The following is a 56,262-nucleotide window of genomic DNA, read 5'->3' as shown; positions in this document are numbered from 1 at the left end:
GTTCACGTGGCTGAAGCCGGGCGGCCGCCTCGGCTATCGCGACTTCGCGGAGCAGGTGATCGACCTGATCGAACGCGGGCTGTCGACGGCGGCCTGATTGCCGCGCAGCAGCATGCGTTGCGTGACGGGTACACTGCGATCGCCCGTCGCGCGTTTCATATGATGAATTTTAAATCCGTTAAAAATCAGATAGATAGTAAATGAACTAAGCGGGTTTAGAATTTCTCCTCGGCACAAACAACGTCAAATACGGGTTTTCCCCAACCCCTGTCGGGTAAAATGCTGTTGCATTGCACAACCCGCTTGTGCAGCCACACACTGAGGAACCCACGATGAACACGCAATTCAACGGCCCCGCCGCAGTCGCCGGCACGGTCGGCAGTGCGCCGGTTCTCGTCAGGGAACTGGCTTCCAAAGACCGTGAGCAGATGCTCACCCACTTTCTCTCGCTCGGCGAAGAGGACCGCCTGCTGCGCTTCGGCCAGATGGTGCCCGACCACGTGATCGAGAACTATGTCCGCACGATCGACTTCGGTCGCGACACCGTGTTCGGCGTGTTCGACCACGACCTCGAACTGATCGGCGTCGGCCACCTGGCCTACCTGCCGGCCGAGGGCGACAAGCGCACGGCCGAATTCGGCGTGTCGGTGCTCGAAAGCGCACGCGGCCGCGGCGTCGGCTCGAAGCTGTTCGAGCGCGCGGCGATCCGCAGCCGCAATACGCACGTGACGATGCTGTACATGCATTGCCTGTCGCGTAACGCGACGATGATGCACATCGCGAAGAAGTCCGGGATGCGAATCGAGTACGCGTACGGCGAAGCCGATGCGTACCTGTCGCTGCCGCCGGCCGACCACTCGACGATCATCGCCGAGATGCTGCAGGAACAGGCTGCGGTGTTCGACTACGCGATGAAGCGCCAGGCGCGCCGCACGACGAAGTTCATCGAATCGCTGATGCCCGCCGCACTGACGGCCTGACATCGGCCGGCCGGGTGCGCCAGCGGCGCGCCCGGTTCCCGCCCTTCCCTCCACACTAGCGCACCGAGCGAATCGGCAACGCCGTCGTCTCCTTGAAGCATTCGAGCGAAAAACTCGTCTTCACGTCGATCACCGACGGGTGATGCAGCAAGTGCTCCTGCACGAAGCGGGAGAAATGCGCCATGTCCTCCACCTGCACGCGCAGCAGGTAATCCATGTCCCCCGTCATCGCATGGCACGCGACCACTTCCGGCCAGGTCTGCACGGCCGCGCGGAACAGCTCCGCATGGGTCGCGCCCGCGCGCGCCGACGTCTCGTCGACCCGCATCGGCGCCAGGCCGCCGCGCTTCTCGAGCCGCACGCTCACGTACGCGAGCAGGTCGAGCCCGAGCTTCTGCGGGTTCAGCAGCGCGACATAACCGGTGATCACGCCGATCTCCTCGAGCCGCCGGATCCGCCGCAGGCACGGGCTCGGCGACAGGTTCACGCGCTCGGCGATCTCCTGGTTCGACAGGCGCCCGTTCTCCTGAAGAATCGCGAGAATCCGCCGGTCGATGGCATCCAGTTCGGCTTGCGCCATCTTCTGCCCTCCAATGATTGTTTCAAGGCTGGAAATTGCGTCATCGTAGGGAGCGGCGATTAAGTTCGCAAGTTTCCGCTCGTGCCCGCCCGCTACACTCTGTCGCATGTATCGATTCGCCGCGCACGCCCGGGCATGTGCGGCCGTCGACATCGAACCAGGCCAGGCAGGCGGACGTCGCCCCGGGCCGACCGCCCCGCACAGGAGACACGACATGCAGATCCCCAACTGGGACAACCCCGTCGGCACCGACGGCTTCGAATTCATCGAATACACGGCGCCGGACCCGAAAGCGCTCGGACAACTGTTCGAGCGGATGGGTTTCACCGCGATCGCACGCCACCGCCACAAGGACGTGACGGTGTACCGCCAGGGCGACATCAACTTCATCATCAACGCCGAACCCGACTCGTTCGCGCAACGCTTCGCGCGCCTGCACGGCCCGTCGATCTGCGCGATCGCATTCCGCGTGCAGGACGCCGCGAAGGCGTACCAGCGCGCGCTCGACCTCGGCGCGTGGGGCTTCGACAACAAGACGGGCCCGATGGAGCTGAACATCCCGGCGATCAAGGGCATCGGCGATTCGCTGATCTATTTCGTCGACCGCTGGCGCGGCAAGAACGGCGCGCAGCCGGGCGCGATCGGCGACATCAGCATCTATGACGTCGACTTCGAGCCGATCGCCGGCGCGAACCCGAACCCGGTCGGCCACGGCCTGACCTACATCGACCACCTGACGCACAACGTGCACCGCGGCCGCATGCAGGAATGGGCCGAGTTCTACGAGCGCCTGTTCAACTTCCGCGAAGTGCGTTACTTCGACATCGAAGGCAAGGTGACGGGCGTGAAGTCGAAGGCGATGACGTCGCCGTGCGGCAAGATCCGCATCCCGATCAACGAGGAAGGCTCGGAAACGGCCGGCCAGATCCAGGAATACCTGGACGCGTACCACGGCGAAGGGATCCAGCACATCGCGCTCGGCGCGAGCGACATCTACCAGGCGGTCGACGGCCTGCGCAGCAAGGAAGTGAAACTGCTCGACACGATCGACACGTATTACGAGCTGGTCGACCGCCGCGTGCCGAACCACGGCGAATCGCTGGACGAACTGAAGAAGCGCAAGATCCTGATCGACGGCGCGCGCGACGACCTGCTGCTGCAGATCTTCACCGAGAACCAGATCGGGCCGATCTTCTTCGAGATCATCCAGCGCAAGGGCAACCAGGGCTTCGGCGAAGGCAACTTCAAGGCGCTGTTCGAGTCGATCGAACTCGACCAGATCCGCCGCGGCGTCGTGCAGGACAAGGCCTGACGCACTCGGCAAGCGGCGGCCTCGGGCAACCGGGCCGGCCGCACGATCCGGCGGCGCAAAGAAAAAGGGCGGGAATCCGAGGATTCCCGCCCTTCTCTCATTCCGGCGCGGCCTGCCGGCCGCGCGACCGGATCAACGCGCGTTCGCCTTCGACTCGACGGCGCGCTCGGCCGACGGCTGCGCGGCGGCGTCCTGGGCCGGCACGATCTGACGCATCTGCGCGCCGGCTGCCGCCAGTGCGCTCGCGCCTTGCGCGCGCACCGGGCCGGTCATCGCGAAAAACGCGGCGGACACGATCAGGAAACTCTGGATATGACGTGTGTTCATTGCACCTCCTGTAAAACTGCCGGCGCCTCCCCGATTGCGTCGAAACGAGCCAACGCGACCGGGCACCTCCGGCAGGCCGACAAGATTAACGGCATTTGCTCGCAGATGGACGCGGCTTTACATGCTTTTACATGATGTAACGCATCATCACGCCCCTTTTTTCGGTGCGCCGCCGCCATTCCACCTGCCTTCCAACCGCATTCGAACCGATGGGCGGCGGGTTTGCCCCAGTGCTACCATCGCTTAAAACCGGCGAACATGCCGGCCACTGCCGACGCATCCAAAAGATGCCGACGCAACCGAAGTTTTGGTGATCCCAGACCGGGTGGAGGAGACAGTTAATGAATGCCCCGCTAGACGCAGACCAACGCGCGTCGCTAGAAGCCGCGCTGAAGTCCGTCACGCTTGACGACAAATACACACTCGAGCGCGGTCGCGCGTACATGAGCGGCATCCAGGCCCTCGTGCGCCTGCCGATGCTCCAGCAGGAACGCGACCGCGCCGCCGGTCTCAATACGGCCGGCTTCATCTCCGGCTACCGCGGCTCGCCGCTCGGCGGCCTCGATCTGTCGCTCTGGAAAGCCAAGCAGCATCTGGCGGCCCACCAGATCGTCTTCCAGCCCGGCCTCAACGAAGATCTCGCCGCCACCGCCGTATGGGGCTCGCAGCAGGTGAACCTGTACCCCGGCGCGAAGCACGACGGCGTGTTCGGCATGTGGTACGGCAAGGGCCCGGGCGTCGACCGCACCGGCGACGTCTTCAAGCACGCGAACTCGGCCGGCTCGTCGCAGCACGGCGGCGTGCTGGTGCTCGCCGGCGACGACCACGCGGCGAAATCGTCGACGCTCGCGCACCAGTCCGAACACATCTTCAAGGCGTGCGGCCTGCCCGTGCTGTTCCCGTCCAACGTGCAGGAATATCTCGATTTCGGCCTGCACGGCTGGGCGATGAGCCGCTACTCGGGCCTGTGGGTCGCGCTCAAGTGCGTGACGGACGTCGTCGAATCGTCGGCGTCGGTCGACATCGACCCGCATCGCACCGAGATCGTGCTGCCGACCGATTTCATCCTGCCGGAAGGCGGGCTGAACATCCGCTGGCCCGACCCGCCGCTCGTGCAGGAAGCGCGGCTGCTCGACTACAAGTGGTATGCCGCGCTCGCTTATGTGCGCGCGAACAAGCTCGACCGGATCGAGATCGATTCGCCGAACGCGCGCTTCGGGATCATGACGGGCGGCAAGGCGTATCTCGACGTGCGCCAGGCGCTGACCGATCTCGGCCTCGACGACGACACCTGCGCGCGGATCGGCATCCGGCTCTACAAGGTCGGCTGCGTATGGCCGCTCGAAGCACAGGGCGCGCAGGCGTTCGCGCGCGGCCTCGACGAAATCCTGGTCGTCGAGGAAAAGCGCCAGATTCTCGAATACGCGATCAAGGAAGAGCTGTACAACTGGCCGGACGGCCAGCGCCCGCGCGTGTTCGGCAAGTTCGACGAGAAGGACGGCGCCGGCGGCGAATGGTCGGTGCCGATGGGCAACTGGCTGCTGCCCGCGCACTACGAACTGTCGCCGGCGATCATCGCGAAGGCGATCGCGACGCGCCTCGAGAAGTTCGAGCTGCCGTCCGACGTGCGCGCGCGCATCGCCGCGCGGCTCGCGGTGATCAACGCGAAGGAAATGGCGCTCGCGAAGCCGCATGTGCAGACCGAGCGCAAGCCGTGGTTCTGCTCGGGCTGCCCGCACAACACGTCGACCAACGTGCCGGAAGGCTCGCGGGCGATCGCCGGCATCGGCTGCCACTACATGACCGTGTGGATGGACCGCAGCACGAGCACCTTCAGCCAGATGGGCGGCGAAGGCGTGCCGTGGATCGGCCAGGCGCCGTTCACGGACGAGAAGCACGTGTTCGCGAACCTCGGCGATGGCACCTACTTCCACTCGGGCCTGCTGGCCGTGCGCGCGGCGATTTCGTCGAAGGCGAACATCACCTACAAGATCCTCTACAACGACGCCGTCGCGATGACGGGCGGCCAGCCGGTCGACGGCGTGCTGACGGTGCCGCAGATCACGCACCAGCTCGCGTCCGAAGGCGCGAAGAAGATCGTGATCGTGACCGACGAGCCGGAGAAGTACGACAGCCAGAAGGCGCTGCTCGCGCCGGGCGTGACGGTCCATCACCGCGACCAGCTCGACGACGTGCAGCGCGAGCTGCGCGAGATCGAAGGCACGACGATCCTGATCTACGACCAGACCTGCGCGACCGAGAAGCGCCGTCGCCGCAAGCGCGGCACGTATCCGGATCCGGCCAAACGCGTCGTGATCAACGACGCGGTGTGCGAAGGCTGCGGCGACTGCTCGGTGCAGTCGAACTGCCTGTCGGTCGAGCCGCTGGAAACCGAATTCGGCACGAAGCGCCAGATCAACCAGTCGAGCTGCAACAAGGATTTCTCGTGCGTGAAGGGCTTCTGCCCGAGCTTCGTCACGGTCGAGGGCGGCCAGTTGAAGAAGCCGAAGGCGGTTTCGGTCGACGGCAACGCGCTGCCGCCGATCCCGGAACCGACGCTGCCCGAGATCGACCGTGCGTACGGCGTGCTCGTGACGGGCGTCGGCGGCACGGGCGTCGTCACGATCGGCGCGCTGCTCGGGATGGCCGCGCATCTGGAAAACAAGGGCGTGACCGTGCTCGACGTCACCGGCCTCGCGCAGAAGGGTGGCGCCGTGATGAGCCACGTGCAGATCTCGCACGCGCCGACCGACATCCATGCGACGCGGATCGCGATGGGCGAAGCCGACCTCGTGATCGGCTGCGACGCGATCGTCACGGCCGGCGACGAGTGCACGTCGCGGATGCGGCACGACACGACGCGCGTGGTCGTCAACAGCGCGCAGACGCCGACCGCCGAGTTCATCAAGAACCCGAACTGGGCATTCCCGGGGCTGTCCGCGGAGAACGACATCCGCGCGGCGGCAGGCGCCGCGGTCGACTTCATCGACGCGAACCGCTTCGCGGTCGCGCTGCTCGGCGACGCGATCTACACGAACCCGTTCGTGCTCGGCTACGCGTGGCAGAAAGGCTGGCTGCCGCTCACGCTCGCGTCGCTCGAACGTGCGATCGAGTTGAATGCGGTGTCGGTCGAGAAGAACCGTGCGGCATTCGACTGGGGCCGCCGCGCCGCGTACGACCTCGCCAGCGTGAAGCAGGCCGCGGCCGGCGACGCACGTCCCGCGCAAGGCGCCACGGTGATCGCGCTGCACACGAAGAAGGCGGTCGACGCGTTGATCGCGAAGCGTGTGGAATTCCTCACCGCGTACCAGGATGCCGCGTACGCCTCGCGTTATGCGGCCTTCGTCGACAAGGTGCGCGCCGCCGAACGCGCGCTGGCGGACGGCGACACGGTGCAGGAGCAACTGACCGAAGCGGTCGCGCGCAACCTGTTCAAGCTGATGGCGTACAAGGACGAATACGAGGTCGCGCGACTGCAGTCCGACCCCGCGTTCCTCGCGCGCCTGAGCGCGCAGTTCGAAGGCGACTGGAAGCTGAAATTCCACCTCGCGCCGCCGCTGTTCGCGAAGACGGATGCTCACGGCCATCTCGTGAAGAAGGCGTACGGCCCGTGGATGATGTCGGCGTTCCGGCTGCTCGCGAAAGCGAAGTTCCTGCGCGGCACGGGGCTCGATCCGTTCGGCCGCACCGAGGAGCGCCGCACCGAGCGCGCGCTGATCGGCGAGTACGAAGCGCTGATCGGCGAGGTGCTCGGCAAACTGAACGCGGCCAACCGCCCGCTCGCGCTCGAGCTCGCGGCGCTGCCGGACGGCATTCGCGGCTACGGCCACGTGAAGGAGAACAACCTGCGCGCGGTACGCCGGAAGTGGGACACGCTGCTGACGAAGTGGCGTTCGCCGGCAGGCGGCCAGTCGCACCAGCAGGTCGCGTAACGGGACGCGGCAGGCGAGGCGTTCGCGCTCGGGACGCCCCGCCCGCCCCGCCGTTGCGGTTCATGCGAAAAAAAACGCCACGGAACGCAGGTTCCGTGGCGTTTTTCATTGCGCCGCGCATCGAGCGCGGCACACGCGGGCGCGAACTTACTTCGTGTTCACGTTCGCGGCGGCAACGGCCGTCATGTTGATGATCCGGCGCACGGTCGCGGCCGGCGTCAGGATGTGGACCGGCTTCGCCGCGCCGAGCAGGAACGGGCCGACCGTCACGCCTTCGCCGCCGACCATCTTCAGCAGGTTGTACGCGATGTTCGCCGCCTCGACGTTCGGCATGATCAGCAGGTTCGCTTCGCCCGACAGCGTCGTGCCCGGGAACGCCTGCTTGCGGATCACTTCCGACAGTGCCGCGTCGCCGTGCATTTCACCGTCGACTTCCAGGTTCGGTGCGCGTTCGACGATCAGTTTGCGGGCCTCGCCCATCCGGCGCGACGACGCCGACGGCGCGCTGCCGAAGTTCGAGTTCGACAGCAGCGCGGCCTTCGGCGCGATGCCGAAGCGCTCGATCTCAGCCGCGGCCTGGATCGTCATGTCGGCCAGCTGTTCGGCGCTCGGCAGCTCGTTCACGTACGTGTCGCACACGAACAGGTTGCGGCCCGGCAGCATCAGCAGGTTCATCGCGGCGAAGTGCTCGGCGCCCTTCGCGCGGCCCAGCACCTGCTCGATGAACTTCAGGTGGCTGTGGAACGTGTCGATCATCCCGCAGATCATCCCGTCCGCGTCGCCCAGGTGCACGAGCATCGTGCCGATCAGCGTGTTGAACTTGCGCATCGCGGCCTTCGCGACTTCCGGCGTCACGCCGTCGCGCGCGCCGATCTCCTGATACGCCTGCCAGTAGCGGTGGTAGCGCGCATCGTCTTCCGGATCGACGATTTCGAAATCGACGCCGGCCTTCAGCTTCGAGCCGATCTTCTGCAGGCGCATGTCGACGACCGACGGACGGCCGACGATGATCGGCCTGGCGATCTTTTCCTGCAGCACGAACTGCGCGGCGCGCAGCACGCGCTCGTCCTCGCCCTCGGCGAACACGATGCGGGCCTGCTTCTGCTTCGCGGTCGCGAACACCGGGCGCATCACCATGCCGGTGCGGTAGACGGTCGCGCCGAGTTGCTCGCGGTACGCGTCCATGTCCTGGATCGGGCGCGTGGCGACACCCGAATCCATCGCGGCTTGCGCGACGGCCGGCGCGATCTTGATGATCAGGCGCGGGTCGAACGGCTTCGGGATCAGGTAGTCCGGCCCGAATTCGAGCGAGTGGCCTTCGTACGCCTTCGCGACTTCCTCGCTCTGGTCGGTTTCTTGCGCCAGCTCGGCGATCGCGCGCACGCACGCGAGCTTCATTTCTTCCGTGATCGTCGTCGCGCCGACGTCGAGCGCGCCGCGGAAGATGAACGGGAAGCACAGCACGTTGTTGACCTGGTTCGGGTAGTCCGAACGGCCGGTCGCGACGATCGCGTCCGGGCGCACGGCCTTCGCGTCTTCCGGGCGGATTTCCGGTTCCGGGTTCGCGAGCGCCAGGATCAGCGGGCACTCGCCCATCGTCTTGACCATGTCCTGCTTCAGCACGCCCGCGCTCGAGCAGCCGAGGAACACGTCCGCGCCGACGATCGCGTCGGCGAGCGTGCGCGCGTCGGTGGTGGCCGCGTAGCGCTGCTTCGACGGGTCGAGGTTGCCGCGCCCTTCGTAGATCACGCCCTTCGAATCGGCGACCAGGATGTTCGACTTCGTCAGGCCGAGGTTCACCAGCAGGTCCAGGCACGCGATGGCCGCGGCGCCGGCACCCGAGCACACGAGCTTCACGTCGGACAGCTTCTTGCCGACGACCTTCAGGCCGTTCAGGATCGCGGCCGACGCGATGATCGCGGTGCCGTGCTGGTCATCGTGGAAGACGGGGATCTTCATGCGCTCGCGCAGCTTCTGCTCGATGTAGAAGCATTCCGGCGCCTTGATGTCCTCGAGGTTGATGCCGCCGAGCGTCGGCTCGAGCATCGCGATCGCCTCGACGAGCTTGTCGGGGTCGGACTCCGACAGTTCGATGTCGAACACGTCGATGCCCGCGAATTTCTTGAAGAGGCAGCCCTTGCCTTCCATCACCGGTTTCGCGGCGAGCGGGCCGATGTTGCCGAGGCCGAGCACGGCCGTGCCGTTCGTGATCACGCCGACCAGGTTGCCGCGCGACGTGTACTTCTGCGCGTCGAGCGGATCGGCGTGGATCGCCTCGCACGCGGCGGCGACGCCCGGCGAATACGCGAGCGACAGATCGAGCTGGTTCGACAGCGGCTTGGTGGGGGTGACCGAAATCTTGCCGGGTTTCGGATTCAGGTGATAAGCGAGAGCGGCCTGCTTCAGTTGTTCGTCCATGATTGACCTGCGAGAGACATGCGAAATATTGACGGCTCAGTACACAGCACCTTCGGCCGCGTCTGCTTGAATCGAGGGGGTGGTCGACTGCGAGACGGCACGCGACGCGCCGGGTCGGCACGCCATCGAACCTTGGCGGGTGGCAAGAGGAAAGTACAAAGTACTGAACGATTTCTAAGGGTCGCCTAGTGTACACCCCCTAAATGACGCCCGTTGGTGCAGCGCCGCATCCCAGGCATCGGCACCGGGTCGGTCGCGCCCCGTTTGTTTCGCCGGTGGTGAGGGGCCACGCGAACCTGCGCGAATTCCGCCGAAAACCGGCCTGAATCGGGTAAAATAGCCGGCTACGCGCGCAGCGATGCGATTGGTCCTCCGATCGCGCCCCGGCCCCCTGGGCAGGTTCCCCTTGCTGCGCCACCGGGCCCGCGCCCGCTCCTCGCTCATCACCCAAGGAATGCCCATGACAGGCTACGATCGTCAGTCGATCTCGGATACGACCGCCAAAATCCTGCTCGAAGTGCAGGCGGTGCACTTCAACGCCGAAAAACCGTTCATCTTCACGTCCGGCTGGGCAAGCCCCGTCTATATCGACTGCCGCAAGCTGATCTCGTACCCGCGCGTGCGCCGGGCGCTGATGGAAATGGCGGAAACGACGATCACGCGCGACATCGGCTTCGAGCAGATCGACGCGGTGGCGGGCGGCGAGACGGCCGGCATCCCGTTCGCGGCCTGGATCGCGGACCGGATGATGGTGCCGATGCAGTACGTGCGCAAGAAGCCGAAGGGTTTCGGCCGCAACGCGCAGATCGAAGGCCATCTGGAAGAAGGCTCGCGCGTGCTGCTGGTGGAAGACCTGACGACCGACAGCCGCAGCAAGATCAACTTCGTCAACGCGCTGCGCACCGCGGGCGCGACGGTGAACCACTGCTTCGTGCTGTTCCACTACAACATCTTCAAGGAAAGCGTGTCGGTCCTGAAGGATATCGACGTCGACCTGCATGCGCTGGCGACGTGGTGGGACGTGCTGCGCGTCGCGAAGGCCTCCGGCTACTTCGAAACGAAGACGCTCGACGAAGTCGAGAAATTCCTGCACGCGCCGGCCGAGTGGTCGGCGGCGCACGGCGGCGCGACGGCCCCGAAGGAATGACGCCGCGCCGGCCTGCATGCCGGCGTCCTGGCCGAAAAAACCGCCCGCCCGATCGCGGGCGGTTTTTTTTCGTCCGCCGATCCGCACGATGACCGGGCGCAATCGCGGGCTGCGGCGTGCGTCGTTCATCGAACCCTAATGCTAGACTTGAACCATCGCCGCCATCAGCTGCGCGGGCAACACACAACGCCAACAACGCCGGGAGCATCGGGCCGGCCCACGTGACGGGAGAAGCGCCATATGCGTGTGGATCGCCGGACCACTCCGCCTGCGCCATCGGGTCACCCGTCTCCGTCCATCCGCTTCGTCCTGCTCTGCGCCGCCGTGTTCGCGGCGCTGCCCGCACACGCGGAAAGCCCGTTCACCGTGACGAGCGACGACCTGACGCCCGGCGGGCGCGTGCGCGCCGCGAACGTATTCGACCGCGGCGACTGCAAGGGCGCGAACCGCTCGCCGCAGCTCGCATGGCACAACCCGCCGGCCGGCACGCGCGGCTATGCGGTCACGATCTTCGATCCCGATGCGCCCGGCCACGGCTGGTGGCACTGGGCCGTCGCGGGCATCCCGGCCACCGTCACGAGCCTGCCGGCCGACGCGAGCGCATCCGGCTTCCTGCGGCGCATCGGCGCGAGCGAGGCGCGCAACGACTTCGGCAGCGACGGCTACGGCGGCCCGTGCCCGCCGCCCGGCAAGCCGCACCGCTACGTGATCACCGTCTACGCGCTGAAAGGCACCGACCTGCGCGTGTCGCAGGGCCGCCCCGCGCCGATGTTCGAGCACGAGATCGGCACGCTGGCGATCGGCACCGCGCAATTCACGGTCACTTACGGCCAGTAGCGGCGCCATGCGCCGCCAGACGGCGCCGCCGCGATGGCCGTCCGCCGCGAATTTCAGTGCGCCGCGCGCGCACGTTGTCTCGTCATTTCGGCTTGCTAGACTCGTCGTCACCGGCCGCGGCAATTCCTGCCGCGCGACCGTCGCGCCGCCGGCAGGCGGCGCGTGACGCGGCGAGCCTGCGGTCCGCCGTTCCCGTCCCTTTCCGGAGAACGCTTCATGTCGAACATCGTCATCGTCTATCACAGCGGCTACGGTCACACGCAGAAACTGGCCGAGGCCGTGCATGCCGGCGCGCAGGACGCCGGCGCGAACGTGCGCCTGATCGCCGTCGGCGACCTCGACGACGCGGGCTGGGCCGCCCTCGACGCGGCCGACGCGATCATCTTCGGCGCGCCGACCTACATGGGCGGCCCGTCGGCGCAGTTCAAGCAATTCGCCGATGCCACGTCGAAAGCGTGGTTCACGCAGAAGTGGAAGGACAAGGTCGCCGCGGGCTTCACGAACTCCGCGACGATGAACGGCGACAAGTTCTCGACGATTCAATATTTCGTCACGCTGGCGATGCAGCACGGGATGGTATGGGTCGGCACGAGCCTGATGCCGGCCAACTCGAAGGCGGCCACGCGCAACGACATCAACTACCTCGGCGGCTCCACGGGCCTGCTCGCGCAATCGCCGGCCGACGCGACGCCCGACGAAGGCCCGCTGCCGGGCGACCTCGAGACCGGCAAGGCATTCGGCCGGCGCGTGGCCGAAGCGACCGCACGCTGGGACGCCGGCGCCCGCTGAACACGCCCCTGACGCCCGCACCGGCGGGCGTCGCAAAGGGACACAAGACGGCCGGCGGCCGTCTTTTTTCGCCCCGCGCGGCGCAGACCCGCCGGATGACGTCTTAAAATGGCGGTTTCCGGGCGCGGGCCCGCGTTTCATCCAGTGAGAGCGAAATGAGCACCAAAGTTTTTGTCGACGGCCAGGAAGGCACGACCGGCCTCAAGATCTTCGAATACCTGTCGGCACGCAACGACATCGAGATCCTGCGTATCGATGAAGCGAAGCGCAAGGACGTCGACGAGCGCCGCCGCCTGATCAACGCGTCGGACGTCACGTTCCTGTGCCTGCCGGACGTCGCGTCGCGCGAATCGGCCTCGCTCGTCGAGAACCCGAACACGACGCTGATCGACGCGAGCACCGCATTCCGCACGAGCGCCGACTGGGCCTACGGCCTGCCCGAGCTGACCCGCGCGCAGCGCGAGAAGATTCGGACGTCGAAGCGCATCGCCGTGCCCGGCTGCCACGCCTCGGCGTTCGTGCTCGCGATGCGCCCGCTCGTCGACGCAGGGATCGTCGCGCCGACGTTCGCCGCGCACAGCTACTCGATCACCGGCTACAGCGGCGGCGGCAAGTCGATGATCGCCGAATACGAAAGCGCGGCGCCCGGCGGCAAGCTCGCGAGCCCGCGCCCGTATGCGCTCGGCCTCACGCACAAACACCTTCCGGAAATGGCCGCGCACACGGGCCTCGCGAACGCACCGATCTTCACGCCGATCGTCGGCCCGTTCCTGAAGGGGCTCGCGGTGACGACCTACTTCACGGCCGAGCAGCTCGCGAAGCGCGCCACGCCGCAGGACGTGCAGCGTGTGTTCGCCGAGTACTACGCGGACGAAGCGTTCGTGCGCGTCGCACCGTTCGATGCGGACGCGAACCTCGACGGCGGCTTCTTCGACGTACAGGCGAACAACGATACGAACCGTGTCGACCTGTTCGTGTTCGGCAATGCCGAGCGCTTCGTCACGGTCGCGCGCCTCGACAACCTCGGCAAGGGCGCGTCGGGCGCCGCGATCCAGTGCATGAACCTGAACATCGGCGCGGCCGAGGACGCAGGTCTCAAACGCTGATTCAGCATCGCATGCAATGCAAAGCCGGCCAGTGGCCGGCTTTTTATTTATCCATATCAGGCAATAAATAAAAATCCCTGATCGCGCATTTACAAATATTTACAAGCTTTCCATTGTGCGATTACCGGCGAATTAAATCCCCCGATCCTGCTCCAGTCAATCCCGAATAGGGATAAACCGGATACCGTCGCTTTAAACGCTGCCGTTATCCGCAGGAAGGCGCGCCGAGAGCGTGCCGGGCGTCGCGCATCCCCCACTCAGGAAGCTTTTCTCGGCCCGCCGCACGTTTAAATTCTTACCGAATGCCATGTCAGGCAAGGACTCAAAACACGATTCCCGTTTCAATCGCCTTTTTTAGACGGGTTCATCAATTGACAGCAAAAACCCAGGCAGCGACATTAGCTCGCACAATTAAACGATTGGAGACAGCGGCATGTCGCACGCCTTATCGAAGGGGGTGGCAACGGCCTTTGCCATCGCCCCTTTCCTGGTTGCATGTGGTGGAGGGGACTCCGGCGGCGCGCTCGCGCCGATCAACGCGCCCCAATGTTCCGGATCGAGTTGCGGCACGCAAGGGCCGCCGCCGTCGCAGCCCATCAACGGCGCGCTGTGCCCGGCCAACGCCGACATCGTGAAGAGCACGTATCTCGGCGGCGCCGGTAGCGGCGAGATCGTCAGCGTCAACATCGACGCGGTCGCGATGACGTACACGCTCAAGTGGCTCGAATCGCCGATTCCGCTGAAGACGGGCACCGTCACGCCGAGCCGCGTCGGCACGACCATCACCGGCAAGGTCATCCACCCGCCGACCGGCACGCTGCCGACCGCCGAGCAGACGCGTTGCGCATTCGTCCTCACGCCGGGCACGGGCCCCGCGCCGGACGGCTCGACCTATTCGACGGCCGCCGACTTCAACCAGGCGAACCCGCCGATGCTGCTGGTCGGCATGGGCGTCGCGGGCGGCGGCATTCCGGGCGCGACGATCCAGTACGACGGACTGACGATCGCCGTCGGCCCGATCGTGGTGGCAAAGGACGTCGGCAAGGTGCCCAACCGTCATTTCGACTTCTATCCGTTCCTCGGCTTCGCGAACACGACGACCGACCTGTCGAAGCTGCCGGGCACGTACAACGCGCTGATCTACCACCTCGTGCCGTCGGGCGACTACGCGACGAAGGGCACGAATTCGAGCGAGACGTTCGATGCGAACGGCGCGTGCACGTCGAGCGGCTCGGGCGGCTGCCAGACGACCGGCGACCCGTGGAAGACGAGCGCGAACGGCGGCTACTTCGACAGCACGAAGGCGCCGCAGACGCTGCCGCAGACGCAATTGCCGATCGTCGGCGCGACCGGCAAGTCGGCGACCGCGCACATGGTGATCGGCCAGCTCAACGGCGCGACGGTGCCGGTGATCGTGCGCACGGGCAACGTGAACCTCGGCACGCCGCCGCTGCACGTCGACGCGCAGGTCGACGACGAATCGGGCATCGCGGTGCTCGGTGCGGCGACGGCGATCCAGTCGGGCACGATCGACGGCGGCTACGCGGGCGCGGACTCGAACTTCAAGTACACGGCCGCGCTGATCCGCGGCGGCAACGCGTCGTTCATCAATCCGTCCACGCAGGTCGAGGAAGACGGTTTCACGCTCGACTACGGCCAGACGACGCCGGGCCTGCTGAACGCGACGACGACACCGAGGCCGCCGTCCGGCACGAACTACCCGTCCGCATCGGGCGTGGTGATCGCGACGGGCGGCCTGTACGCGGCACTGATCCAGGGCACGGTGAACGGCGGCGTCACGTCGACGTCGGCGAACTCGACGACTTCGTCGACACCGTACTTCGGCGTGGGCGCGCAGATCAGCAAGTAGCGAACGGGGACGCGGCGGCGGCCCGTCCGCCGTCGCGTAACGCACGACGCGCGCGGCACGGCGCGAGCAGGACGAGCACGACGAACAGAAGCGGCCGACAGGGAGCTGGCCGCCGTACAAGACAAATCTGGAGGAGCAACATGAAGCGCAACCTCATTCTGGCGGCGGCCCTTGCCGCCCCCCTTCTTTCCGCCTGCGGCGGCGGCAGCGACAACCCGCCGCCGCTCGTCGAAGACCGGCTCTGTCCCGCCACGCTCGACTACAGCACCGTGTTCACGGGCGGCGCGGGCAGCGGCGAACTCGCGAAGGTCCAGCTCGACACGACCAAGATGACCTGGCAGGTGACGTACGTCGAATCGGCCGTGCCGCGCACGACCGGCACGGTCACGCCGACCCGCGCGGGCACCGTCGACAGCGGCACGCTCACGCAGGAAACGCTGCTGCCGACCAACAAGCTGAACCAGTGCGCGTTCCGGCTGAACGGCGCGAGCCTCGACGCATCGCGCCCGGCGCGGATCTTCGTCGGCTTCGGCGTCGCGGGCGGCACGATCCCCGGCAAGGAAATCCAGTTCGACGGCGTGCTCGGCCAGGCCGCGGTGCCCGACACGAAATTCCCGTACTACCCGTTCATCGGCTTCTCGTCGATCGAGACCGACATCACGAAGGTCGCCGGCACGTACAGCCACACCGGCTTCGGCGAAGTGCCGTCGCAGAAGTTCGCGCCGGCGTCGATCGACGCGAAGGTGACGATCAACGCGGACGGCTCGTGGACCAAGTGCGACTCGACCGGCCAGTTCGCCGGCGGCGCGTGCACGCAGCAGGGCTCGAACTTCGCGCTGTCCGCCGACGGCAGCGGCGCGTTCCAGTCGAACAACTACCAGAGCCAGCTGAAGCCGACGCTGTCGGCCACGCCGCAGGGCAAGGGCTTCATGATCGTCGGCAAGCTGCGCAACCAGCTCGTGCCGATCCTCGTGCGCACGGGCGTCGCGAACCCGAACCCGACGCCGGACAGCAACGGCGTGCCGGGCCTCACCGCGGACGACGAATCGAGCATCTCGATCCTCGCGCCGCAGACGGCGATCGCGGCCGGTTCGCAGAACGGCGAGTACATCGGCGTCGACAGCGAGTTCAACTACCGGACCACCGCGCTGATCAACACCCAGGCGACGCTGCTCGATCCGTTCCAGCCGTCCCAGGCGTCGCTCACGCGCGTGCTCGACCTCGACTACACGCAGAAGGTGCCGGGCACGGTCACGACGACCCACACGGGCGCAAGCAGCACGTCGCCGACCGGCAAGTTCATCTTCTCGGGTGGCGTGTTCGGTTTCCTCGACAACGCGGGATCGACGCCGTATTTCACGATCGGCGCATTCGTCCAGTAAGCGGAGGGAAAAGCCGTGATGAAGACAACCCTTCTCCGCGCGGCGGCCGGCGCCGCCGTGCTGGCGCCGCTCGCGGCGCACGCGCAGAGCGCCGGCAGCAACGTCGTCACGCTGGGCTGGTTCCACATCATGCCGCAGCAGAGCAGCACGCCGATGACGACCAACGTCGCGCCGACGCCGATCAACACGCCGTTGCGGCTGCCGCCGTCGTTCACGTCGGCGGGCACGGGGCTGCACACGAGCGGCGCCGACACCGTCGGCCTGACGGTCAGCCACTTCCTGACCGACCACATCGCGGTCACGTCGGTGGCGGGCGTGCCGCCGGTGTTCAAGGTGTCGGGCCAGGGCACGATCAAGCCGCCGGGACCTGCCGGCGCGCTCGGCACGCAGAACATCGGGCTGGCGTCGGTCAACCCGATCGTGAAGAGCGTGCGGCAGTGGAGCCCGGCGGTGATCCTGCAGTACTACTTCGGGCAGGCGACCGCGAAGTTCCGGCCGTTCCTCGGCCTCGGCGTGTCGTACAACTGGTTCAGCGACCTGCAGCTCAACACGAACTTCATCAAGCAGACGCAGGACAACCTCGGCGCGATCCTCGCGGCGGGCGCGGGCAAGCCGGGGACGACATCGGTGGAAGCGAAGGCGTCGTCGTCATGGCAGCCGGTGTTCAACGCGGGCCTGCAGTACAACATGACGGAGCACTTCGGGCTGATCGCATCGGTGACGTACATCCCGCTGAAGACGACGTCGACGGTGACGATCAAGGCGGCCGACGGTTCGGTGCTCGCGGAATCGAAATCGGACCTGAAGGCGGACCCGATCATCAGCTACGTCGGGATGACGTACAAGTTCTGACGCCGGCGCGCGCCGACGAATGGATCGCCGCGGCAAAATCGCAGGCAAAAAAAAGCCCGCCTAACCGGCGGGCTGAATCCATATCAGAGGAGACATGGAGGAGACAGGTGTCACTATATCGAATCGATTTCCGCATTGCAACATTTCCGTAGAGAAAATAAGGATTTTCCCTCGAACGCTGCCTCTAGTTCGCCATTGCCGCATCTGACCCTCCCCCGTTCTCGCGGTCGAGCACCTCGCCCAGCGCGTCGCGCAGCAGCGCGACAGGCCGCACCAGCCGGCCCGGCAGCGTGCCCTGCACGATCCACACGTTGATCCGCGTTTCCAGCCCCGCCGTTTCCACCACCCTCAATGCGTCGCGATGCGCACTGCGTGCCAGCGCATTCGGCGCGGCGATGCCGATCCCGGCGCCGCGCGCGACGAGTGAGAGCTGCAGCTCCGAGCCGAACGCCTCGACCGCGACGTCGAACGGCAGCCCGGCCGCGCCGAGCGCGCGGCTCAGCGCCGAGCGCATCCCGCAGCCGTCCTGGCTCAGCACCCACGGAAAACCCGACAGCGTGTCGAGCGACAGCGGACCGTCCGGCAGCGGAAAGTCGCGCGCGGCAACGAGCACCGTCGGCTGCGTCGCGAGCAGCGTCGCGGCGAACGCGTCGGGCAGCACCGTACTGGCCGGCACCATCACGGCCGCGACGTCGAGCGCACCGCGCTCGATGCCCTGCATCAGCGCCGGCGACCAGCCGGCCGTCACGCGCAGCGTGAGGCGCGGGAACGCGTCGCGCAGCCGATCGATCGGCCGCTCGAGCGCGAGCTCGGACAGGAACGGCGGCACGCCGATGCGCAGCTCGCCGGACGGCTCGCTGTCCGGCGCGCCCGCCGCCATCAGTTCGTCGACCGCACCCAGCACGTTGCGCGCGAGCGCGTAGACGTCGCGCCCGGTGGCGGTCGGCTTCAGCGGCTTGCTTTGCCGCTCGAGCAGCGGCACGCCGAGCAGCGTTTCGAGGTTCTGCACACGCCGCGTCAGGCCCGGCTGCGTCAGGTGGAGCTTCGCGGCCGCGGCGACCATCGACCCGCTGTCGACCACCGCCACGAACGCCAGGAGATCACGCGTATTCAAAACAAACTCGCATAATCATGTTAGACATATTTCAATTGTCGCATAAACATCGGGCACCTACGATGGGGATTCCTTCGCTCCCTCTCCCAGGCTTCCGATGAACTGCCCTGCCCACCGTTGTCCCGCCTCCGTTCCCCCGTCTGTCGCCGCGCCGCCCGCGCTGAGCACCGGGATGACGCTGTTCTTCGCCGCGACGGTCGGCGTGATCGTGATGGACCTGTTCGCCGCGCAACCGCTGACGGGCCCGATCAGCGCCGACCTGCACCTGCCGCCCGGCCTCGCCGGCCTCGTCGCGATGCTGCCGCAGCTGGGCTACGCGGCCGGGCTCGTGCTGCTCGTGCCGCTGGTCGACCTGCTCGAGAACCGCCGCCTGATCGTCACGACGCTCGCCGCGTGTGCCGCGGCGCTCGCGCTGCCCGCGTTCACGCAATCGGGCACCGTGTTCCTGCTGGCGACGTTGGCGGCCGGCGCGGCGTCGAGCGTGATCCAGATGCTCGTGCCGATGGCCGCGTCGATGGCGCCCGAAGCGCAGCGCGGCCGCGCGGTCGGCAACGTGATGAGCGGGCTGATGCTCGGCATCCTGCTGTCGCGGCCGCTCGCGAGCCTGATCGCGGGTTCGGCCGGGTGGCGCGCGTTCTACCTGCTGGCCGCGGTCGCGAATGCGGCGATCGCCGTCGTGCTCGCGCTGCGCCTGCCGGCGCGCACGCCGTCGATCACGGCCGGCTACCGCACGCTGCTCGCGTCGCTGGGGCGCCTGCTCGCCGACGAACCGGTGCTGCGCCGGCATGCGCTGTCGGCCGCGCTCGCGATGGCCGCGTTCAGCGCATTCTGGACGGCCGTCGGGCTGCGGCTCGCGCAGCCGCCGTTCGCGCTCGACCTGCACGGAATCGCGCTGTTCGCGTTCGCGGGCGCCAGCGGCGCGATCGTCACGCCGCTGGCCGGCCGCGCCGGCGACCATGGCCACGGCCCGGCCGCGCAGCGGATCGCGCACGGCACGATGCTCGCGGCGCTCGTCGTGCTGGGCATCGCCGGGGCCGGCTGGTTCGGTTTCGACACACATGCGCATCGCGGCGTCGCACTCGCGCTGCTGGCCAGCGGTGCGGCATTGCTGGACGCGGGCGTCATCGTCGACCAGACGATCGGCCGCCGCGCGATCAACCTGCTGGACCCGGCCGCACGCGGCCGCCTGAACGGGCTGTTCGTCGGCCTGTTCTTCGTCGGCGGCGCACTCGGCGCGGCGCTCGCGGGCAGCGCCTGGGCCTGGGGCGGATGGAACGCGGTGTGCGGCGTGGGGTTCGCGTTCGCCGGCACGGCCGCCGGGTTCGGTCTCGCGGCCGGGCGCGGGGCCGGCGCGGCGGCATTGACTCGCCCGCGTGCATGAGCGGCGGTGCAGCGGGCCTGAAGCGGCCCCGAAAAGCCGAACGCCCCGCCCTCATGCAAGGGACGGGGCGTTCGGCGCGCCGGAATCAGGTCGGGTCGAAATCAGTGACGCACGAGCGCCATCATCGCGCCGAAGCCGACGAACAGCCCGCCCGTCAGCCGGTTGAACACCTTCGCGACGCTCTGGCTCTTCAGCGTCGTGCCGATGCGCGTGCCGAACGACGCGTAGACGAGATACCAGCTCACCTCGATCACCGCGAACGTGACGACGAGGATGCCGAATTGCGGCAGCGTCGGCTCGGCCGCGTTGATGAACTGCGGCAGCAAGGCGGCCGCGAACAGGATCGCCTTCGGGTTGCTGCCCGCGACCAGGAAACCGTTGCGGAACAGCGTCCCGCGCGATGCGGCCGCCGTCTGGCCCGCCGCCGGCTCGGCGCCGGCCGCCGGGACATCGTCGGCACGCGCGCGCCATGCCTTCACGCCGAGGTAGATCAGGTAAGCCGCACCCGCGAAGCGCAGCGTGTTGAACATCGCCGGCCACGCCTCGAGCACCGCGCCGAGGCCCGCCGCCGACACCGACAGCATCAGCACCAGCGCGCTCAGGCAACCGGCCATCGTCGACGCCGAGCGGCGCAGCCCGTGGCGCGCGCCGTGCGTCATCACGAGCAGCATGTTCGGGCCCGGGATCGCCGATACGACGAACACCGTCGCCACGAAAAGCCACCACGTATGCAGGTTCATGACCGCCTCTGAATGTAGGGAATGCAGGGAAAACGAAATGCCGATTATGCCGCGAGCATGGCGCTTGTGTCGCGCGTCAGCGGCCGGCGCGGCGCAGCGCGACCTCGCCGAGCACCGCGAAATCCTGGTCGCCGCCGCCATGCGCGAGCGCGTCGAGCAGGCTGTCGCGCACGACGCTCGCCACCGGCAGCGGCACCGACGTCGCGTCGCCGGCTTCCAGCGCGAGGCGGACATCCTTCAGCCCGAGGCGCGCCTTGAAGCGCGCGGGCTCGTAGCGCCGCTCCGCGATCATCGAGCCGTAGCCCTCGTAGACCGGCCCCGGAAACACGCTGTTGGTGATCACGTCGAGGAAGTCGCGCATCGCGACGCCGTGCGCGCCCAGCAGCGCCGACGCCTCGCCGAGCGTCTCGATCGCCGACGCGAGCGTGAAGTTCGCGGCGATCTTCGCGACGTTCGCGTGCTGCGGCAGCGAGCCGAACCGCCAGGTCTTCTGGCCGATCGCGTCGAACAGCGGCTGCACGCGGTCGATCGCCTCGGCCGGGCCGCCGGCCATGATCGTCAGGCGTGCGGCGGCGGCCACGTCGGGCCGCCCCATCACCGGCGCGGCGACGTAGTCGATACCGCGCGACGCGTGCGCGTGCGCGAGCGATTCGGCGAGCGCGACCGACACCGTCGCCATGTTGACGTGGATCAGCCCGCGCGGCGCCTGCGCGAGCAGCGCGTCGTCGAACACCGCGCGCGCGGCGGCATCGTCGCCGAGCATCGAGAACACCGCGTCGCCGCGAAACGCATCGGCCGGGGTGTCGACGATCTGCGCGCCGAACGCCGCGAGCGGCTCGGCGCGCTCGCGCGACCGGTTCCAGACCCGCACCGTGTGGCCCGCCTTCAGCAGGTTCGTCGCGATCGCCTGCCCCATTTCGCCCAGCCCGATAAACCCGAGATCCATTGCCCGCTCCTTCGCTCCGTGAAGCCGCGAGTTAAACACAGATGCCGGCCGTCTGCAGCGCCTGCCGCCGGCCGGGCGCGGTGCGATACTGCACGGATGGCGATCGCGACCTTCCGCTTCCATGGCGAACTGAACGCGTTTCTCCCGCGCGCGCGGCGCGACCGCGCGTTCGGGCGCGCCTGTGCGCGCGACGCGACGGTGAAGCATGCGATCGAGGCGCTCGGTATCCCGCATACCGAAATCGGCCGGCTTTGCGTGAACGATCTGCCCGCCGCGCTCGACCGGCCGCTTTGCGACGGCGACCGCGTCGAAGCCTTTCCGGAACGCGCCCGGCCGGCGGCGAACGGGGCCACCGCGCCGCCGCCGGTGCCGTGGCGCTTCGTCGCCGACGCGCATCTCGGCGGCCTCGCTCAGTTGCTGTGCCTCGCCGGCTTCGACACCTGCTACGACAACCACTACCGCGACGACGAACTCGCGGCGCTGGCCGAGCGGGAGGGCCGGATCGTGCTGACGCGAGACCGCGAGCTGCTCAAGCGGCGCGCGGTCGTGCGCGGCTGCTACCTGCATGCGCTGCAGCCGGCCGACCAGTTGCGCGAGCTGTTCGAGCGGCTCGATCTCGCGCCGCACATGCGGCCGTTCCGGCTGTGCCTGCGCTGCAATGCGCCGCTGCACCCGCTCGACGCGGCCGCCGCCGCGCCGCGCGTGCCGGACGGGGTCCGGCAGCGGCACCGGCGCTTCGCCGCGTGCGACGTGTGCCGGCGCGTGTTCTGGGAAGGCTCGCACTGGCGGCGCATGCGTGCGGTGGTCGACGCGATGCGTACGCCGTCACGGCCATCGCCACTGCCGTCCGGCGAACGCGGCGCCTGAAAAAACAAAACCCCGCATGCCGGAGCATGCGGGGTTGTTCGACGGACGGCCGGCTACGCCTGCCGTCGCCAGGCAGCGTGCTTAGTTCTGCGTGCCTGCGTCGTTCGTGCCGGCGGCCGATGCGGCTGCAGCCTTCGCCTGGCCCTTCTTCGAACCGTGGTGCTTCAGCTGGTGCTTCGGCTTGCTGTGATCCTTCTTGGCCGGTGCCGGAGCGGCTGCCGACGTGTCGGCTGCCGGCGCGGACGCCTGTGCGAATGCCGAAACCGATGCGAGCGCGAATGCCGCGGCGATGATCGAAGCGAGCGTCTTCTTCATTGTTCTTCCTTTAGCGGAGAAAAAATCAAACGTACCGGTAAGTAAAGATGCGAGGCATTCGCATCGGAGCCCCAGGCCGCGAGGCCGGCTTTCGCCGGTCCGCCGCGACAAAACCTGACGCACTGGTTCCATAACGCACCGTGTTCGCGGCAAGTTGACACGTTGCTTGCACCTTCGGGTTTCCCCGGGGGCCGGCTCGTCGTCCCGCGCCGGCGAGCCGCTCCGGCTGCCGCCGCGTCGCGCCGCAAACCGGCTCGCGCACCGTCGGGGCGGCGCTTATACTGGCGTCCATCCGTCCCTTTCCCCGGAAACCGGATCGCGGCCGGTCGCCAGACCGCCGCCGTCTCGAGGCGCTCAAATTGCCCGATCACAATCTGGACAAACTGAAAATCGACCGGCGTCCGATCGCACCGGCGCCCCGTCGGCGCCGGTGGGCCCGCGTGGCCGCCGCCGCCGCGGCCGTCGTCGTCGCGATCGCCGCCGGCATCGCGCTCAGCGGCCGGCCGACGGTCGAAACCACGTCCGTCACGTCCGCCTACCCGTACCAGAACGACACGCAGCTCAATGCGACCGGCTACGTCGTGCCGCAGCGCAAGGCCGCGGTCGCGTCGAAGGGCCAGGGGCGCGTCGAATGGCTCGGCGTGCTCGAAGGCACGCGCGTGAAGAAGGACGACATCATCGCGCGCCTCGAAAGCCGCGACGTGGAAGCGTCGCTCGCGCAGGCGCGCGCGCAGGTGCAGGTCTCCCGCGCCAACCTCGGCGTGGCGCTGGCCGAGCAGAAGGACGCCGAAATCGCGCTGCGCCGCACCGCCGCGCTCGCGCCGAAGGGCGCCGTGCCGGCCGCGCAGCTCGACATCGACACGGCCCGCGTGAACAAGGCGCGCGCGTCGGTCGGCAGCGACCAGGCGGCGATCGCGTCGGCCGAAGCGAATGCGCAGGCCGCGCAGGTCGCGGTCGACCAGACGGTGATCCGCGCGCCGTTCGACGGCATCGTGCTGGCGAAACACGCGAACGTCGGCGACAACATCACGCCGTTCTCGTCCGCGTCGGACAGCAAGGGCGCGGTCGTGACGATCGCCGACATGGACACGCTCGAGGTCGAGGCCGACGTCGCCGAATCGAACATCGCGAAGATCCGCGCCGAGCAGCCGTGCGAGATCCAGCTCGACGCGCTGCCCGACATGCGCTTCGCGGGCCGCGTGTCGCGCATCGTGCCGACCGTCGACCGCTCGAAGGCCACCGTGCTCGTGAAGGTGCGTTTCGTCGACCGCGACGAGCGCGTGCTGCCCGACATGAGCGCGAAGATCGCATTCCTGTCGAAACCCGTGTCGGCGCAGGACCGGCAGCCCGTCACGGCCGTGCAGGCGAGCGCGGTGGTCGAGCGCGACGGCCGGCCGGTCGTGTTCGTCGTGAAGGACGACACCGTGCACGCGGCGGCCGTGACGCGCGGCCTGCGGATCGGCGAACTGGTGGCGATCCGCGGCGTGAAACCCGGCGACACGGTCGTGCTCGCACCGGGCGCGAAGCTGAAGGACGGCGCGAAAGTGACCGTCGCGAAAAAGTAGCGCGCGTGAACGACGCACCGCCGCCCCTCGTCGAGATCAGCCACGTCGCGAAGTCGTACCGGCGCGGCAACCAGATCGTGCCCGTGCTGACCGACATCACGCTCGACATCGGCGCAGGCGACTTCGTCGCGCTGATGGGGCCGTCGGGCTCCGGCAAGAGCACGCTGCTGAACCTGGTGGCCGGCATCGACCGGCCCGACAGCGGCGAGCTGCGCGTCGGCGGCCTCGACATCTCGCAGCTCGCGGAGGCGCAGCTCGCCGAATGGCGCGCGGCGAACGTCGGCTTCATCTTCCAGTTCTACAACCTGATGCCGGTGCTCACCGCGTTCGAGAACGTCGAGCTGCCGCTGATGCTCACGCACCTGTCGCGCCGCGAGCGGCGCGAGCGCGTCGAGCTCGTGCTCGACATGGTGAACCTCGGCGACCGGACCAGCCACTATCCGTCCGAGCTGTCGGGCGGCCAGCAGCAGCGCGTCGCGATCGCCCGCGCGCTGATCACCGATCCCGTGCTGATCGTCGCCGACGAGCCGACCGGCGACCTCGACCGCGCGTCGGCCACCGACGTGCTCGCGATGCTGCAGCGGATGAACGCCGAGCTCGGCAAGACGATCATCATGGTGACGCACGACGCGCATGCGGCCAGCGCCGCCCAGTCGCTCGTGCATCTGGAAAAAGGGGAGCTGATCGATGGGCACGCCGGCTGAGCGGCGGCGGGAGCGCGCGCGATGTACGTGCTAAAGCTGATCGCACGCAACGCGCTGCGCCACCGGCTGCGCACGCTGCTGACCGTGCTCGGGCTGACCATCGCCGTACTGGCGTTCGGGCTGCTGCATACGGTGGTCGACGCGTGGTACGCGGGCGCGGCCGCCGCGTCCAGCGGGCGGCTCGTCACGCGCAACGCGATCTCGCTGGTGTTTCCGCTGCCCGTCAGCTACGAGAACCGGATCCGCGGCGTCGACGGCGTGACGGCCGTGGTCCGCTCGAACTGGTTCGGCGGCATCTACCGCGACCCGAAGAACTTCTTCGCGAGCTTCGCGGTGTCGGACAACTATCTCGACCTGTATCCGGAATTCATCATCCCGGCGCAGCAGCGCGCCGACTACGACCGCGACCGCCGCGGCTGCCTGGTCGGCCGCCAGCTCGCCACGCAGTTCGGCTTCAAGATCGGCGACGTGATCCCGTTGAAGGGCACGATCTATCCCGGCACGTGGGATTTCGTCGTGCGCGGGATCCTCGACGGCCGCGACGACTCGACGATCACGCGCCAACTGGTGTTCCACTGGGATTACCTGAACGAGACGGTGCGCCAGCGCACGCCGAAGCAGGCCGACCAGGTCGGCGTGTTCGTGCTCGGCGTAGCGAACCCCGACGACGGCGCGTCGATCGCACGCAACGTCGACGCGGTGTTCAAGAACTCGCTCGCCGAGACGCTGACCGAGACCGAGCAGGCGTTCCAGCTCGGCTTCGTCGCGATGTCGAACCAGATCATCGCGGCGATTCGCCTCGTGTCCTACGTGGTGATCCTGATCATCATGGCCGTGATGGCCAACGCGATGGCGATGAGCGCGCGCGAACGCACGGCCGAGTACGCGACGCTGAAGGCGCTCGGCTTCGGCCCCGGCTTTCTCGCGCTGATCGTGTTCGGCGAATCGGTCGTGATCGCGCTGGCCGGCGGCGGCCTCGGGATCCTCGCGACACCGCCCGCCGCGAGCCTGTTCAAGCAGGCGGCCGGCGGCATCTTCCCGGTGTTCAGGGTGTCGGCCGGGACGGTCGCGCTGCAGGCCGCATGCTCGGTCGCGGTCGGCCTCGCGGCCGCGCTCGTGCCGGCGTGGCAGGCCGCACGCGTGCGCGTCGTCGAAGGCCTGCGGGCGATCGGGTAACGACGCGCATGGCGATCCCGCTCACCTACATCGCGCGCAACCTGTGGACCCGGCGCCTCACCACCGCGCTCACCGCCGGCGGGATGGCGCTCGTGATCTTCGTGTTCGCGACCGTGCAGATGCTCGACGCGGGGCTCACGCAGACGCTCGTGTCGACCGGCGAAGCCGACAACGCGGTGGTGATCCGCAAGGGCGCCGAGACCGAGATCCAGAGTTCGATCGACCACCAGCAGGCCAACGCGCTCGAGATGCACCCGGCCGTCGCGCTCGGCCCCGACGGCCGGCCGCTCGTGTCGAGGGAAGCGGTCGTGCTGATCTCGCTCGTGAAGACGTCGAGCGGCAAACCGTCGAACGTCGTGATCCGCGGCGTGTCGCCGGCCGGGCTCGCGCTGCGCCCGCACGTGAAGCGCGTGGCCGGCCGGATGTTCGCGCCGGGCTCGTCGGAGATCGTCGTCGGCAGCGCGATCGCGAAAGGCTTCAGCGGCACGCAGCTCGGCGACAGCCTGCATTTCGCGCAGCGCGACTGGACCATCGTCGGCATCTTCGACGCGGGCGGCAGCGGTTTCGATTCGGAAATCTGGGGCGACGTCGACCAGCTGATGCAGTCGTTCCGGCGCACCAGCTATTCGTCGATGGTGCTGCGCATCCCGGGCGCCGACGGCTTCGCGCGCTTCAAGGCCGACATCGACGTCGACCCGCGGCTGACCGACGAGGCGAAACGCGAGCAGACGTTCTACGGCGACCAGTCGAAGTCGCTGTCGACGTTCATCAACATCCTCGGCATCACGCTGTCGACGATCTTCTCGATCGCCGCGATGATCGGCGCGATGATCACGATGTATGCGTCGGTCGCGAACCGCGTGGCCGAGATCGGCACGCTGCGCGCGCTCGGCTTCAAGCGCAGGAACGTGCTCGCCGCGTTCCTGCTCGAAGCGCTGCTGCTCGGCTTCGTCGGCGGCGTCGCGGGGCTCGCGTGCGCGTCGCTGATGCAGTTCGCGTCGTTCTCGACCACCAACTTCCAGACCTTCTCGGACCTGTCGTTCCGCTTCGTGCTGACGCCCGCGATCGTCGTGAAGACGCTGCTGTTCTCGCTCGTGATGGGGCTCGTCGGCGGGTTCCTGCCGGCGATGCGCGCCGCGCGGCTGAAGATCGTCGACGCGCTGCGCGCGCAGTGACGCGCGCCGCCGCTCACGTTCAACGCTCGCGCGGTACCCATGCGCCGTGGAACCCGGCCGGCACGCGGCGCGGCAGGTGCACGGTCGCGACTGGTTCGTCATCGATCGCGCGCGCATCGAGGATCACCACGTCGCTCGCGTCGGTCGCCGCGCGGTAGACCATCACCAGCAGCCAGCCGTCGTCCTCGTCGGTGCCGCCCGGGCGCGGCACGAACACCGGCTCGCCGTTCTGGTCGCCGGGCGGCACGGCGTAATGCGTCGTCGTGCCGCGCGCGTGATCGAAGCGCATCACGCCGCGCATTTCCGCGTTGTTCGGCTGCTCGACCGCATACAGGTAGCAGTAGCGGCGCCCCGTCCGGCTGTCGTTGATGCGCGGCAATTCGATGCCGCCGTCGGCGAGCGGCCCTTCGTCGACCAGCCCGTTCGCCGTGTCGATCACGTAGCGCCACAGCTCGCCGACCGGGTTGTCGGCGAAGCGGCCCGTGCGCGCATCGAACCGCAGGAACGACGGATAGCGCACCGCGTCGAGCACGATGCACGACGCGTCGCAGTCATATGCGTTCACGACGTGCTGGATGAAGCACGGCTCGACACCGAACCAGCGCACGGCGCCGCCGTGCCGCGGCATCACGCCGATGCGCGCGGGCCGGTCGTCGTGCCAGCGCAGCGGCATCCGGTGGCCCTGCTTCAGCAGCGAGAAGTCGTAGCCGACGTTCAGGTCGAGCAGCAGGCTGCGGGTTTCGGTGATCGCGAGGTCGTGCATCATCGACGGCGCATTCAGGTCGATTTCGACGTCGACGCGCTGCACGCCGTGCGCGTCGATCACGCCGTAGCGCAGCCACGGCGCGCGCCAGTCCGCACGGAACGCGATCAGTTCGCCGGTCACCGGATCGACCTTCGGATGCGCGGTCATTCCGCCGCCGAAGCCCGCGTGCCGCGCCGCCGCGCCGAGCGAATCGAGCGCGGGCGTGATCGCGAGGGGCGCGCCGCCCTCGGCCAGCGCGAGCAATTCGCCCGCATGCTGCAGCACGTTCACGTTGGGATTGGTGTCGGGCAGATGCGGCACCTGCCCCGGCGCATGCACGGCGGCCCAGCGCTGCGTGCGCGCCCAGCGGTTCCGGTAGCCGGTCGCGCGGCCACGGTCGAACGCGATCGCGTGCAGCATCGCGGCTTCCGGCCACCACGACAGCATGTCGTTGCCTTCGAAGCGGCCGCCCGGCGGATTCGGGCCGTTGCGCAGCAACGTGCCGTCGAGTTCGCGCGGGATGGCGCCCGTCACGCGCAGGTCGACGACATCGACTTCGTCGGCGACCGGCGCGATCGCGCCGTGGTTCAGGTCGAATGCGGTCATCGCGTCGGCGCTCCGTCAGCAGTCTTCGGCGGACGGCGGCATGTCGCCGCGCGCCAGCGCGAGCGCGTGGTCGCGCACGTCGTCCGGCCAGCCGGCAACCAGTTCGGCCAGCCGCGCCGGCTCGTTCGCGTACAGCGCCCGCGCGGCTTCCTCGAAACCGGGCAGGTCGCCCGCCATCGCCGACATGAAGTGATAGGCGCGCGCCTGCGCGTCGCGGTGCCGGTCGGCCGCCGCATGCGTGCGCCGCGCGTCCTCGACCAGCTTGCGCAGCGCGACCGACGCGCCGCCCGGCTGCGCGCCAAGCCATTCCCAGTGACGCGGCAGCAGCGTGACCTCACGCGATACGACGCCAAGCTTCGGCCGACCGCGGCCGCGCTGCTCGCCCGCGCCTGCCGGCGCGCCGGCGGCGCCGGGCACGTCGCCCGACGGCGGCGCATAGCGCACGCGGATGTCGTCGTCCGTGCCCCGCAGGTCGAGGTCGATCGAGCGGCCCGTCGCGTCGTCGAAGATCAGGATCGTGCCGTGCGTCGCGTCGCCGGCCGCCTGCCGGACCGCGAGCGCAACTGTCGCGAGCGGCCCCGACGCGAGCCGCCGGTGGCCGTCGAAGGCCGTGTACGAAGGAAGAAGCGTGGAGGTTGTCATCGTGGTCGCCCGCAGGCCGGGATCAGAATGGCGCTATTTTTATCCGGGTATTAATTGGATGTCAATATTATCCGGGTAAAAATTTGACGGCAGTGCCTCCCCCTCGGGCGACCACGGCGCCGGTCAGGCCGCCCGGACGGGCAACCAGGGCGGCTGCAACGCGACGGCGACACCGCCGACGGCGCTCCGCGCTGGCGTCCGGCACGCTCGCGCGCGTCCTGCCGGCTGGCGCGGACGACGCGCGCGCCGGACCGATCGATTCAAATGCTGAATCGATCAAGTCAGCAATTGGCATGAAAGCGAAGTTTTCGACATGACAGAATGGCCCGGACGCCTTGCCCGACTCGGCGCCCGGTGCCCTGCCTCCGGCCGGCGGCACCCATACGACAACATCACGCGCGCGCCGACGCGCCCGCCGCACGACGGCACCTTCCGTCCTTCGGAGGAGACAAGTCATGAATCCGCTTCACGCGCTGCCGGCGTCCGCGTCGGCAACGGTCCGGCGCACGCGCGTGCGCTGGCTCGTGCTGGCCGTCCTGTTCGCGGTCACGACAATCAACTACGCGGACCGGGCGGCGATCGCGATCGCGGGCCCGAGCCTTGCCCGCGCGCTGCACCTGAGCCACGTGCAGATCGGCTTCATCTTCTCCGCGTTCGGCTGGTCGTACGTGGTCGCGCAACTGCCGGGCGGCTGGCTGCTCGACCGCTACGGGTCGCGCATCGTCTACGCGTTCAGCATCTTCTTCTGGTCGCTGTTCACGCTGCTGCAGGGCGCGATCGGTTTCTTCGGCGGCGCGGCCGCGTTCGCGCTGCTGTTCGGGCTGCGCTTCCTCGTCGGCGCGGCCGAGGCGCCGTCGTTCCCGGCCAACAGCCGAATCGTGTCCGCGTGGTTCCCGGCTGCCGAGCGCGGCACCGCGTCCGCGATCTTCAACGCCGCGCAGTACGCGGCGACCGTCGTGTTCGCGCCGCTGATGGGCTGGCTCGTGCACGCGTTCGGCTGGCAGTCGGTGTTCGCGGTGATGGGCGTGCTCGGTTTCGCGTTCGTCATGGTGTGGAACCGCACGATGTACGACCCGAAGGACCACCCGAACGTCAACCGCGCGGAACTCGACTACCTCGCCGAAGGCGGCGCGCTCGTCAACATCGACCAGGCGACGGGCGGACGCGACGGCGGCCCGTCGATGCGTCACGTGAAGGCGCTGCTGAAGAACCGGATGCTGATCGGCGTGTACGTCGCGCAGTACTGCATCAACGCGCTCACCTATTTCTTCATCACGTGGTTTCCCGTCTATCTCGTGCAGGCGCGCGGGATGTCGATCCTCAACGCGGGGCTCGTCGCGTCGATCCCGGCCGTGTGCGGGTTCCTCGGCGGGATTCTCGGCGGCGTCGTGTCCGACGCGCTGCTCAAGCAGGGCCGGTCGCTGTCGGTCGCGCGCAAGGTGCCGATCGTGGCCGGCATGCTGCTGTCGATGTCGATGATCGTCTGCAACTACACCGATTCGCACGTGCTCGTCGTGCTGTTCATGGCGCTGTCGTTCTTCGGCAAGGGGCTCGGCGCGCTCGGCTGGGCGGTCAACGCAGACACCGCGCCGCGCCAGATCGCCGGGCTGAGCGGCGCGCTGCTCAACACCTGCGGCAACCTCTCCAGCATCACGACGCCGATCGCGATCGGCTACATCGTCGACCGCAGCGGCTCGTTCAACGGCGCGCTCGTCTATGTCGTCGCGCACGCGCTCGTCGCCGTGATCTGCTACCTGTTCGTCGTCGGCGAGATCCGCCGCGTCGAGCTTCAATGAACGGCGCGGGCCGCGCCGGCGCGTCCGGCGGCCCGCGCGCCACCGGAACCAGGAGCGAACCGATGTCCGAACCCAGCCGCGCGGGCACGCCGCGCGTCACGCGCATGCAGGTGATTCCCGTCGCCGGCCGCGACAGCATGCTGCTCAACCTGTGCGGCGCGCACGCGCCGTACTTCACGCGCAACCTGGTGATCCTCGACGACAGCAGCGGGCATACGGGCGTCGGCGAAGTGCCGGGCGGCGAAGGCATCCGCCACGCGCTCGAGCGCATGACGGATCTCGTGGTCGGCCAGTCGATCGGCCGCTACCAGGCGACCCTCAACGCGGTGCGTGCGGCGCTGTCCGGCGCGGGTGCCGGGGCGGGCCGCACGATCCGGCACGAGGTGACGTCGGCCGGCGAGGCCGCGGTGCTGCGGCAGCCGCACGAGATCAACCTGCGGCTCGACAACGTGATCACCGCGATCGAGGCCGCGCTGCTCGACCTGCTCGGCCAGCACCTCGACGTACCGGTCGCGGCGCTGCTCGGCGAAGGCCAGCAGCGCGAAGCGGTGCCGATGCTCGCGTACCTGTTCTATATCGGCGACCGGCGCCGCACCGACCTGCCGTATCGCGACGACGCGCATGCGGCGAACGCGTGGTTCCGGCTGCGCAACGAAACGGCGCTCGCGCCGGCCGACATCGCGCGGCAGGCCGAAGCCGCGGTCGACCGCTACGGCTTCGCCGATTTCAAGCTGAAGGGCGGCGTGATGGCCGGCGCCGACGAGCTGGAAGCGATCGCGGCGATCAAGGCGCGCTTCCCCGATTCGCGCGCGACGCTCGACCCGAACGGCGCGTGGTCGCTCGACGAAGCCGTCGCGCTGTGCCGTGGGCAGGGCCACCTGCTCGCGTATGCGGAAGATCCGTGCGGGCCCGAAGGCGGCTATTCGGGCCGCGAGGTCATGGCCGAATTCCGCCGCGCGACGGGGATCCCGACCGCGACCAACATGATCGCGACCGACTGGCGGCAGATGGATCACGCGGTGCGGCTGCAGGCGGTCGACATCCCGCTCGCCGACCCGCATTTCTGGACGATGCAGGGCTCGGTGCGGCTCGCGCAGCTGTGCCGCGACTGGGGGCTCACGTGGGGGTCGCACTCGAACAACCACTTCGACGTGTCGCTCGCGATGTTCACGCACGCGGCCGCCGCCGCGCCCGGCACGATCACCGCGATCGATACGCACTGGATCTGGCAGGAAGGCGACGCGCGGCTCACGCGCGAGCCGCTCGCGATCGTCGGCGGCAAGGTGGCCGTGCCGGAACGGCCGGGGCTCGGGATCGAGCTCGACATGGCGCAGGTCGAGGCGGCGCATGCGTTGTACAACGCGGTGGGCGGCACCGCGCGAGATGACGCGGTCGCGATGCGCTATCTGGTGCCGGGGTGGGCTTACGATCCGAAGCGGCCGAGTTTCGGGCGGGGGTGAGGGGAAGGCGGGATGACGGGTGGCGGTTGCCAAATGCCGAAAACGGCCGCATCCTGCCGGCTGCCCGGATCGGCCCGCGCGGCGGATGGTCGGGCGCTCCCGCTCATCCGCGAAAGAACGCTCTCCATGACGTCATCCGATCCGACACTTCGGCAAATCATCGTCTTCATGCTGTATTCGGTGTTGTGTCTGCCGGCGAGCGTGACCGTCGCCAGCTATGTCGCAGCTCGGATTACGCGCAACGTATCGAATTTCGAAGGCGGTGCCGGTTACGCAGCGCTATGGTGGATCATTCTGCTGACCTGCACGTTCTATGCGCTATCGATCGTCGTCGGCGCGCTGCTGCGGAAAAGAACGGCGATTCTCGCGGTCGTTACGGTGGGGGCGGCCGTGTTGTCGGTGCCGACGTTCCGGTTGGTTCAGGATCTGGCGACGTAGTCCGCCGGCTATCGGACCCGCAAAAACAAAAAGGCCCGATCTCGCGATCGGGCCTTTCGAATTCCGTTGGTGGAGCGGAGGAGGATCGAACTCCCGACCTTCGCATTGCGAACGCGACGCTCTCCCAGCTGAGCTACCGCCCCAACAGTCGACCATCATACACACGCATTTCTGCGCTTGGCAATAGGGGTTACATCCCCCTGAAGCGTTACTTTGACGGCGCGCCGGCCAGCACCCATTCGACCACCGAACGGACATCGGCGTCGCTCATGCGCGGATGCGCGGGCATCGGAATCGCGCCCCAGACGCCCGAGCCGCCGTCCTTCACCTTCTTCGACAGCTTCGCGACGGCCTGCGGATCGGACTTGTAGCGCGCAGCAATATCCTTGAACGACGGGCCGACGAGCTTGCGGTCGACCGCGTGACAGCCCATGCAGGCGTTGCTGCGCGCAACCTTCAGGCCATCGCCGACGTCCGCGTGCGCTGCGCCCAGCGTGCCGACCACGAGCGCCGCGCCGGCGGCGCCCTGCACCATCCACTGTTTCATCTGCTTCATCCGCGCGCCCTTCATTGCGCCGGCGCCTTCGGGTTGCCCGGGTGCACGCTCGACGAATTCGAGATCGGGGCGGGCGACTGCAGCGGCGCGGACTGCACCGACGCGTCGGGTACCGCGCCGACCGTCGCGCTGTCCGCCGGCGCGGCGGCAGCCGACACGCCGGATGCGCCGCTCGCGGGCGAGGCGGCCTGCAGCGCCTGCGCGTCCTGCGGCTTCACGTACTGGAACACCTTCACGACCTTCTCGACGCCCGGCACCTGGCTCGCGGCTTCCGCGCCGCGATTGCCTTCGTCCACCGTCACGAGGCCCATCAGGTAAAGGTTGCCGCGTTCGCTGACGACCTTGTAGTAGTTCGCCGAGATGCCCTTCGTCGCGATCAGCTCGGACTTCACGCGCCCTTCGAGATACGAGTCGTTCGCGCGCGACGACAACGACGACGCCGGCTCGACCGACAGCTCGTTGACGATGCCGTTCACGTTGTTGATGCCGCGCACGATTTCCTCGGCGCGCTGCTTCGACGCATCGTTCGGCACTTCACCCGTCAGCAGCACGCGGCGGTTGAACACCGTCACATTCACGTGCGACTGGTCCGGTAGCCCGTTGTTGATCTGCGAAAGCGCCTTGACCTGGATCTCGCGGTCCTCCGTCTGCGCGCCGAGCGTCCGGCGATCGGTCGCGATCAGCGCGCCGCCGCCGGCCGCTGCACCCACGACTCCGAGCACACAACCCTGCAGCGACACGGCGAGGCCCGCCGTCAGCGCGGCGAGCAGCGTGGTTCTGACGAGCGTCTGTTTGACGCGGCTTTGATTCATCGACGGCTCTCCTTCGTTCAATCCTCACCCAGCAGCATCGCGTCGATGCCGTCGCACAGGCAGTGGATGGTCAGCAGATGGACTTCGTGGATGCGTGCCGCGCGAACGGCGTGCACGCTGATCGGAATATCGGTATCGGACAGCGCGGCCGCGACTGCATGGCCATTGCCGCCCGTCAGCGCGACGACGGTCATCTCGCGCTCGTGCGCCTCGTCGATCGCCGCCAGCACGCGCGGCGACGCGCCACCCGCATCGAGCACCAGCAGGATGTCGCCGGTCTGGCCGAGCACGCGCACCTGCTGCGCGAACAGCTGCTCGGCGGCCGCCGCCCCCATGAGGCCGGCCTGCGACGCATCGGTGGCCAGCGCGATCGCCGGCAGGCCCGGACGCTCGCGCTCGAAGCCGCCGACGAGCGACGCGGCGAGATACTGCGCGGCAGCAGCCGACGGGCCGTCACCGCACGCGACGATCTTGTTGCCGTTCGCCAGCGCGGCGAACATCGCATCGACCGCGGCTGCGATCGGCAACGACAGCGCGTCGGCCGCTTCAGCGTGAAGCGCGGCGCTGTCGTGGAATTGTTGCTGAATACGTTCGACTGACATCGATTCCTGGTGAACTGGGCGCGTGGCACATTTCGCGCGACATCGTGGGTGCGGCGAGTTTACCGTACTCCGGCACCCTCTCCGGGGGTCGGGCAAGAACTCTTTACATCTCGTCACACGTCGCGGCTACGCATCGTCGGTACGAAATGCGTCGCGCAGCCACGCGAGCCGGCCGGCCTCGAACGCGACGACATCGAACCGGCACGCGGCACCGGCACCGTGCCGCGCCCAGAACTGCAGCGCCGCCGCCACGAGGCGCCGCCGCTTGCGCCAGCCGACGCTCGCGGCCGCGCCGCCGTGCCGGACACTGCGCCGTGCGCGCACCTCGACGAACACGAGCATGCCGTCGGGCTCGCGCATCACGAGATCGAGCTCGCCGCCGCGCATCGTCACGTTCGCCGCGACGAACCCGAGGCCGCGGCGCTCGAGAAACTGCCGCGCGCGCTGCTCGAACGCCGCACCGACCGGTTTGGATCGTGCCGCGCCGGAAAAGTTGTCGCCCGCGTGCGGCAATCCGCGCCCGTCGCCCGGGCTGGCCGGCGCCGCGTGGCACAATGCCGACCTTGTTCCGCTTGCGCCGCGATTGCGTGCATTGCCTGCCATGACTGCCCTCCTCGAACTCGCGCACACGCAGCACTACCCGGACGCCGCGCTTTACGTGGTCGCCACGCCGATCGGCAATACGGCCGACATCACGCTGCGCGCGCTGCACGTGCTCGGCCTCGCCGACCGCATCGCGGCCGAAGACACCCGCAACACCGGCCAGCTGCTCGCCCGCTACGGGATCTCGAAGCCGCTCCTGGCCGTGCACGAACACAACGAACGCGAAGCCGCGCAGCGCGTGATCGAACTGCTGCGTGGCGGCGAACGCGTGGCTTACGTCTCGGACGCCGGCACGCCCGGCATCTCGGACCCCGGCGCGCGGCTCGTCGACGCGGTGCGCGAGGCCGGCTTCGCGGTGATCCCGCTGCCGGGCGCGAGCGCGGCCGTGACCGCGCTGAGCGTGGCCGGCGACTGGGCCGGCGCGTTCACGTTCGCGGGCTTCCTGCCGCCGAAGGCCAAGCAGCGCGCCAGCGCGCTGCAGGCGCTGGTGTCGCACCCGTATGCACTGGTGTTCTACGAAGCGCCGCACCGGATCGCCGAAACCGTCGCCGCGCTCGCCGATGCATTCGGCCCCGCGCGCCGGCTGCTGATCGCGCGCGAACTCACCAAGCTACACGAGCAGCTGTTCCAGGGCACCCTGTCCGAAGGACAGACCTGGCTGGCCGGCGATGCGAACCGGCAGCGCGGCGAGTTCGTGCTGGTCGTCGAAGGCGCGCCGGCGTCGAGCGGCGAAGCCGACGACACCGCGCACGACGCGCTGCTCAGGCTGCTGCTGGAAGAAGTGCCGGTGAAGAGCGCGGCCAAGCTCGCGGCCGCGCTGACGGGCGCATCGCGCAACACGCTGTATGCGCGTGCGCTCGCGCTGAAGGAAGGCTGACGCGGAACGACGCCGCGCCGAAACGACAAAGGGCTGCCGGAAGGCAGCCCTTTGCACTTGATGCTCGACGCGTGAGCGGACGAACCGCCGCGTTACTTCGCCGAGATCGACGCGAGCATTTCGTCGCGCGCCTCGCGCGCTTCCTGCGGCGACAGCCCCTCGATCTTCACGCGGCCCGTGCCGGCATGCACGAGGCCGATCAGCTTGGCAGCGGCATACGACAGGTCGAGCACACGGCCGCGCTTGAACGGCCCGCGATCGTTGACCTTCACGACGACCCACTTGCCGGTCGACGCATTCGTCACCTTGATGTACGACGACAGCGGCAGCGTGCGGTGCGCGGCGGTAAGCGCGTTCATGTTGAAGCGCTCGCCGTTCGCGGTGCGGCGGCCGTGGAAATCCCGCCCGTACCACGAAGCGCGGCCCGTCTGGCGGAAGTCGGATACATCCTTGCCGTCGATCGGCTCGGCGTCGGCCAGCGACGGCTTCTTCGCGTCCTTGCTGTCCGCGGCCGGCAGCGATGCCAGCGCGGAATCGAAATTGAGCGGCTGCTTGTCGTCGTCCGCCTTGGCGGCCGCGGCCGTCTTGTCGACCGCCTTCTTCTGGTTCACGCTGCCGGTGGTCTGGCTGGATGGCACCGCGCAGCCCGTCAGCGCAAAAAACAATGCAATGGTTCCGAATCGACTCGGAAAACGTAAATTCATCGACGTGTCGCCTTCTGGTTCGGGCCGCTCCGATACAACGCTGCTTCACAACGCAGATACGCGGCCCGGACGGCAAATGCGTGCACGCCCCGCTCGGATGCGAGCAGGCGGCTAGCATGGGCGCGGCTTTCGTCTATGCCGCAACCGTCCTGATTAGTTTTCACGTCTGGCGCAACCTGTCCCCAACAGCCTGACCAGACCCCACATGCCGCCATCGAACATGGCTCCACGTTCGCGCGCGTCGATACGACCAACGCACAGGAACGGCGGCACAGGCCTCATCCGGCGGCGCGGCAGCAGGGCCGCAGGCGGGCGCGCAGCACCCGGCCGGACAAGACGTGAGCACCGAATGCTCGGTGCTGGATACACCGCCGGACTCCCCGGCGGCTGATGCTTGACGGTGAATCGGACGCCTCTTTTAACGGGGCCGAAACACCAGCGAATGGCGTGAAATTCACGCGCAATGGGGCGCATTATACATAAATCAAAACGCCATCTCGAAAAGCACCCCCGACGGACCATTGATTCTCACTATGGCTGTAACAATCGGCATGCTCCGGGAATGCCCTCACCCGCGCGCCGCGGCACGCATCGCACGAGCGGCAGGCGGCGCGCGCGACCGGTACAATCGCTCCTTTTAGCCGCCGGTGCCTCCATGAAAGTCACGCTCATTCCGGTCACGCCGTTCCAGCAGAACTGCTCGCTGCTCGTCTGCGAGAAAACGGGCCGTGCCGCCGTCGTCGATCCGGGCGGCGATCTCGACCGGATCCAGCAGGAAATCGCGCGGCAGAACGTGCAGGTCGAGAAAGTGCTGCTCACGCACGGGCACATCGATCACTGCGCGGGCGCGAAGACGCTCGCGACGCACTACGGCGTGCCCATCGAGGGGCCGCAGGAAGAAGAACGCTTCTGGATCGAGAAGCTGCCGATGCAGAGCGAGCGCTTCGGCTTTCCGGCCGCCGACACCTTCGAGCCCGACCGCTGGCTGAACGACGGCGACACCGTGCAGTTCGGCGACGAGACGCTCGAGGTCTATCACTGCCCGGGCCACACGCCCGGCCACGTCGTGTTCTTCAGCCGCGCACACCGCATCGCGATCGTCGGCGACGTGCTGTTCGCGGGCTCGATCGGCCGGACCGATTTCCCGCGCGGCAACCACGAGGATCTCGTCCGTTCGATCAAGGAGAAGCTGTGGCCGCTCGGCGACGACGTCACGTTCGTGCCGGGCCACGGCCCGGTGTCGACGTTCGGCGACGAGCGCCGCACGAACCCGTTCGTGTCAGACAAGGTATTCGGATGAACCAGACCGCCATCCCGGAAATCTACGTCAGCACCGACGTCGAGGCCGACGGCCCGATTCCCGGCCCGCACTCGATGCTGAGCTTCGCGTCGGCCGCCTATACCGAGGACAAGCAGCTGATCGCGACGTTCTCGGCCAACCTCGAGACGCTGCCCGGCGCGCAGGCGCACCCGGTGCAGGAAGCGTGGTGGAAGACCGAACCGGAAGCCTGGGCCGCGTGCCGGCGCGACCTGCAGGCGCCCGAGGCGGCGCTGGTCGCGTACGTCGACTGGGTCGAGGCGCTGCCCGGCAAGCCCGTGTTCGTCGCGATGCCGGCCGGCTTCGATTTCACGTTCATGTTCTGGTACATGATGCGCTTCGCGGGACGTTGCCCGTTCTCGTGGTCCGCGCTCGACATCAAGACGCTCGCGTTCGCGATGACGGGCCTGCCGTACCGCAAAGCGATCAAGCCGCGCTTTCCGAAGCACTGGTTCGACGACCATCCGCACACGCACGTCGCGCTCGACGACGCGATCGAGCAAGGCGCGCTGTTCTGCAACATGCTCGCCGACCTGCGCCGCCAGCAGGCCGCGCTCGCCGGCCTCGCCGTATCGGACACCGATCGGTCGGAGCGCGCGGGGGCGGGACAAAATCCCACGGATCCGCGAGCAAATTAGCGAATCTCGCTCACCAGCGCCACGCCAGATTGCCTTTCCTTTCCCGGCCCTCTAACATTCAGCATGTTGTTGCTGCCGCATGGAGGCGCAGGTGACGCTCGATTCCTTTTCGCAAAAAATCCTTCGCCTGTTGCAGCTCGACGCGCGCCGTTCCGTTCAGGAAATTTCCGACCAGGTCGGCCTGTCGAGCACGCCGTGCTGGCGCCGCATCAAGGACATGGAACAGTCGGGCGTGATCCAGCGCTACACGGCGCTGCTCGATCGCGAGAAGCTCGGCCTGCACGTCTGCGCGCTCGCGCACGTGCACCTGACACGCCACAACGAAGGCGGCGTCGAGCAGTTCGAGCGCGAGATCGCGACCTGCCCGGAAGTCACCGAGTGCTACAGCACGACGGGCGAAGCCGATTACATCCTCAAGATCGTCGCGCCGGACATCAAGGCATACGACGTGTTCCTGCACGAGCGCATCTTCAAGATCCCCGCCGTGTCGCAGGTGCGCACGAGCGTCGTGCTGCGCGAAATCAAGTTCGACACGCAACTGCCGCTGTAACGCGCGGGCCGGCCCGGCCGGTGCGCGGCCGCCGGCCGCCGGTCACGCACGCGCGGGCATCGCGCGCGTGAAGCCGATCCGGCGCGCGCCGAACTCGCGCTCCAGCGCACCGACGTCGATCCGGCCGGCCAGCGCCGCATCGGTATCGTGCGGATCGCTGACGAGCGTCACATCGATCTCGAGCCCCGTACTCAGGTAATGCAGGTTGATCGCCGCCGCCTGCAGCCCGCGCTGCGCGAGCGCGGCCTCGAGCCGTGCCGCGATCTCACCGCGCGGCGGCAGCGCGAGCGCCGGACGGCGCGCCGCGTCGTTCTCCGGATCGACATGGATCAGCGCGTCGAGCACGCGCGGGTCGGACAGCACACGCGCACGCGCGGTTTCGGCAATGTAGTGCCCTTCGGATACGGAAATCTTCGGATCGACGAGGATGTGCGCGTCGACGAGCGCGGCATCGCCCATCTTGCGCGTGCGCAGGTCGTGCACGTCGCGTACGCCCGGCGTCGCCGCGAGCAGCGCGCGGATCTCGGCCGTATCGCCCATATCGAGCGCGCGGTCGGACAGGTCCTGCAGCGCGTCATAGCCGAACGTCCAGCCCATCCGCGCGACCATGAAGCCGACGATCGCGGCCGCGATCGGGTCGAGCAGCTTCACGCCGGCCAGGCTGCCGACGATGCCGATCGCGACGACCAGCGACGAGGCGGCATCCGAACGCGCATGCCATGCATTCGCGACGAGCATCGCCGAACGCACGCGCCGCGCCTCGCGCAGCATGTAGCGAAACAGCGCCTCTTTCGACACGAGTACCGTCAGCGCCACGACCAGCGCGGAAAAATGGACGGCGGGGATATTGTCGAGATTGACGAGGCGGTCGCCGGCGCGCCAGAGCATGCCGATCCCGACCGCGATCAGGATCGCGCCGAGAAACAATGATGCGACCGTCTCGTAGCGGCTATGACCGTAATTGTGGTCGGCATCGGGCGATGCGCCACTATGACGATTCGCAACCAGCACGACAAAATCCGAGATCAAATCGGATATCGAATGCACACCGTCGGCAATCAACGCCTGCGAATGCGCAATCGTACCGACGACGATCTGAAATGTGGCGAGCACCACATTCAGCACAATACTGACGAGCGTGCTCTTGCGCGCAACCGTGTGCTTATCTGCGCTCTGCGCGTCGCCGGAAAACGTGGACATGAAATATGAGATATCGGTGTGCGATACGCAATTCTATCAAAAGCGCGTCGCGAACCCGCTCAATACCCGAAAATTTCTTATTCAAATCAATCGCTTATACGAACGTGTCGCATTTTCATTCACATGGCGATTATTACATTTTCATGACAATGTTTGCAGGGCGGCTGCGTCCGGAAACAAAAAAGCCGCGCTCCTGAACGGACACGCGGCTCTTTCGAAGCGCAGACGACTTAAACAAACGTTTAAATCGCAAACTGTTCGCGGTTCTTGCCTGCAATCCAGCGCGGCGGCTTGCCACGGCCCGACCACGTCGCGCCCGTTTCCGGATCGCGGTACTTCGCGGCCACGCCTGCGCGCGGACGGCCAACCTTGCCTGCCTTCGCGCGGCTGAGACCGAGTTCGGCGAGCGAAAAGCCGTAGTCGGCAATTTTCTGCTTCACGTCATTCAGCACTTCAGCGTATTCACGCGACTTCGCTTCTTCGATTTGCTTCTCCAGCTTCTCCCGCTGGGCCAGCAGGTCCTTGTAAGAAGACATAGTTTCCCTTTCTATCTGACTAATGGCGCCGGTCTGCAGCCAGCTCACCATTCATGAAATATATGTGCCTCGGATTTTCGAAGGCAGAGATTAGCACAAAAAAGATTTGATAGAAGCGAGATTCACGAAAATCCCGAGATCAATTGTAATTCGCGCATGTCATTTTGACCGGCCGCGGCCTTTTCTCAAATTTTTACGTCTCCGTACAGAGATTAGGACATTAGCGATTGCCTATTCGGACTATCAACATACGCAATTACCCTGTATTCGGGAAAATAGAAGCTTTCATCGGACGACAGCTTTGCGAAAACCACATGACGCGGTTTGCTAAACGGACAAATCACTGACCCGCGACGTCACGTCACACCGCGTGCGCATGCCGTCAGCCGGTCGCGCAGCGCGCCGAGATCGGCCGACGGCGCATCGAAGGGCGTACGCACCCGGCGGCCGTCGTATCGCCAGTCGGCGCCGTGGCAATCGACGCCGAGCAGGTCGAGCCCGTCGCGGCGCGCCTCGCCCGTCTCGTAGGCGTTCCACAGCGCCTGCTCGTCGTCGAACGCGAGCGGCGGCCGTGCATCGAGATGCGGGCCGTCGACCCAGCCCATCCGCCCGAAACCGCCGATATAGCGCAGCCGCTCGATCTCGAGCGCCCAGAACGCGAAATCGCCGAGTGCGAGATAGCGCGCGGCGTCCGGCTCATAGCGCTGGTAGCGCGCGGCGACATGCGGATCGTCGCCGAGCGGCACGAACCGGCCGAGCAGCGTCGCACGCTCGGCGTTCAGCACGTCGCCATCCGGCGCGTCGACGACCAGGAAGCCCGCGCGCGGATCGGCGGCGAGATTGCGCGTGTGCTCGGCCAGGCCGCTGACGAGGATCACGGGCCGATGGCTTGCATCGGGTGCAAACGGGACGACCGTCGGATACGGGAAACCCTGTGGTTCGCGCGTATGAGTGGCGAGCGTGCCGAGCGCGCAACGGTGCAGCAAATGCAGCGCGAGGGCGGGATCGATGTTCAAGAGGACTCCTGCGGTCGAAGGGCGGCGCGTCGTTCATGCCGCATACGATTCGATGTTACCCGCCGGCGCGACGCGCCGCGCATCGACCGAATGGCCAATGCGGCCCGGCCGTCCGATCGTCGGCCGAACGGCAGTGCCCGGCACGATCGTAAGCGGTTCGATAGAATCGGACGATTCCGACGGACGCCGCGTGCGTCCGCGCATTTCTCCTGGCGAGCCTTTCCGTGTCCGAATCCTCTTCTCCCGAATCGTCGTCCCCGTTCGCCGCGCCGCCCGACGCGCACCGCGTGCTGCCGCTGCCGGCCCTCCAGCGCGCGCGCACGGCGTCGATGGCGCTGTTCTTCGTCGCCGGCATGATGTACGCGTCCTGGGGCGTGCACGTGCCGACCGTGCGCGACAAGTTCGCGCTGAGCCCCGGCCTGCTGTCGATCGCGCTGTTCGCGGTCGCCGGCGGATCGATCGCCGCGATGCTGACCATCGCGCACTGGATCACCCGCGTCGGCTCGCGCACCGCGTGCCTCGCCGGCGGGCTCGTGATGTCAGCGTGCGCGGCGCTGATCCTCGTCGTGCCCGACTACTGGATGCTGCTCGCGGTGCTCGCGCTGTTCGGCTTCTCGATGGCCACGCTCGACGTCGCGATGAACGCCGAGGCGAGCGCGGTCGAGATCGCGCTCGGCAAGCCGATCATGTCGTCGCTGCACGGGATGTTCAGCATCGGCGGGATGGCGGGCGCGGCCGCCGGCGGCGCGCTGCTGTCGGCGGGCATGGCGCCGGCCGTGCACCTCGCACTCGCGGCGGCCGTGAGCGCGGCGGTGCTCGTGGCCGCCAGCCCGGCCGTGCTGCCGCACGTGCCGCACCACGAACACGCGCACGGCGGCGGCAACCGCTGGCGCTCGCCCGCGTTGTGGATGCTCGGCGGCATCGCGCTGATCGCACTGGTCGCCGAAGGCGCGATGTACGACTGGGCGACGGTCTACATGCGCGACGTCGTCGCGGCGAGCCCCGCGCTCGCGAGCGCCGCGTATGCCGCGTTCTCGGGCGGGATGGCCGTCGCGCGCTTCGCGGGCGACGCCGTGCGTGCGCGCTTCGGCGCGCCGCAGCTCGTATTCGCGAGCGCGTCGCTCGCATGCGCGGGGATGATCGGTGCGCTGCTGCTGCCGAATCCGGCCGCGGTGCTGACCGGCTTCACGCTGATGGGCCTCGGCCTCGCGAACATGATGCCCGTGCTGTTCGCGGCCGCCGCGCGCGTGAAGGGCATCCACGCGGCCGAAGGGCTCGCGCACGTGGCGGGGCTCGCGTATTTCGGACTGCTGTTCGGTCCGGTCGTGATCGGTGCGGTCGCGCAGGCCGCGAACCTGACGATCGGCCTGTCGGTCGTCGCGCTGTGCGCGGCACTCGTCGCGCTCGTCGCGCCGAGGGTGCTCGCCCATCTGAAGATCTGACGGTACGACGCACACCGCCCCGAACGGCCCAAAGAAAACCAAAAGAAAACGCGCATGCGTTGCCGCATGCGCGTTTTCACCCCTTCTGTTGACCGCTTGTCGCGTTACATCTTCACTTCGTCGAGCAGCGACTTCTTGCCGCCCTTGTAGTTGTACAGCGAGATCACGCCGTGCTGCAGGTCGCCCTTCGAGTCGAAGGTCGTCGTGCCGATCACGCCCGAGTAGTTCGTCGTCGGCATCGCCGCGAGGATCTTCGCCGGGTCCGTCGAGTTCGCGCGCTTCATCGCGTCGACGATGATGTACACGGCGTCATACGTGAACGGTGCGTAGATCTGGATCGGCTGGCCGAAGCGCTTCTCGTACTTCGCCTTGAACGCCGCGCCGCCCGCCATCTTCTCGAGCGAGGCACCGGCTTCCGAGCACACCACGTTGTCGGTCGCATCGCCGGCCAGGTCGGCCAGCTTTTCCGTGCACACGCCGTCGCCCGCGAAGATCTTCGCGCGCAGGCCGAGCTGCTTCGCCTGTTTCGCGAACGGGCCGCCGGTGGCGTCCATGCCGCCGTACATGATCGCGTCGGGGTTCTCGCCCTTGATCTTGGTCAGAATCGCGCGGAAGTCGACCGCCTTGTCGTTCGTCGCGTCATGCGACATCACCTTCAGGCCGAGCGCCTTCGCCTTCTTCTCGAACTCGTTCGCGAGACCCTGGCCGTATGCGGTCGAATCGTCGACCACCGCCACGCTCTTGATGCCCTTCGAGTGCGCGTAGTTCGCCAGTGCCGGGCCCTGTTGCGCATCGGTCGCGACCACGCGGTACGTGGTCTTGAAGCCTTGCTGCGTATAGGCCGGGTTGGTCGCCGACGGCGAGATCTGCACGATGCCCGCATCGCTGTAGATCTTCGAGGCCGGGATCGACGTGCCCGAGTTCAGGTGGCCGACCACGGCGACGACCTTGTCGTCGACGAGCTTCTGCGCAACCTGCGTGGCCTGCCGCGGGTCGGCCGCGTCATCCTGCGGGTCGAGTTGCAGCGTGATCTTCTGGCCGCCGATCGTGAGACCCTTCGCGTTGATCTCCTCGACTGCGAGACGCGCACCGTTTTCGTTGTCCTTGCCCAGGTGTGCAATGCCGCCCGTCAACGGCGCGACGTGGCCGATCTTGACGACTTGATCGGCGGACGCGTTGCTTGCAGCTGCAGCGCACAGCATTGCTGCGGCGGTGATCGGCAACAGCTTTTGCATCTTGATATTCATGTAAGTCTCCAGTTCGGTCCCAATAAACGCCATCGCCCGGTGCCCCGCTGCCATCCCTGTGTTTGCAATCACTGGACGATTCGCCGGATGCATCGTTCATGCACTTGGCCTCAAGCACGTGAAAACAGCCGCTTTTAGCAGCCGCCCCCGTCCGTACTTGCGCGCAAGTGTAGGCGATCAAATTAATTTGTGGGACTTTTTTGGGGTAGTGGTAACACTACCGATATGCGCACTTTGGAAGGGTGACTCGAATATCGCCGCAAGCCCCGCCGGATAAGGGTTTCCGCTAATTTCCGGCAGCTTCCCGACAGATCGATTCAAAAGATTCCCGGGTCATTTCGATTCGGTATTTTGTGCCCGGGATCATTGAATGAAACGCGCGTGACAACACGCGCGCTTCGTCGTCCGGCATGAACCATTCAGGCGGCCGATGCGCGCCATTCGGCATCGAGCGCCGCGACGAGCTGCGACGTCGTCAGCGCATCGCCGCGGCGCCGCGCGAGCGGCGCGCCCTGTCCGGCCCACAGCGACAGGTAGTCGCCGTCGTTCGCGCGCGCGGCGGCCTGACGCAGCGGCTGCGTCAGCGCGTTCTGCACCGGGTACGGCGCGACGTCGGCCACGTGTGCGCCGAGCCGCGCCATCAGCGTGTTGCGCAACCCGCGCGCATGGCGGCCGGTGATCGCACGGGTGACCTGCGTCGACGTATCGGTGCTCGCGAGCAGGCGCGCCTTCCAGTCCGCCGCGATCGCGCTTTCCATGCAGGTGAGGAACGCGGTGCCGAGCTGGGCGCCCTGCGCGCCGAGCGCGAGCGCGGCCGCGATCCCGCGGCCGTCCATGATGCCGCCCGCGGCGAGCACGGGCAGGCCGGTCGCGTCGACGAGCTGCGGCACGAGCGCGAGCGTGCCGATCAGCGCATCGTCGGCGCAACCGATGAACGTGCCGCGATGGCCGCCCGCCTCGGCGCCCTGCGCGGACAGCGCGTCGGCGCCGGCCGCCTGCCACGCGAGCCCTTCGGCCACGTGCGTCGCGGTGCCGATCACATAGGTGCCGGCCGCCTTCAGCCGCGCGACGTCGGCCGCGTCGAGCACGCCGAACGTGAAGCTCGCGACCGGCACGCGCAGCGCGACGAGCGCGTCGAGCTGCGCGCGGAAGTCGGGCGCGTAGCGGGCCGGCGCGGTGCCCGGCGGCAAGCCGAGCGCCGCGTTCAGCGGGTCGATCGCGGCCAGTGCGCGCGCGACGGTCGCCGCGTCGGGCGTGGCGTCCGGCAGCACGAACAGGTTGACCGCGAACGGGCGATCGGTCGCCGCGCGAATGGCGTCGACTTCGGTGGCGAGGCGCTCGGGCGCGAACGCGGCGGCGCCGAGGCTGCCGAGCGCGCCCGCGTTCGATGCGGCGGCGACCATCGCGGTCGTGGTCGCGCCGACCATCGGCGCCTGCACGAGCGGCAGGCGCAGGCCGAAGCGTTCGGAAAAGGGCGTGGCAAACAGACGGGCAGACATGGCGAATCCTTCGATGAACGATGCGCGAAAGCGCTTTGTAAATGCCGGTACATCGACTCTATCGAAGCCGCTCGGCGCCGAAAAATGAATAATCGAGATCGAAACGATCGCTGCGCGAGAAGCCGGCGCGTGCGCTGCAGCACCCGGCGATTGGTGGCACACTAGGCCGCCCTCTTTCACCCCGGGGTGCGCATCGCGCATCCCGTTCGCCAGGAGTTCAGAACGTGACTGCCCAATGGATCGACATCCCGACCGGTAACGACAGCTTCGGCGGCTATCTCGCGCTGCCCAAGCGCGGCAAGGGCCCTGCCGTCATCATCATCCAGGAGATCTTCGGCGTGAACGCGCACATCCGCGCGGTCGCCGACCAGTACGCGTCCGACGGCTTCGTCGCGCTCGCGCCGGACGTGTTCTGGCGCACGCAGCCGCGCGTCGAGCTGACCTACGAAGGCGCGGATCGCGACAAGGGCATCGAGCTGATGAAGAAGACCGACGTGGGTCTCGCGGTTGCCGACATCGGCGCGGCGGCCGACGCGTTGCGCGCCCGCCCCGAAGTAGCCGGCAAGGTCGCCGCGATCGGCTACTGCTTCGGCGGCCAGCTCGCATACCGCGCGGCCGCGACCGGCAAGCTCGACGCGGCCGTGTCCTACTACGGCGGCGGCATCCAGAACGCGCTCGACCTGGCCGGCAAGGTCACGCAGCCGATCCTGTTCCACTACGCGGAAAACGATCACGGGATTCCGATCACGGCCGTCGATGCGGTGAAGGCCGCGTTCGCCGGCCATGGCCACGCGTCCTTCCACGTGTACGCGGGCGCCGAGCACGGCTTCAACTGCACGGACCGCGCGTCGTACAACCAGCGCGCGGCGGCGCTCGCGCACGGCCGCACGCTGACGTTCCTCGCCGAGCACCTGTAAACATGCCCGGCCGCGGGCCCGGCGCACCGGGCCCGCGTTATGCTCCCCTCATCGCCACGAGTCACAACGGGGGTGACAGCGATGCACTCGGACTATCTCGCGCATGACGCGATCGGCCTCGCGGCGCTCGTGCGCGGCCGCAAGGCCAGCCCGCGCGAACTGCTCGACGCCGCGATCGGGCAGGCCGAAGCGGTCAACGGCGCGATCAACGCGATCGTGCTGCAGGACTACGAAGCCGCGCGCCAGCGCGCGGGCGCCGCGCCCGAACCCGGCGCCGATGCGCCGTTCGCGGGCGTGCCTTATCTCGTCAAGGATCTCGGCGCGGCGGTCGCCGGGCTGCCGCTGTCGATGGGCAGCCGGCACTACCGCTATTTCGTGCCGGCCGACGATTCCCCGGTGATCGCGCGCAGCCGCGCGGCGGGCCTGAACCTGTTCGGCAAGACCAACACGTCGGAAATCGGCCAGATGCCGTACACCGAACCCGAGCTGTTCGGCGCGTGCCGCAACCCGTGGAATCTCGACCACACGCCCGGCGGCTCGAGCGGCGGCGCCGCGGCGGCGGTCGCGGCCGGCATCGTGCCGCTCGCGCATGCGTCCGACGGCGGCGGCTCGATCCGGATTCCCGCGTCGTGCTGCGGGCTGTTCGGCCTGAAGCCGAGCCGCAACCCGGTGCTCGTCGACCAGCCGTCGAACGGCGAACTCGTCGTCCAGCATGCGGTGTCGCGCAGCGTGCGCGACAGCGCGCTGCTGCTCGACGTGACGACCGGCCAGACGCTGCCGGCCGGCGCGCCGGGCACCTTCCTCCGCGCGATCGACACGCCGCCCGGCCCGCTGCGGATCGGCTTCGTCGTCGATCCGATGCTCGCGCCGGCACTCGCCGACGACACGCGGGCGGCGCTCGACGATGCGGCCGCGCTGCTCGAATCGCTCGGTCACCATGTCGAACCGGCGACGCTGAACGTCGACTACGCCCGCGCCGCCGAAACCTTCCTCACGCTGTGGGCGACGATCGCCGAGGAGATGGTGCTCGGCGCGCGCGCATTGACCGGCCGCACGCCGCGGCGCGGCGAATTCGAGGCCGCGACGTGGGCGATGGCCGTGGTCGGCCGGCGCCTCGCCCGCACGCGCCTGCCGGACGTGCTCGAATGGCAGCGCCAGCTGACCGTGCAGGTTTCCGGTCTCGTCTCGCGCTACGACGCGATCCTGTGCGCGTCGCTCGCGGCGCCGCCGGTGAAGATCGGCGAGCTGCAGCCGACGCCGTTCGAATCCGCGCAGATGAAGCTGGTCGCCGCGCTGCCCGTCAAGCCGCTGCTGAAGGAAATGCTCGCGAAGTCGTCGGAAAAGGCGTTCGCGTGGGCCGGCTGTACCGAGCTGTTCAACCTGACCGGCCAGCCGGCGATGTCGGTGCCGCTCTACTGGAATGCGCGCGGGCTGCCGATCGGCGTGCAGTTCGCCGCGCGCCACGCCGACGACGCGCTGCTGCTCAGGCTCGCGCGGCAGCTCGAGCAGGCGCGGCCGTGGTTCGATCGCCGCCCGCCGCTGATGCAGGCGCAGCGCTGACGCGCCGGCGCTTGCGCCACGCGTCACGAAAAAAAACCCCGCCGGGAACCCGGCGGGGTTTTGGCGCATGCAACCGCGCGACCGCGCTTACACGGCGAGCCGTTCGCAGATCGTCCGCGTGGCGGTCGCTGCGTTCAGCGTATAGAAATGCAGCCCAGGCACGCCCGCATCGATCAGGCGCTGGCACAGGCCCGTGACGACGTCCGCGCCGAACGCGCGGATCGACTCGCGATCGTCGCCGAAGCTTTCGAGCCGGCGCGCGACCCAGCGCGGCACTTCGGCGCCGCACATCTCGGAGAAGCGCATCAGCTGCGAGAAGTTCGTGATCGGCATGATGCCCGGCACGATCGGCACGTCCACGCCCAGCTTGCGCGTATCGTCGACGAAGCGGAAATACGCGTCGGCGTTGAAGAAGTACTGCGTGATCGCGGAATTCGCGCCGGCTTTCACCTTGCGCGCGAAATTCTCGAGATCGGCCTTCGGCGAACGCGACTGCGGGTGATACTCCGGGTAGCCGGCGACTTCGATGTGGAACCAGTCGCCATGCTCGGCGCGGATGAAGCTGACGAGCTCGGACGCATAACGCAGCTCGCCGACCTCGCCCATACCCGACGGCAGGTCGCCGCGCAGCGCGACGATGTGCCGGATGCCGTGCGAGCGGTACTGGTCGAGGATCGCGCGCAGGCTGTCGCGCGACGAGCCGATGCACGACAGGTGCGGCGCGGCCTCGAGGCCGTCCTTCTGCATGTCGAGCACGGTATCGAGCGTGCCCTGCTGCGTCGAGCCGCCGGCGCCGAACGTCACGGAGACGAATTTCGGCTTCAGCGGCAGCAGTTGCGCACGCGTCGCGCGCAGCTTTTCGACGCCGTCCGCCGTCTTCGGCGGGAAGAATTCAAACGAGAGTTCGATCGGTTTCATGATTCGGTGGGTTCAGCCCTCAGCCGATGTCGCGCTGGCCGAAGATCAGGGCGGACAGCAGCCACGACACGATGCTGTACAGGATCGACCCGAAGAACGCGGACCAGAATCCCGACACCTCGAAGCCCTTCAGCAGCGACGACGCGAACCAGAAGCACAGCGCGTTCACGACGAGGATGAACACCCCCAGCGTGACGATCGTCACGGGCAGCGTCAGCAGGATCAGCACCGGACGGATCACCGTGTTGATCAGGCCGAGCACGACCGCGATGATCAGCGCGGTGCCGAAGCTCTTGATGTGGATCGACGGCACGAGATACGTGATGATCAGCAGCGCGAGCGCGTTGATGACCCAGGTGAGGATGACGCTCATGGAGTGCTCCGGTTCGGTTGTCGATCTGTACGATCAGTGGCCGCCGCCGGCCGCCGCGCGGGCCCGAAGGCGCCGCGCGGCAAGCCGGCGATCCGGCGCCGGGCCGCTGCCGCACCGTGCGTCCCGCAGCGGGGCGCGCACGGCACGGCGGCGGCCGCGACGCATCAGTAGCGGTAGTGGTTCGGCTTGAACGGGCCGTCCTTCTGCACGCCGATGTACGAAGCCTGCTCGTCCGACAGCACGGACAGGTTCGCGCCGATGCGCGCGAGGTGCAGGCGCGCGACCTTTTCATCGAGATGCTTCGGCAGCACGTACACCTTGTTCTCGTACTCGTTGCCGCGCACGAACAGCTCGATCTGCGCGAGCGTCTGGTTCGCGAACGAGTTCGACATCACGAACGACGGGTGGCCGGTCGCGCAGCCGAGGTTCACGAGGCGGCCTTCCGCCAGCAGGATCACGCGCTTGCCGTCCGGGAAGATGATGTGGTCGACCTGCGGCTTGATGTTTTCCCACTGGTACTGGCGCGTCGACGCGACGTCGATTTCCGAGTCGAAGTGGCCGATGTTGCAGACGATCGCGTTGTGGCGCATCGCCTTCATGTGATCGTGGTTGATCACGTGGTAGTTGCCGGTCGCCGTCACGAAGATGTCGGCCTTGTCGGCCGCGTATTCCATCGTCACGACGCGGTAGCCTTCCATCGCCGCCTGCAGCGCGCAGATCGGATCGATTTCGGTGACCCACACGGTCGCGCCCAGGCCGCGCAGCGACTGCGCGCAGCCCTTGCCCACGTCGCCGTAGCCCGCGACGACCGCGACCTTGCCCGCGATCATCACGTCGGTCGCGCGCTTGATGCCGTCGACCAGCGATTCGCGGCAGCCGTACAGGTTGTCGAACTTCGACTTCGTGACCGAATCGTTCACGTTGAACGCCGGGAACGGCAGGCGGCCGTCCTTTTCCATCTGGTACAGGCGGTGCACGCCGGTCGTGGTTTCCTCGGTCACGCCCTTGATGTGCGCGAGGCGCTTCGAGTACCAGGTCGCATCGATGTCGAGGTGCTTCGCGATCGACTTGTACAGCGCGACTTCTTCCTCGTTGGTCGGCTTCGCGATCACCGAACGGTCCTTCTCGGCCTTCGCGCCGAGGATCAGCAGCAGCGTTGCGTCGCCGCCGTCGTCCAGGATCATGTTCGCGAATTCGCCGTTCGGCCATTCGAAGATGCGGTGCGAGAACTCCCAGTATTCGTCGAGCGACTCGCCCTTGAACGCGAACACCGGCGTGCCGGCTTCGACGATCGCGGCCGCGGCGTGATCCTGCGTCGAGAAGATGTTGCACGAGGCCCAGCGGACGTCCGCGCCGAGCGCCTTCAGCGTCTCGATCAGCACGCCCGTCTGGATCGTCATGTGCAGCGAACCGGCGATGCGCGCGCCCTTCAGCGGCTGCTGCGCCTTGTATTCGTCGCGGATCTGCACGAGGCCCGGCATTTCGGTCTCGGCGATGTTGAGTTCCTTGCGGCCCCAGCCGGCCAGTGCCATGTCGGCGACGACGTAATCGTGGGAAGCCTTGGAATCGATAATGGCGTTCATCACGCCCTCCTTTCTAAAAAAGTTCTAGATTGGTGACGTGAGCGCCGTTCAGGAAGCGGGGCCGGCGCGACGATCGCTGAACGCGCCGCACGGCTGCTTGGTGAAGCCTTCCGAGCCTGGCGGACACGGACGGTCCGTCGCAACGCTCCTCGGAAAACGGAGGGGATTGTAGCAAATCGGCGCGCAAAATGCGCGAGCACCGCGACGCAAGCACGGCACAAGCGCGCGGCGTCGGCGCGCGTGGCCGCCCTGACAGGGTCAGGACTCCGCGCCGACCCAGGCCTGTTCGCGCAGCCGCGCGCGCAGGCGCGCGACGGCCTGGCTGTGCAGCTGGCACACGCGCGACTCGCTCACTTCGAGCACCGCGCCGATCTCGCGCAGATTCAGACCCCGTTCGTAGTACAGCGACATCAGCAGCTTCTCGCGCTCCGGCAGCCGCTCGATCGCCTCGACGAGCGCCTCGCGCAGGTGCTCGTCGAGCAGCGCCGACAGCGGATCGGCGTGATCGACGCGATAGCGGTCGAGAAACGGCTCGTCGTCGGCCGCGCGGTCGAAATCCTCGTAGTAGATGAGCTGGCTGCCGTGCAGGTCCTGCAGCATCCCCTGGTATTCGTCGAGCGGCATCTTCAGGTGCTCGGCGATCTCGGTCTCGCTCGCCGAGCGGCCGAGATGCTGCTCGACCTGGTGCACCGCGTGCTCGACCTCGCGCGACGTCTTGCGCAGGCTGCGCGGCAGCCAGTCGTTGCTGCGCAGCTCGTCGAGCATCGCGCCGCGGATGCGCTGCGTCGCGTAGGTCTCGAACTGCGCGCCCTGGTCTTCCTTGTAGCGGCCGGCCGCGTCCATCAGGCCGATCATGCCGGCCTGGATCAGATCGTCGAGGTCGACGCTCGCCGGCATCTTCGCGACGAGCTGCAGCCCGAGGCGACGCACGAGCGGCGCATATTGCGCGAGCACGTCGGCTTGGGACATCTTTCCTTGAGCGTTGTACATCATGGCTCTCTCCTTCCGGTGGCGCTCACGCGGCGTGTGCCGCGCCGGCCTCATACGACGGCTTGCCGCCCGCGTGGACCGCGCGCCCCGTGCCCGGCCGCGGGCGCATCGGCCAGTACAGCAGGTCGGCGGCAATCTGCCGGTAGTCGCGCGCGGCCGGCGACGACGGGAACGCATCGACCACCGCGTGCATCAGTTCGCGCGCATGCTCGACGAGCGGATCGGCGCTCACGCAGCCCGCGTCGGCGATCGACACGGTCAGGTAGCGGCTCGCGACGCCCGCGAGGTTGTCGAAGGCCGTCTTCGCGTCCGCGTGGCTGCCGACGTGATTGGTCAGCACGCGGAACTGCGCGAACGCGTGCGCGAAATGCAGCCGCTTCATGCATGCGTACGCCTCGGTGATCGCCTGCGCGGCGACCCGCGTGACGACCAGCACGTCGTGGGCCTCGCGGGCGAGCGCCGAGAACGAACCGTCGGCGCCGAGCTGCGCGTCGACCAGCACGATGTCGGCCGGGCCGTCGATGAAATCGCTCAACTGCGCGTCGCTGTAGCCGGCACGCGCGAGCCGCGCGGCCGCGCACAGGCCGAAGCCGGCGGCCACCCGCGTGCGTTCGCCGTCGCGCAGCCACGCGCCCGCCAGGGTCGCGCTGGCCGAATGCACGTCGGCGCGTTCGTCGACGACGAGCACGTCCTTGCCGAGCGACGCAAGCGCCGTCGCCAGATTCACGATGGCGGACGTGCAGCCCACCCCCGTCGGCCCGCCCGTCACCGCGACGATGCGCGACGCGCGCCCGGCCAGCAGGCGCCGCAGCCCTTCGGCCTGGTCGATGATCCGTTTATCCAAATCGCACCTCGTGCAGCTCGGCGGTGGAACGTGCGGTCAGTGCGGAAAGCAGCGTCGGCATGTCCTCGTCTTGCGGCACGAAGGGGGAGCCGTCGCGCGGCACACAGAACGCGCTCTTCAGCAGGAATTTGGTCGAGGCGACGTACAGGTTCTCCGGCACCTTCTGGCCGGTCGACACGTAGTGGACCGGCAGCTTGTAGCGGATCACCGTGTCGAGCACGCCGCCGAGGTGGGTCGCCTCGTCGAGCTTCGTGAGGATGCAGCCGGCGAGATCGGAGGATGCCGCGTGCGGATGCTCGCCCGCGCTGCGGTATGCCTGCACGACTTCGTTGAGCGTGTCGCCGTGGCTCGTCGCGTTGAGCAGCAGCAAGCGCTGCACCGGCGCGTTCGCGCCGTGCAGCATCGCGATCTGGTCGGACACCGCGCGGTCGCGCTGGCTCATGCCGATCGTGTCGATCAGCACGATGTGCTTGTTGCGCAGCTCGGACAGCGCGAGCGCGAGATCGCCCGCATCCTTCACCGCGTGCACCGGCACGCCGAGGATCTTGCCGAAGATGCGCAACTGCTCGTGGCCGCCGATCCGGTAGCTGTCGGTGGTCAGCAGCGCGACCTTGCTCGCGCCGAAGCGCATCACGCAGCGCGCGGCCAGCTTCGCGGTGGTGGTCGTCTTGCCGACGCCCGTCGGCCCCATCAGCGCGAACACGCCGCCGCGCTCCATCAGCGCATCCTCGCTGTCGAGCACCGGCAGGTTCGACGCGAGCACCGACTGCGCCCATTCGGCGGCCTGTTCGAAGGTCTGCGTGCCGTCGCCGGACGGCAGGTTGTCGACCAGCATCCGCACGAGCTGCGCGGAGAAACCGGCCGCGAACAGGTGCTTCGTCAGCGCGCCGTGCACGGCGCTGCGACGCTGGCGGTCGTGCCACTTCAGGCTGTCGAACTGCTCTTCCATCATCCCGCGCAGTTCGCCGAGTTCCTGCATCACCGTGTCGTTGACGATCCGCTCGATGCGCGACTTCACCGCGTCGGCCACCGCGGCGGCCGTGTCGGCGGACAGGCGCGCGCGCTCGGCCGTCTTTGCCGCGTGCGCGGCGCCCGTGTCGGGCGCGCGGGAGGCGGCCGGCATCCGGCGCTCGGCGTCGCGCACGATGTCGCGCGCCCAGTCGGGCGGCGTCGCGCGCGCGGCGGCCTGCGGCGCGGGTGCGCTCGCGGGCGGCGTGGCCGGCGCCTGCGCGCGTGCGATCAGCGCGTCGCGCTGCTGCGTCAGGCGCTTCGCGTGCTCGACCAGCCAGGGGGCAGGTTCGGCCGCGCCGGCGGCCGGGGTGTCGGCGGCGATGCCGGCGGCGGACGTGGCGATCGGCGGCGAGGCCGCAGCCGGCGGCATGGCCGGCGCATCCGCATCGAGCGCCGACGCGTGCGCGTCCGGCTCCTCCGCGTCGGCGCTCGCGCCGAACACGGACGAGAACACGTCCGGCAGCCCGCCTTCGCCGGCGGCATAAGGATTCATGACCGGGCGCGCCGGTACCGCGCCCGGGCGCGACACGATGCCCGGCACGGCGGCGGCCGGCACGGATTCCGGCAGGCGCGGCGTGGCGAGGCGCGAGCGGGCGGCCGGCGGCGTCACCGCGGCCAGGTCCGAATCGGCGAGTGCAACGATTTCGACGCTGCCGTCATCGAGCGTGCGGTTCGACAGCACGACCGCGTCGGCGCCGAGCGCCTCGCGCACGAGACGAAGTGCGTCGCGGCTCGTTGCGCCGGTGAATTTGCGAATGTTCAAGCGGAACCCCCGATGACGTTAACGACCTTGATCGTGCGTGTGTCCGGCACTTCGGCATACGACAGCACTTTCAATTGCGGCAGGCTGCGGCGCAGGAAACGCGCGAGCATCGCGCGCAGCGCGTGCTGCACGAGCAGCACGGGCGGCAGCCCGAGATTCTGTTGACGCAGCATCGCTTGCTGCGTGCCGGTCAGAAGGTTGTGCGCGAGGCCGGGTTCGAGGCCCGGGTTCGCGCCGGTGGCGAGCGCCTGCGACAGCACGCGCTCGAGATTCGCATCGAGGCCCATCACCTGCATTTCGCCGGCGCCCGGATACCACTGCTGCGTGATCGCGCGGCCGAGCGAGAGCCGCACCGCGGCCGTGATCTCGTACGCGTCGCCGCGGCCCGCGTGTTCGGACACGGCCTCGAGGATCGTGCGCATGTCGCGGATCGGCACGCCTTCCTCGAGCAGGTTCTGCAGCACCTTCTGCAGCGTCGTCAGCGAGATCGTCTTCGGCACG

53 protein-coding genes, 1 tRNA gene and 1 riboswitch (2 of these 55 running past the window's edge) are annotated in these 56,262 nt (G+C 68.1%); of the genes, 27 read left to right on the top strand and 27 right to left on the bottom strand.

Features of this window, described 5'->3' with window-relative positions:
• Nucleotides 1-97: the 3' portion of a TetR/AcrR family transcriptional regulator gene (locus HWX00_RS24575; protein ID WP_006482923.1), read on the top strand. The gene continues 509 nt to the left of window position 1, outside the view; 97 of the gene's 606 nt are visible here — the last part of the coding sequence; its start codon lies beyond the left edge, outside the window; it ends in the stop codon at nt 95-97.
• Between the two features lie 235 nt (nt 98-332).
• On the top strand, nt 333-980 hold the full coding sequence (locus tag HWX00_RS24570) for a GNAT family N-acetyltransferase (protein ID WP_059559326.1): 648 nt from the start codon (nt 333-335) through the stop codon (nt 978-980).
• Nucleotides 981-1,035: 55 nt separating this feature from the next.
• Here the strand turns inward: HWX00_RS24570 and HWX00_RS24565 are convergent, their stop codons facing one another.
• Nucleotides 1,036-1,560 carry an Lrp/AsnC family transcriptional regulator gene (locus tag HWX00_RS24565; protein ID WP_034188021.1) on the bottom strand — a complete coding sequence of 175 codons (525 nt, stop codon included), beginning with the start codon at nt 1,558-1,560 and terminating at the stop codon, nt 1,036-1,038.
• 214 nt (nt 1,561-1,774) lie between these two features.
• On the opposite strand from HWX00_RS24565, the gene hppD reads away from it, so the two are divergent.
• Nucleotides 1,775-2,872, top strand: a complete 1,098-nt coding sequence (hppD, locus tag HWX00_RS24560) for a 4-hydroxyphenylpyruvate dioxygenase (RefSeq protein ID WP_034188022.1) — start codon at nt 1,775-1,777, stop codon at nt 2,870-2,872.
• A gap of 132 nt (nt 2,873-3,004) precedes the next feature.
• Here hppD and HWX00_RS24555 read toward each other — a convergent pair whose 3' ends face one another.
• Complete coding sequence (locus HWX00_RS24555) at nt 3,005-3,199, bottom strand: hypothetical protein (protein ID WP_049028196.1); 195 nt, start codon at nt 3,197-3,199, stop codon at nt 3,005-3,007.
• A 341-nt stretch (nt 3,200-3,540) separates the two neighbouring features.
• Between HWX00_RS24555 and HWX00_RS24550 the strand changes: the two genes are divergently transcribed.
• The gene (locus HWX00_RS24550; protein WP_124671131.1) at nt 3,541-7,131 is read left to right on the top strand and encodes an indolepyruvate ferredoxin oxidoreductase family protein; all 3,591 of its coding nucleotides are present in this window, start codon (nt 3,541-3,543) and stop codon (nt 7,129-7,131) included.
• 147 nt (nt 7,132-7,278) lie between these two features.
• Here HWX00_RS24550 and HWX00_RS24545 read toward each other — a convergent pair whose 3' ends face one another.
• A complete protein-coding gene (locus HWX00_RS24545) occupies nt 7,279-9,549 on the bottom strand; it encodes an NADP-dependent malic enzyme (protein ID WP_175028544.1) in 2,271 nt (756 codons plus the stop codon).
• 460 nt (nt 9,550-10,009) lie between these two features.
• Between HWX00_RS24545 and HWX00_RS24540 the strand changes: the two genes are divergently transcribed.
• The 7 genes from HWX00_RS24540 to HWX00_RS24510 all read left to right on the top strand — a co-directional run bounded on the left by HWX00_RS24540 (nt 10,010) and on the right by HWX00_RS24510 (nt 17,532).
• Complete coding sequence (locus tag HWX00_RS24540) at nt 10,010-10,696, top strand: orotate phosphoribosyltransferase (protein ID WP_006482887.1); 687 nt, start codon at nt 10,010-10,012, stop codon at nt 10,694-10,696.
• A 240-nt stretch (nt 10,697-10,936) separates the two neighbouring features.
• On the top strand, nt 10,937-11,533 hold the full coding sequence (locus HWX00_RS24535) for a YbhB/YbcL family Raf kinase inhibitor-like protein (RefSeq protein WP_124608566.1): 597 nt from the start codon (nt 10,937-10,939) through the stop codon (nt 11,531-11,533).
• Nucleotides 11,534-11,749: 216 nt separating this feature from the next.
• A complete protein-coding gene (locus HWX00_RS24530; protein WP_034188027.1) occupies nt 11,750-12,322 on the top strand; it encodes a flavodoxin family protein in 573 nt (190 codons plus the stop codon).
• A gap of 155 nt (nt 12,323-12,477) precedes the next feature.
• Complete coding sequence (gene argC, locus HWX00_RS24525; protein WP_175028543.1) at nt 12,478-13,428, top strand: N-acetyl-gamma-glutamyl-phosphate reductase; 951 nt, start codon at nt 12,478-12,480, stop codon at nt 13,426-13,428.
• A 433-nt stretch (nt 13,429-13,861) separates the two neighbouring features.
• On the top strand, nt 13,862-15,298 hold the full coding sequence (locus HWX00_RS24520) for a DUF2957 domain-containing protein (RefSeq protein ID WP_034188029.1): 1,437 nt from the start codon (nt 13,862-13,864) through the stop codon (nt 15,296-15,298).
• A 140-nt stretch (nt 15,299-15,438) separates the two neighbouring features.
• The gene (locus HWX00_RS24515; protein WP_034188030.1) at nt 15,439-16,680 is read left to right on the top strand and encodes a DUF2957 domain-containing protein; all 1,242 of its coding nucleotides are present in this window, start codon (nt 15,439-15,441) and stop codon (nt 16,678-16,680) included.
• 18 nt (nt 16,681-16,698) lie between these two features.
• Nucleotides 16,699-17,532 (top strand): OmpW/AlkL family protein, encoded by an 834-nt coding sequence (locus tag HWX00_RS24510; protein ID WP_034188031.1) that lies wholly within the window; start codon nt 16,699-16,701, stop codon nt 17,530-17,532.
• 184 nt (nt 17,533-17,716) lie between these two features.
• Here the strand turns inward: HWX00_RS24510 and HWX00_RS24505 are convergent, their stop codons facing one another.
• Complete coding sequence (locus HWX00_RS24505; protein WP_175028542.1) at nt 17,717-18,646, bottom strand: LysR family transcriptional regulator; 930 nt, start codon at nt 18,644-18,646, stop codon at nt 17,717-17,719.
• Nucleotides 18,647-18,743: 97 nt separating this feature from the next.
• On the opposite strand from HWX00_RS24505, the gene HWX00_RS24500 reads away from it, so the two are divergent.
• Nucleotides 18,744-20,027, top strand: a complete 1,284-nt coding sequence (locus HWX00_RS24500) for an MFS transporter (RefSeq protein ID WP_175028541.1) — start codon at nt 18,744-18,746, stop codon at nt 20,025-20,027.
• 101 nt (nt 20,028-20,128) lie between these two features.
• Here HWX00_RS24500 and HWX00_RS24495 read toward each other — a convergent pair whose 3' ends face one another.
• Nucleotides 20,129-20,767 carry a LysE family translocator gene (locus tag HWX00_RS24495; protein WP_049030686.1) on the bottom strand — a complete coding sequence of 213 codons (639 nt, stop codon included), beginning with the start codon at nt 20,765-20,767 and terminating at the stop codon, nt 20,129-20,131.
• A 76-nt stretch (nt 20,768-20,843) separates the two neighbouring features.
• Nucleotides 20,844-21,836 carry an NAD(P)-dependent oxidoreductase gene (locus HWX00_RS24490; protein WP_264166561.1) on the bottom strand — a complete coding sequence of 331 codons (993 nt, stop codon included), beginning with the start codon at nt 21,834-21,836 and terminating at the stop codon, nt 20,844-20,846.
• Between HWX00_RS24490 and HWX00_RS24485 the strand changes: the two genes are divergently transcribed.
• Nucleotides 21,810-22,580: a Mut7-C RNAse domain-containing protein gene (locus HWX00_RS24485; protein ID WP_175028540.1), complete on the top strand. Its 771-nt coding sequence runs from the start codon at nt 21,810-21,812 to the stop codon at nt 22,578-22,580. The genes HWX00_RS24490 and HWX00_RS24485 overlap by 27 nt on opposite strands.
• Before the next feature lie 81 nt (nt 22,581-22,661).
• Here the strand turns inward: HWX00_RS24485 and HWX00_RS24480 are convergent, their stop codons facing one another.
• Nucleotides 22,662-22,895, bottom strand: coding sequence for a hypothetical protein (locus HWX00_RS24480; RefSeq protein ID WP_006494172.1), 234 nt, complete (start codon nt 22,893-22,895; stop codon nt 22,662-22,664).
• 359 nt (nt 22,896-23,254) lie between these two features.
• On the opposite strand from HWX00_RS24480, the gene HWX00_RS24475 reads away from it, so the two are divergent.
• Genes HWX00_RS24475 through HWX00_RS24460 form a run of 4 tightly spaced genes read left to right on the top strand, consistent with a single transcriptional unit; the run spans nt 23,255 to nt 27,515 of the window.
• Nucleotides 23,255-24,460 carry an efflux RND transporter periplasmic adaptor subunit gene (locus HWX00_RS24475; RefSeq protein WP_175028539.1) on the top strand — a complete coding sequence of 402 codons (1,206 nt, stop codon included), beginning with the start codon at nt 23,255-23,257 and terminating at the stop codon, nt 24,458-24,460.
• Between the two features lie 5 nt (nt 24,461-24,465).
• A complete protein-coding gene (locus HWX00_RS24470) occupies nt 24,466-25,164 on the top strand; it encodes an ABC transporter ATP-binding protein (RefSeq protein ID WP_175028538.1) in 699 nt (232 codons plus the stop codon).
• Nucleotides 25,165-25,185: 21 nt separating this feature from the next.
• Nucleotides 25,186-26,340 (top strand): ABC transporter permease, encoded by a 1,155-nt coding sequence (locus tag HWX00_RS24465; protein ID WP_175028537.1) that lies wholly within the window; start codon nt 25,186-25,188, stop codon nt 26,338-26,340.
• An 8-nt stretch (nt 26,341-26,348) separates the two neighbouring features.
• Nucleotides 26,349-27,515, top strand: coding sequence for an ABC transporter permease (locus HWX00_RS24460; RefSeq protein ID WP_034188040.1), 1,167 nt, complete (start codon nt 26,349-26,351; stop codon nt 27,513-27,515).
• 19 nt (nt 27,516-27,534) lie between these two features.
• Here the strand turns inward: HWX00_RS24460 and HWX00_RS24455 are convergent, their stop codons facing one another.
• Nucleotides 27,535-28,866: a carotenoid oxygenase family protein gene (locus tag HWX00_RS24455; RefSeq protein ID WP_175028536.1), complete on the bottom strand. Its 1,332-nt coding sequence runs from the start codon at nt 28,864-28,866 to the stop codon at nt 27,535-27,537.
• Between the two features lie 15 nt (nt 28,867-28,881).
• A complete protein-coding gene (locus tag HWX00_RS24450) occupies nt 28,882-29,508 on the bottom strand; it encodes a DUF2239 family protein (protein WP_175028535.1) in 627 nt (208 codons plus the stop codon).
• Between the two features lie 455 nt (nt 29,509-29,963).
• Between HWX00_RS24450 and HWX00_RS24445 the strand changes: the two genes are divergently transcribed.
• The 3 genes from HWX00_RS24445 to HWX00_RS24435 all read left to right on the top strand — a co-directional run bounded on the left by HWX00_RS24445 (nt 29,964) and on the right by HWX00_RS24435 (nt 33,202).
• Nucleotides 29,964-31,304, top strand: coding sequence for an MFS transporter (locus HWX00_RS24445; RefSeq protein WP_059559349.1), 1,341 nt, complete (start codon nt 29,964-29,966; stop codon nt 31,302-31,304).
• A gap of 62 nt (nt 31,305-31,366) precedes the next feature.
• Nucleotides 31,367-32,764 carry an enolase C-terminal domain-like protein gene (locus tag HWX00_RS24440; protein ID WP_175028534.1) on the top strand — a complete coding sequence of 466 codons (1,398 nt, stop codon included), beginning with the start codon at nt 31,367-31,369 and terminating at the stop codon, nt 32,762-32,764.
• A 33-nt stretch (nt 32,765-32,797) separates the two neighbouring features.
• Entirely contained in the window at nt 32,798-33,202 is a 405-nt protein-coding gene (locus HWX00_RS24435) for a hypothetical protein (protein ID WP_226194332.1), read from the top strand.
• A gap of 67 nt (nt 33,203-33,269) precedes the next feature.
• Here the strand turns inward: HWX00_RS24435 and HWX00_RS24430 are convergent.
• The 5 genes from HWX00_RS24430 to HWX00_RS24410 all read right to left on the bottom strand — a co-directional run bounded on the left by HWX00_RS24430 (nt 33,270) and on the right by HWX00_RS24410 (nt 35,727).
• Nucleotides 33,270-33,345, bottom strand: a tRNA-Ala gene (locus HWX00_RS24430).
• 65 nt (nt 33,346-33,410) lie between these two features.
• On the bottom strand, nt 33,411-33,758 hold the full coding sequence (locus HWX00_RS24425; protein WP_376698775.1) for a c-type cytochrome: 348 nt from the start codon (nt 33,756-33,758) through the stop codon (nt 33,411-33,413).
• Nucleotides 33,759-33,769: 11 nt separating this feature from the next.
• Entirely contained in the window at nt 33,770-34,570 is an 801-nt protein-coding gene (locus HWX00_RS24420; RefSeq protein ID WP_049030150.1) for a BON domain-containing protein, read from the bottom strand.
• A 17-nt stretch (nt 34,571-34,587) separates the two neighbouring features.
• Nucleotides 34,588-35,172, bottom strand: coding sequence for an SIS domain-containing protein (locus tag HWX00_RS24415; protein WP_059559351.1), 585 nt, complete (start codon nt 35,170-35,172; stop codon nt 34,588-34,590).
• Nucleotides 35,173-35,298: 126 nt separating this feature from the next.
• Complete coding sequence (locus tag HWX00_RS24410) at nt 35,299-35,727, bottom strand: YraN family protein (protein ID WP_175028547.1); 429 nt, start codon at nt 35,725-35,727, stop codon at nt 35,299-35,301.
• A gap of 46 nt (nt 35,728-35,773) precedes the next feature.
• On the opposite strand from HWX00_RS24410, the gene rsmI reads away from it, so the two are divergent.
• Nucleotides 35,774-36,652: a 16S rRNA (cytidine(1402)-2'-O)-methyltransferase gene (rsmI, locus tag HWX00_RS24405; RefSeq protein WP_034188058.1), complete on the top strand. Its 879-nt coding sequence runs from the start codon at nt 35,774-35,776 to the stop codon at nt 36,650-36,652.
• 92 nt (nt 36,653-36,744) lie between these two features.
• Here rsmI and HWX00_RS24400 read toward each other — a convergent pair whose 3' ends face one another.
• On the bottom strand, nt 36,745-37,356 hold the full coding sequence (locus HWX00_RS24400; RefSeq protein WP_034188059.1) for a septal ring lytic transglycosylase RlpA family protein: 612 nt from the start codon (nt 37,354-37,356) through the stop codon (nt 36,745-36,747).
• A gap of 655 nt (nt 37,357-38,011) precedes the next feature.
• On the opposite strand from HWX00_RS24400, the gene HWX00_RS24395 reads away from it, so the two are divergent.
• The 3 genes from HWX00_RS24395 to HWX00_RS24385 all read left to right on the top strand — a co-directional run bounded on the left by HWX00_RS24395 (nt 38,012) and on the right by HWX00_RS24385 (nt 39,862).
• Entirely contained in the window at nt 38,012-38,656 is a 645-nt protein-coding gene (locus tag HWX00_RS24395; protein ID WP_175028533.1) for an MBL fold metallo-hydrolase, read from the top strand.
• A complete protein-coding gene (locus HWX00_RS24390) occupies nt 38,653-39,312 on the top strand; it encodes a 3'-5' exonuclease family protein (RefSeq protein ID WP_049030364.1) in 660 nt (219 codons plus the stop codon). The genes HWX00_RS24395 and HWX00_RS24390 overlap by 4 nt, the downstream gene beginning before the upstream one ends.
• 79 nt (nt 39,313-39,391) lie before the next feature.
• Entirely contained in the window at nt 39,392-39,862 is a 471-nt protein-coding gene (locus tag HWX00_RS24385) for an Lrp/AsnC family transcriptional regulator (protein WP_006477376.1), read from the top strand.
• A gap of 42 nt (nt 39,863-39,904) precedes the next feature.
• Here the strand turns inward: HWX00_RS24385 and HWX00_RS24380 are convergent, their stop codons facing one another.
• The 3 genes from HWX00_RS24380 to HWX00_RS24370 all read right to left on the bottom strand — a co-directional run bounded on the left by HWX00_RS24380 (nt 39,905) and on the right by HWX00_RS24370 (nt 42,614).
• Nucleotides 39,905-41,062 (bottom strand): cation diffusion facilitator family transporter, encoded by a 1,158-nt coding sequence (locus HWX00_RS24380; RefSeq protein WP_034188062.1) that lies wholly within the window; start codon nt 41,060-41,062, stop codon nt 39,905-39,907.
• Between the two features lie 242 nt (nt 41,063-41,304).
• Nucleotides 41,305-41,598, bottom strand: a complete 294-nt coding sequence (locus HWX00_RS24375; protein WP_006491875.1) for an H-NS histone family protein — start codon at nt 41,596-41,598, stop codon at nt 41,305-41,307.
• 356 nt (nt 41,599-41,954) lie between these two features.
• Nucleotides 41,955-42,614 (bottom strand): HugZ family pyridoxamine 5'-phosphate oxidase, encoded by a 660-nt coding sequence (locus tag HWX00_RS24370; RefSeq protein ID WP_034188063.1) that lies wholly within the window; start codon nt 42,612-42,614, stop codon nt 41,955-41,957.
• Nucleotides 42,615-42,838: 224 nt separating this feature from the next.
• Here HWX00_RS24370 and HWX00_RS24365 point away from each other — a divergent pair, with 224 nt between their 5' ends.
• Complete coding sequence (locus HWX00_RS24365; protein ID WP_175028532.1) at nt 42,839-44,056, top strand: MFS transporter; 1,218 nt, start codon at nt 42,839-42,841, stop codon at nt 44,054-44,056.
• Between the two features lie 104 nt (nt 44,057-44,160).
• Here HWX00_RS24365 and HWX00_RS24360 read toward each other — a convergent pair whose 3' ends face one another.
• Nucleotides 44,161-45,303, bottom strand: a complete 1,143-nt coding sequence (locus tag HWX00_RS24360) for a branched-chain amino acid ABC transporter substrate-binding protein (protein ID WP_034188065.1) — start codon at nt 45,301-45,303, stop codon at nt 44,161-44,163.
• Between the two features lie 419 nt (nt 45,304-45,722).
• Nucleotides 45,723-46,802: an NAD(P)H-dependent flavin oxidoreductase gene (locus HWX00_RS24355; protein WP_059559365.1), complete on the bottom strand. Its 1,080-nt coding sequence runs from the start codon at nt 46,800-46,802 to the stop codon at nt 45,723-45,725.
• Between the two features lie 224 nt (nt 46,803-47,026).
• Here HWX00_RS24355 and HWX00_RS24350 point away from each other — a divergent pair, with 224 nt between their 5' ends.
• Both HWX00_RS24350 and HWX00_RS24345 read left to right on the top strand, forming a co-directional pair.
• The gene (locus tag HWX00_RS24350; protein ID WP_175028531.1) at nt 47,027-47,719 is read left to right on the top strand and encodes a dienelactone hydrolase family protein; all 693 of its coding nucleotides are present in this window, start codon (nt 47,027-47,029) and stop codon (nt 47,717-47,719) included.
• An 81-nt stretch (nt 47,720-47,800) separates the two neighbouring features.
• Nucleotides 47,801-49,279 carry an amidase gene (locus HWX00_RS24345; RefSeq protein ID WP_175028546.1) on the top strand — a complete coding sequence of 493 codons (1,479 nt, stop codon included), beginning with the start codon at nt 47,801-47,803 and terminating at the stop codon, nt 49,277-49,279.
• Nucleotides 49,280-49,366: 87 nt separating this feature from the next.
• Here the strand turns inward: HWX00_RS24345 and metF are convergent, their stop codons facing one another.
• From metF to flhA, 7 genes are all read right to left on the bottom strand, one after another.
• A complete protein-coding gene (metF, locus tag HWX00_RS24340) occupies nt 49,367-50,197 on the bottom strand; it encodes a methylenetetrahydrofolate reductase [NAD(P)H] (RefSeq protein ID WP_034188068.1) in 831 nt (276 codons plus the stop codon).
• Between the two features lie 19 nt (nt 50,198-50,216).
• Nucleotides 50,217-50,570 carry a phage holin family protein gene (locus HWX00_RS24335; protein ID WP_006477367.1) on the bottom strand — a complete coding sequence of 118 codons (354 nt, stop codon included), beginning with the start codon at nt 50,568-50,570 and terminating at the stop codon, nt 50,217-50,219.
• 164 nt (nt 50,571-50,734) lie between these two features.
• Nucleotides 50,735-52,153, bottom strand: coding sequence for an adenosylhomocysteinase (gene ahcY / locus HWX00_RS24330; protein WP_034188069.1), 1,419 nt, complete (start codon nt 52,151-52,153; stop codon nt 50,735-50,737).
• Nucleotides 52,154-52,185: 32 nt separating this feature from the next.
• Nucleotides 52,186-52,310: riboswitch (S-adenosyl-L-homocysteine riboswitch) on the bottom strand.
• Nucleotides 52,311-52,411: 101 nt separating this feature from the next.
• The gene (locus HWX00_RS24325) at nt 52,412-53,146 is read right to left on the bottom strand and encodes an RNA polymerase sigma factor FliA (protein WP_034188070.1); all 735 of its coding nucleotides are present in this window, start codon (nt 53,144-53,146) and stop codon (nt 52,412-52,414) included.
• 22 nt (nt 53,147-53,168) lie between these two features.
• A complete protein-coding gene (locus tag HWX00_RS24320; protein WP_034188071.1) occupies nt 53,169-53,987 on the bottom strand; it encodes a nucleotide-binding protein in 819 nt (272 codons plus the stop codon).
• Nucleotides 53,980-55,761 (bottom strand): flagellar biosynthesis GTPase FlhF, encoded by a 1,782-nt coding sequence (flhF, locus tag HWX00_RS24315; RefSeq protein ID WP_059559370.1) that lies wholly within the window; start codon nt 55,759-55,761, stop codon nt 53,980-53,982. Before flhF ends, HWX00_RS24320 begins: the two co-directional genes overlap by 8 nt.
• On the bottom strand, nt 55,758-56,262 hold the final stretch of the coding sequence (gene flhA / locus HWX00_RS24310; RefSeq protein WP_059559372.1) for a flagellar biosynthesis protein FlhA. The gene runs 1,598 nt beyond the window's last position; the window shows 505 of its 2,103 coding nt (coding positions 1,599-2,103); its start codon lies beyond the right edge, outside the window — the gene reads right to left on this strand; its stop codon occupies nt 55,758-55,760. The genes flhF and flhA overlap by 4 nt, the downstream gene beginning before the upstream one ends.

The organism is Burkholderia seminalis DSM 23518 (assembly GCF_902832885.1).
In the GTDB taxonomy this organism is placed as follows: Bacteria; Pseudomonadota; Gammaproteobacteria; order Burkholderiales; family Burkholderiaceae; genus Burkholderia; species Burkholderia seminalis.
The sequence above is the reverse complement of the archived record's forward strand: the minus strand, read 5'-3'. Positions and strand labels throughout refer to the sequence as shown.

Excerpts from the sequence above, each read along its gene's own strand:
- HWX00_RS24465 (WP_175028537.1), top strand. The coding sequence starts at position 25,186 with ATGTACGTGCTAAAGCTGATCGCACGCAACGCGCTGCGCCACCGGCTG.
- HWX00_RS24485 (WP_175028540.1), top strand. The coding sequence starts at position 21,810 with ATGGCGATCGCGACCTTCCGCTTCCATGGCGAACTGAACGCGTTTCTC.
- HWX00_RS24355 (WP_059559365.1), bottom strand. The coding sequence starts at position 46,802 with ATGTCTGCCCGTCTGTTTGCCACGCCCTTTTCCGAACGCTTCGGCCTG.
- HWX00_RS24375 (WP_006491875.1), bottom strand. The coding sequence starts at position 41,598 with ATGTCTTCTTACAAGGACCTGCTGGCCCAGCGGGAGAAGCTGGAGAAG.
- HWX00_RS24390 (WP_049030364.1), top strand. The coding sequence starts at position 38,653 with ATGAACCAGACCGCCATCCCGGAAATCTACGTCAGCACCGACGTCGAG.
- HWX00_RS24335 (WP_006477367.1), bottom strand. The coding sequence starts at position 50,570 with ATGAGCGTCATCCTCACCTGGGTCATCAACGCGCTCGCGCTGCTGATC.
- HWX00_RS24415 (WP_059559351.1), bottom strand. The coding sequence starts at position 35,172 with ATGTCAGTCGAACGTATTCAGCAACAATTCCACGACAGCGCCGCGCTT.
- HWX00_RS24435 (WP_226194332.1), top strand. The coding sequence starts at position 32,798 with ATGCCGAAAACGGCCGCATCCTGCCGGCTGCCCGGATCGGCCCGCGCG.
- HWX00_RS24325 (WP_034188070.1), bottom strand. The coding sequence starts at position 53,146 with ATGATGTACAACGCTCAAGGAAAGATGTCCCAAGCCGACGTGCTCGCG.
- HWX00_RS24360 (WP_034188065.1), bottom strand. The coding sequence starts at position 45,303 with ATGAATATCAAGATGCAAAAGCTGTTGCCGATCACCGCCGCAGCAATG.
- ahcY (WP_034188069.1), bottom strand. The coding sequence starts at position 52,153 with ATGAACGCCATTATCGATTCCAAGGCTTCCCACGATTACGTCGTCGCC.
- rsmI (WP_034188058.1), top strand. The coding sequence starts at position 35,774 with ATGACTGCCCTCCTCGAACTCGCGCACACGCAGCACTACCCGGACGCC.
- HWX00_RS24540 (WP_006482887.1), top strand. The coding sequence starts at position 10,010 with ATGACAGGCTACGATCGTCAGTCGATCTCGGATACGACCGCCAAAATC.
- metF (WP_034188068.1), bottom strand. The coding sequence starts at position 50,197 with ATGAAACCGATCGAACTCTCGTTTGAATTCTTCCCGCCGAAGACGGCG.
- HWX00_RS24450 (WP_175028535.1), bottom strand. The coding sequence starts at position 29,508 with ATGACAACCTCCACGCTTCTTCCTTCGTACACGGCCTTCGACGGCCAC.
- HWX00_RS24445 (WP_059559349.1), top strand. The coding sequence starts at position 29,964 with ATGAATCCGCTTCACGCGCTGCCGGCGTCCGCGTCGGCAACGGTCCGG.
- HWX00_RS24425 (WP_376698775.1), bottom strand. The coding sequence starts at position 33,758 with ATGAAGCAGATGAAACAGTGGATGGTGCAGGGCGCCGCCGGCGCGGCG.
- HWX00_RS24395 (WP_175028533.1), top strand. The coding sequence starts at position 38,012 with ATGAAAGTCACGCTCATTCCGGTCACGCCGTTCCAGCAGAACTGCTCG.
- hppD (WP_034188022.1), top strand. The coding sequence starts at position 1,775 with ATGCAGATCCCCAACTGGGACAACCCCGTCGGCACCGACGGCTTCGAA.
- HWX00_RS24495 (WP_049030686.1), bottom strand. The coding sequence starts at position 20,767 with ATGAACCTGCATACGTGGTGGCTTTTCGTGGCGACGGTGTTCGTCGTA.
- HWX00_RS24565 (WP_034188021.1), bottom strand. The coding sequence starts at position 1,560 with ATGGCGCAAGCCGAACTGGATGCCATCGACCGGCGGATTCTCGCGATT.
- HWX00_RS24570 (WP_059559326.1), top strand. The coding sequence starts at position 333 with ATGAACACGCAATTCAACGGCCCCGCCGCAGTCGCCGGCACGGTCGGC.
- HWX00_RS24440 (WP_175028534.1), top strand. The coding sequence starts at position 31,367 with ATGTCCGAACCCAGCCGCGCGGGCACGCCGCGCGTCACGCGCATGCAG.
- HWX00_RS24460 (WP_034188040.1), top strand. The coding sequence starts at position 26,349 with ATGGCGATCCCGCTCACCTACATCGCGCGCAACCTGTGGACCCGGCGC.
- HWX00_RS24555 (WP_049028196.1), bottom strand. The coding sequence starts at position 3,199 with ATGAACACACGTCATATCCAGAGTTTCCTGATCGTGTCCGCCGCGTTT.
- HWX00_RS24345 (WP_175028546.1), top strand. The coding sequence starts at position 47,801 with ATGCACTCGGACTATCTCGCGCATGACGCGATCGGCCTCGCGGCGCTC.
- HWX00_RS24380 (WP_034188062.1), bottom strand. The coding sequence starts at position 41,062 with ATGTCCACGTTTTCCGGCGACGCGCAGAGCGCAGATAAGCACACGGTT.
- HWX00_RS24535 (WP_124608566.1), top strand. The coding sequence starts at position 10,937 with ATGCGTGTGGATCGCCGGACCACTCCGCCTGCGCCATCGGGTCACCCG.
- HWX00_RS24385 (WP_006477376.1), top strand. The coding sequence starts at position 39,392 with ATGGAGGCGCAGGTGACGCTCGATTCCTTTTCGCAAAAAATCCTTCGC.
- HWX00_RS24545 (WP_175028544.1), bottom strand. The coding sequence starts at position 9,549 with ATGGACGAACAACTGAAGCAGGCCGCTCTCGCTTATCACCTGAATCCG.
- HWX00_RS24455 (WP_175028536.1), bottom strand. The coding sequence starts at position 28,866 with ATGACCGCATTCGACCTGAACCACGGCGCGATCGCGCCGGTCGCCGAC.
- HWX00_RS24510 (WP_034188031.1), top strand. The coding sequence starts at position 16,699 with ATGAAGACAACCCTTCTCCGCGCGGCGGCCGGCGCCGCCGTGCTGGCG.
- HWX00_RS24490 (WP_264166561.1), bottom strand. The coding sequence starts at position 21,836 with ATGGAAGCGGAAGGTCGCGATCGCCATCCGTGCAGTATCGCACCGCGC.
- argC (WP_175028543.1), top strand. The coding sequence starts at position 12,478 with ATGAGCACCAAAGTTTTTGTCGACGGCCAGGAAGGCACGACCGGCCTC.
- HWX00_RS24400 (WP_034188059.1), bottom strand. The coding sequence starts at position 37,356 with ATGAATTTACGTTTTCCGAGTCGATTCGGAACCATTGCATTGTTTTTT.
- HWX00_RS24530 (WP_034188027.1), top strand. The coding sequence starts at position 11,750 with ATGTCGAACATCGTCATCGTCTATCACAGCGGCTACGGTCACACGCAG.
- HWX00_RS24520 (WP_034188029.1), top strand. The coding sequence starts at position 13,862 with ATGTCGCACGCCTTATCGAAGGGGGTGGCAACGGCCTTTGCCATCGCC.
- HWX00_RS24515 (WP_034188030.1), top strand. The coding sequence starts at position 15,439 with ATGAAGCGCAACCTCATTCTGGCGGCGGCCCTTGCCGCCCCCCTTCTT.
- HWX00_RS24480 (WP_006494172.1), bottom strand. The coding sequence starts at position 22,895 with ATGAAGAAGACGCTCGCTTCGATCATCGCCGCGGCATTCGCGCTCGCA.
- HWX00_RS24550 (WP_124671131.1), top strand. The coding sequence starts at position 3,541 with ATGAATGCCCCGCTAGACGCAGACCAACGCGCGTCGCTAGAAGCCGCG.
- HWX00_RS24420 (WP_049030150.1), bottom strand. The coding sequence starts at position 34,570 with ATGAATCAAAGCCGCGTCAAACAGACGCTCGTCAGAACCACGCTGCTC.
- HWX00_RS24500 (WP_175028541.1), top strand. The coding sequence starts at position 18,744 with ATGAACTGCCCTGCCCACCGTTGTCCCGCCTCCGTTCCCCCGTCTGTC.